The 57,671-nt window shown below is 39.1% G+C and carries 55 protein-coding genes, 1 tRNA gene and 1 pseudogene (2 of these 57 cut by a window edge); 27 read left to right on the top strand and 30 right to left on the bottom strand.

Features of this window, described 5'->3' with window-relative positions; translation table 11 throughout:
• From AOM43_RS01705 to AOM43_RS01665, 9 genes are all read left to right on the top strand, one after another.
• Window positions 1-113, top strand: the 3' portion of a protein-coding gene (locus AOM43_RS01705) for a hypothetical protein (protein ID WP_013924597.1). Its footprint begins 415 nt before the window's first position; only the last 113 of its 528 coding nucleotides appear in the window; its start codon lies off the left edge, out of view; its stop codon occupies window positions 111-113.
• A gap of 5 nt (window positions 114-118) precedes the next feature.
• On the top strand, window positions 119-646 hold the full coding sequence (locus AOM43_RS01700) for a SycD/LcrH family type III secretion system chaperone (RefSeq protein WP_006341870.1): 528 nt from the start codon (window positions 119-121) through the stop codon (window positions 644-646).
• Window positions 627-1,793: a hypothetical protein gene (locus tag AOM43_RS01695; RefSeq protein WP_013924598.1), complete on the top strand. Its 1,167-nt coding sequence runs from the start codon at window positions 627-629 to the stop codon at window positions 1,791-1,793. The genes AOM43_RS01700 and AOM43_RS01695 overlap by 20 nt, the downstream gene beginning before the upstream one ends.
• A 12-nt stretch (window positions 1,794-1,805) precedes the next feature.
• The gene (locus tag AOM43_RS01690; protein WP_013924599.1) at window positions 1,806-2,531 is read left to right on the top strand and encodes a hypothetical protein; all 726 of its coding nucleotides are present in this window, start codon (window positions 1,806-1,808) and stop codon (window positions 2,529-2,531) included.
• Between the two features lie 206 nt (window positions 2,532-2,737).
• The gene (locus tag AOM43_RS01685) at window positions 2,738-4,201 is read left to right on the top strand and encodes a RimK family ATP-grasp domain-containing protein (RefSeq protein WP_013924600.1); all 1,464 of its coding nucleotides are present in this window, start codon (window positions 2,738-2,740) and stop codon (window positions 4,199-4,201) included.
• 2 nt (window positions 4,202-4,203) lie between these two features.
• Window positions 4,204-5,454: a carboxylate-amine ligase gene (locus tag AOM43_RS01680; RefSeq protein WP_059358781.1), complete on the top strand. Its 1,251-nt coding sequence runs from the start codon at window positions 4,204-4,206 to the stop codon at window positions 5,452-5,454.
• A gap of 17 nt (window positions 5,455-5,471) precedes the next feature.
• Window positions 5,472-6,167: an N-formylglutamate amidohydrolase gene (locus AOM43_RS01675; protein WP_059358777.1), complete on the top strand. Its 696-nt coding sequence runs from the start codon at window positions 5,472-5,474 to the stop codon at window positions 6,165-6,167.
• Window positions 6,168-6,203: 36 nt separating this feature from the next.
• Window positions 6,204-6,935: a C39 family peptidase gene (locus AOM43_RS01670; RefSeq protein ID WP_006341864.1), complete on the top strand. Its 732-nt coding sequence runs from the start codon at window positions 6,204-6,206 to the stop codon at window positions 6,933-6,935.
• An 8-nt stretch (window positions 6,936-6,943) separates the two neighbouring features.
• Window positions 6,944-7,384 (top strand): ester cyclase, encoded by a 441-nt coding sequence (locus AOM43_RS01665; protein WP_013924603.1) that lies wholly within the window; start codon window positions 6,944-6,946, stop codon window positions 7,382-7,384.
• A gap of 142 nt (window positions 7,385-7,526) precedes the next feature.
• Here the strand turns inward: AOM43_RS01665 and AOM43_RS01660 are convergent, their stop codons facing one another.
• From AOM43_RS01660 to AOM43_RS01635, 7 genes are all read right to left on the bottom strand, one after another.
• Window positions 7,527-9,527, bottom strand: coding sequence for a protein-tyrosine phosphatase family protein (locus tag AOM43_RS01660; RefSeq protein ID WP_059358775.1), 2,001 nt, complete (start codon window positions 9,525-9,527; stop codon window positions 7,527-7,529).
• A gap of 76 nt (window positions 9,528-9,603) precedes the next feature.
• Window positions 9,604-11,385 (bottom strand): phospho-sugar mutase, encoded by a 1,782-nt coding sequence (locus AOM43_RS01655; protein ID WP_059358773.1) that lies wholly within the window; start codon window positions 11,383-11,385, stop codon window positions 9,604-9,606.
• 8 nt (window positions 11,386-11,393) lie between these two features.
• The gene (locus AOM43_RS01650; RefSeq protein ID WP_006341859.1) at window positions 11,394-12,179 is read right to left on the bottom strand and encodes an Mrp/NBP35 family ATP-binding protein; all 786 of its coding nucleotides are present in this window, start codon (window positions 12,177-12,179) and stop codon (window positions 11,394-11,396) included.
• 3 nt (window positions 12,180-12,182) lie between these two features.
• On the bottom strand, window positions 12,183-12,641 hold the full coding sequence (locus AOM43_RS01645) for a YkgJ family cysteine cluster protein (protein ID WP_059358771.1): 459 nt from the start codon (window positions 12,639-12,641) through the stop codon (window positions 12,183-12,185).
• Complete coding sequence (locus AOM43_RS13920) at window positions 12,642-12,764, bottom strand: hypothetical protein (RefSeq protein ID WP_006341857.1); 123 nt, start codon at window positions 12,762-12,764, stop codon at window positions 12,642-12,644.
• A 150-nt stretch (window positions 12,765-12,914) separates the two neighbouring features.
• On the bottom strand, window positions 12,915-14,144 hold the full coding sequence (locus AOM43_RS01640; protein ID WP_059358769.1) for a hypothetical protein: 1,230 nt from the start codon (window positions 14,142-14,144) through the stop codon (window positions 12,915-12,917).
• Window positions 14,145-14,365: 221 nt separating this feature from the next.
• Window positions 14,366-15,598, bottom strand: a complete 1,233-nt coding sequence (locus tag AOM43_RS01635) for a hypothetical protein (protein ID WP_059358767.1) — start codon at window positions 15,596-15,598, stop codon at window positions 14,366-14,368.
• 302 nt (window positions 15,599-15,900) lie between these two features.
• Between AOM43_RS01635 and AOM43_RS01630 the strand changes: the two genes are divergently transcribed.
• Window positions 15,901-16,110: a hypothetical protein gene (locus AOM43_RS01630; RefSeq protein WP_006341854.1), complete on the top strand. Its 210-nt coding sequence runs from the start codon at window positions 15,901-15,903 to the stop codon at window positions 16,108-16,110.
• A 19-nt stretch (window positions 16,111-16,129) separates the two neighbouring features.
• Here AOM43_RS01630 and AOM43_RS13610 read toward each other — a convergent pair whose 3' ends face one another.
• From AOM43_RS13610 to AOM43_RS01580, 9 genes are all read right to left on the bottom strand, one after another.
• Entirely contained in the window at window positions 16,130-17,452 is a 1,323-nt protein-coding gene (locus AOM43_RS13610; RefSeq protein ID WP_226987358.1) for an F-box protein, read from the bottom strand.
• Entirely contained in the window at window positions 17,449-18,747 is a 1,299-nt protein-coding gene (locus AOM43_RS01615; RefSeq protein ID WP_059358764.1) for an F-box protein, read from the bottom strand. Before AOM43_RS01615 ends, AOM43_RS13610 begins: the two co-directional genes overlap by 4 nt.
• A gap of 148 nt (window positions 18,748-18,895) precedes the next feature.
• Window positions 18,896-19,606, bottom strand: a complete 711-nt coding sequence (locus tag AOM43_RS01610; protein ID WP_059358762.1) for an ABC transporter ATP-binding protein — start codon at window positions 19,604-19,606, stop codon at window positions 18,896-18,898.
• A 2-nt stretch (window positions 19,607-19,608) separates the two neighbouring features.
• On the bottom strand, window positions 19,609-20,601 hold the full coding sequence (locus tag AOM43_RS01605) for a FecCD family ABC transporter permease (protein WP_059358760.1): 993 nt from the start codon (window positions 20,599-20,601) through the stop codon (window positions 19,609-19,611).
• Window positions 20,598-21,752 carry an ABC transporter substrate-binding protein gene (locus tag AOM43_RS01600; RefSeq protein WP_059358867.1) on the bottom strand — a complete coding sequence of 385 codons (1,155 nt, stop codon included), beginning with the start codon at window positions 21,750-21,752 and terminating at the stop codon, window positions 20,598-20,600. Before AOM43_RS01600 ends, AOM43_RS01605 begins: the two co-directional genes overlap by 4 nt.
• A 46-nt stretch (window positions 21,753-21,798) precedes the next feature.
• The gene (groL, locus tag AOM43_RS01595; protein ID WP_013924609.1) at window positions 21,799-23,394 is read right to left on the bottom strand and encodes a chaperonin GroEL; all 1,596 of its coding nucleotides are present in this window, start codon (window positions 23,392-23,394) and stop codon (window positions 21,799-21,801) included.
• A gap of 29 nt (window positions 23,395-23,423) precedes the next feature.
• On the bottom strand, window positions 23,424-24,287 hold the full coding sequence (gene nadC / locus AOM43_RS01590) for a carboxylating nicotinate-nucleotide diphosphorylase (protein WP_059358758.1): 864 nt from the start codon (window positions 24,285-24,287) through the stop codon (window positions 23,424-23,426).
• 27 nt (window positions 24,288-24,314) lie between these two features.
• A complete protein-coding gene (locus tag AOM43_RS01585) occupies window positions 24,315-24,530 on the bottom strand; it encodes a hypothetical protein (protein ID WP_226987357.1) in 216 nt (71 codons plus the stop codon).
• A gap of 304 nt (window positions 24,531-24,834) precedes the next feature.
• Window positions 24,835-26,133 carry an OmpP1/FadL family transporter gene (locus AOM43_RS01580; RefSeq protein ID WP_059358756.1) on the bottom strand — a complete coding sequence of 433 codons (1,299 nt, stop codon included), beginning with the start codon at window positions 26,131-26,133 and terminating at the stop codon, window positions 24,835-24,837.
• Window positions 26,134-26,375: 242 nt separating this feature from the next.
• On the opposite strand from AOM43_RS01580, the gene glgC reads away from it, so the two are divergent.
• The gene (gene glgC / locus AOM43_RS01575; protein WP_059358754.1) at window positions 26,376-27,689 is read left to right on the top strand and encodes a glucose-1-phosphate adenylyltransferase; all 1,314 of its coding nucleotides are present in this window, start codon (window positions 26,376-26,378) and stop codon (window positions 27,687-27,689) included.
• 6 nt (window positions 27,690-27,695) lie between these two features.
• Window positions 27,696-28,457 carry a metallophosphoesterase gene (locus AOM43_RS01570; protein ID WP_059358752.1) on the top strand — a complete coding sequence of 254 codons (762 nt, stop codon included), beginning with the start codon at window positions 27,696-27,698 and terminating at the stop codon, window positions 28,455-28,457.
• Here AOM43_RS01570 and AOM43_RS01565 read toward each other — a convergent pair.
• From AOM43_RS01565 to AOM43_RS01550, 4 genes are all read right to left on the bottom strand, one after another.
• Window positions 28,454-29,194: an SDR family oxidoreductase gene (locus tag AOM43_RS01565; RefSeq protein WP_036746384.1), complete on the bottom strand. Its 741-nt coding sequence runs from the start codon at window positions 29,192-29,194 to the stop codon at window positions 28,454-28,456. The genes AOM43_RS01570 and AOM43_RS01565 overlap by 4 nt on opposite strands.
• Before the next feature lie 125 nt (window positions 29,195-29,319).
• A complete protein-coding gene (locus tag AOM43_RS01560) occupies window positions 29,320-29,535 on the bottom strand; it encodes a hypothetical protein (protein WP_006341838.1) in 216 nt (71 codons plus the stop codon).
• A gap of 14 nt (window positions 29,536-29,549) precedes the next feature.
• Complete coding sequence (locus AOM43_RS13375) at window positions 29,550-29,726, bottom strand: hypothetical protein (RefSeq protein ID WP_161792748.1); 177 nt, start codon at window positions 29,724-29,726, stop codon at window positions 29,550-29,552.
• 135 nt (window positions 29,727-29,861) lie between these two features.
• Window positions 29,862-30,542: a hypothetical protein gene (locus tag AOM43_RS01550; protein WP_226987356.1), complete on the bottom strand. Its 681-nt coding sequence runs from the start codon at window positions 30,540-30,542 to the stop codon at window positions 29,862-29,864.
• Window positions 30,543-30,989: 447 nt separating this feature from the next.
• Between AOM43_RS01550 and dprA the strand changes: the two genes are divergently transcribed.
• The gene (gene dprA / locus AOM43_RS01545) at window positions 30,990-31,952 is read left to right on the top strand and encodes a DNA-processing protein DprA (RefSeq protein ID WP_059358748.1); all 963 of its coding nucleotides are present in this window, start codon (window positions 30,990-30,992) and stop codon (window positions 31,950-31,952) included.
• A 34-nt stretch (window positions 31,953-31,986) separates the two neighbouring features.
• On the top strand, window positions 31,987-34,581 hold the full coding sequence (topA, locus tag AOM43_RS01540) for a type I DNA topoisomerase (RefSeq protein ID WP_006341833.1): 2,595 nt from the start codon (window positions 31,987-31,989) through the stop codon (window positions 34,579-34,581).
• 56 nt (window positions 34,582-34,637) lie between these two features.
• Here topA and AOM43_RS01535 read toward each other — a convergent pair whose 3' ends face one another.
• The 3 genes from AOM43_RS01535 to AOM43_RS01525 all read right to left on the bottom strand — a co-directional run bounded on the left by AOM43_RS01535 (window position 34,638) and on the right by AOM43_RS01525 (window position 39,161).
• On the bottom strand, window positions 34,638-35,975 hold the full coding sequence (locus tag AOM43_RS01535; protein WP_059358746.1) for a hypothetical protein: 1,338 nt from the start codon (window positions 35,973-35,975) through the stop codon (window positions 34,638-34,640).
• A 153-nt stretch (window positions 35,976-36,128) separates the two neighbouring features.
• Window positions 36,129-37,928, bottom strand: coding sequence for a TIGR02452 family protein (locus AOM43_RS01530; RefSeq protein WP_059358744.1), 1,800 nt, complete (start codon window positions 37,926-37,928; stop codon window positions 36,129-36,131).
• A gap of 3 nt (window positions 37,929-37,931) precedes the next feature.
• Window positions 37,932-39,161 carry a hypothetical protein gene (locus AOM43_RS01525; RefSeq protein ID WP_226987355.1) on the bottom strand — a complete coding sequence of 410 codons (1,230 nt, stop codon included), beginning with the start codon at window positions 39,159-39,161 and terminating at the stop codon, window positions 37,932-37,934.
• Between the two features lie 201 nt (window positions 39,162-39,362).
• Between AOM43_RS01525 and cdd the strand changes: the two genes are divergently transcribed.
• Entirely contained in the window at window positions 39,363-40,256 is an 894-nt protein-coding gene (cdd, locus tag AOM43_RS01520) for a cytidine deaminase (protein ID WP_059358739.1), read from the top strand.
• Window positions 40,257-40,290: 34 nt separating this feature from the next.
• Here the strand turns inward: cdd and AOM43_RS01515 are convergent, their stop codons facing one another.
• Genes AOM43_RS01515 through AOM43_RS01490 form a run of 6 tightly spaced genes read right to left on the bottom strand, consistent with a single transcriptional unit; the run spans window position 40,291 to window position 47,324 of the window.
• A complete protein-coding gene (locus AOM43_RS01515) occupies window positions 40,291-41,469 on the bottom strand; it encodes a glycosyltransferase family protein (protein WP_006341827.1) in 1,179 nt (392 codons plus the stop codon).
• A 27-nt stretch (window positions 41,470-41,496) separates the two neighbouring features.
• A complete protein-coding gene (gene ftsW / locus AOM43_RS01510) occupies window positions 41,497-42,648 on the bottom strand; it encodes a putative lipid II flippase FtsW (RefSeq protein WP_013924621.1) in 1,152 nt (383 codons plus the stop codon).
• Window positions 42,649-42,651: 3 nt separating this feature from the next.
• Window positions 42,652-43,350, bottom strand: coding sequence for a muramidase family protein (locus AOM43_RS01505; protein WP_006341825.1), 699 nt, complete (start codon window positions 43,348-43,350; stop codon window positions 42,652-42,654).
• Window positions 43,351-43,362: 12 nt separating this feature from the next.
• Window positions 43,363-44,712, bottom strand: a complete 1,350-nt coding sequence (gene murD, locus AOM43_RS01500; protein WP_059358736.1) for a UDP-N-acetylmuramoyl-L-alanine--D-glutamate ligase — start codon at window positions 44,710-44,712, stop codon at window positions 43,363-43,365.
• Window positions 44,713-44,723: 11 nt separating this feature from the next.
• Window positions 44,724-45,944, bottom strand: coding sequence for a phospho-N-acetylmuramoyl-pentapeptide-transferase (gene mraY / locus AOM43_RS01495; protein WP_013924624.1), 1,221 nt, complete (start codon window positions 45,942-45,944; stop codon window positions 44,724-44,726).
• A gap of 12 nt (window positions 45,945-45,956) precedes the next feature.
• The gene (locus AOM43_RS01490; protein ID WP_013924625.1) at window positions 45,957-47,324 is read right to left on the bottom strand and encodes a UDP-N-acetylmuramoyl-tripeptide--D-alanyl-D-alanine ligase; all 1,368 of its coding nucleotides are present in this window, start codon (window positions 47,322-47,324) and stop codon (window positions 45,957-45,959) included.
• Between the two features lie 216 nt (window positions 47,325-47,540).
• Here AOM43_RS01490 and AOM43_RS01485 point away from each other — a divergent pair, with 216 nt between their 5' ends.
• The 7 genes from AOM43_RS01485 (at window position 47,541) to AOM43_RS01455 (ending at window position 52,975) form a co-directional block, all read left to right on the top strand.
• Window positions 47,541-47,726: a hypothetical protein gene (locus tag AOM43_RS01485; protein WP_226987354.1), complete on the top strand. Its 186-nt coding sequence runs from the start codon at window positions 47,541-47,543 to the stop codon at window positions 47,724-47,726.
• Between the two features lie 85 nt (window positions 47,727-47,811).
• On the top strand, window positions 47,812-48,951 hold the full coding sequence (locus tag AOM43_RS01480) for an acyl-CoA desaturase (RefSeq protein ID WP_059358733.1): 1,140 nt from the start codon (window positions 47,812-47,814) through the stop codon (window positions 48,949-48,951).
• Between the two features lie 101 nt (window positions 48,952-49,052).
• Window positions 49,053-49,124: transfer RNA gene (locus AOM43_RS01475), tRNA-Cys, on the top strand.
• Between the two features lie 23 nt (window positions 49,125-49,147).
• Window positions 49,148-49,984 (top strand): 16S rRNA (cytidine(1402)-2'-O)-methyltransferase, encoded by an 837-nt coding sequence (rsmI, locus tag AOM43_RS01470; protein ID WP_059358732.1) that lies wholly within the window; start codon window positions 49,148-49,150, stop codon window positions 49,982-49,984.
• Between the two features lie 56 nt (window positions 49,985-50,040).
• Window positions 50,041-50,745, top strand: coding sequence for a tRNA (guanine(46)-N(7))-methyltransferase TrmB (gene trmB / locus AOM43_RS01465; RefSeq protein WP_006341818.1), 705 nt, complete (start codon window positions 50,041-50,043; stop codon window positions 50,743-50,745).
• 11 nt (window positions 50,746-50,756) lie between these two features.
• Window positions 50,757-51,800 carry a hypothetical protein gene (locus AOM43_RS01460; protein WP_059358731.1) on the top strand — a complete coding sequence of 348 codons (1,044 nt, stop codon included), beginning with the start codon at window positions 50,757-50,759 and terminating at the stop codon, window positions 51,798-51,800.
• A 296-nt stretch (window positions 51,801-52,096) separates the two neighbouring features.
• A complete protein-coding gene (locus AOM43_RS01455) occupies window positions 52,097-52,975 on the top strand; it encodes a hypothetical protein (protein WP_059358730.1) in 879 nt (292 codons plus the stop codon).
• Between the two features lie 68 nt (window positions 52,976-53,043).
• Here AOM43_RS01455 and AOM43_RS12900 read toward each other — a convergent pair.
• Window positions 53,044-53,294 (bottom strand): annotated as a pseudogene (locus AOM43_RS12900) (IS256 family transposase); the annotation flags it as partial.
• A gap of 137 nt (window positions 53,295-53,431) precedes the next feature.
• Between AOM43_RS12900 and AOM43_RS01445 the strand changes: the two are divergent.
• The 5 genes from AOM43_RS01445 to xerD form a co-directional block, all read left to right on the top strand.
• A complete protein-coding gene (locus tag AOM43_RS01445) occupies window positions 53,432-53,647 on the top strand; it encodes a hypothetical protein (RefSeq protein ID WP_059358728.1) in 216 nt (71 codons plus the stop codon).
• 151 nt (window positions 53,648-53,798) lie between these two features.
• A complete protein-coding gene (locus tag AOM43_RS01440) occupies window positions 53,799-54,212 on the top strand; it encodes a hypothetical protein (RefSeq protein WP_013924633.1) in 414 nt (137 codons plus the stop codon).
• Window positions 54,213-54,999: 787 nt separating this feature from the next.
• Window positions 55,000-56,622 (top strand): glucose-6-phosphate isomerase, encoded by a 1,623-nt coding sequence (locus AOM43_RS01435; RefSeq protein WP_006339956.1) that lies wholly within the window; start codon window positions 55,000-55,002, stop codon window positions 56,620-56,622.
• Window positions 56,623-56,626: 4 nt separating this feature from the next.
• On the top strand, window positions 56,627-57,142 hold the full coding sequence (locus AOM43_RS01430) for a hypothetical protein (RefSeq protein ID WP_226987353.1): 516 nt from the start codon (window positions 56,627-56,629) through the stop codon (window positions 57,140-57,142).
• Window positions 57,139-57,671 carry the 5' portion of a site-specific tyrosine recombinase XerD gene (gene xerD / locus AOM43_RS01425; RefSeq protein ID WP_059358726.1) on the top strand. Its footprint extends 382 nt past the window's final position, so 533 of the gene's 915 nt are visible here — the first part of the coding sequence; it begins with the start codon at window positions 57,139-57,141; the stop codon falls past the right edge of the window. Before AOM43_RS01430 ends, xerD begins: the two co-directional genes overlap by 4 nt.

Raw genomic sequence — 57,671 nt, 5'->3', positions numbered from 1 at the left:
CCATTACGCGCTTGACAAATGATCGTTATGAGACGTATCAAATGGCAAGAAGTATTTTAAAACCCTTGCACGAAGATAAAATCAATAAAGCGCGCAAGATTGCAGGCGGGTAAAAGCCATGATGATCTCTGAAACTCAAAGTCAGGTGGAAAAGCTAGAGGAATCTCTCGGGCAGATCTCTGATTTTATCAATAAAAATGAGCTAAACGAAAGACCTGTTCTCTCTGAGGAGATTCTTTCGTGTTTGTATGGTTCTGCTTATGCATTTTATATGCACGGCAAGTATGAAACGGCGCACCATTATTTTCAGCTGTTGACAGCTGTAGATCCACATTCCAAAAAAAATTGGATGGGCTTGGGGGCTACGTTTCAGGTTCAAAAAAACTATACGCTTGCACTTGAAGCTTATTCTTTTGCAGCATTGCTAGATATTGACGATCCGTATATCTCTTTCTATGCTGCTGAATGCTTTTTTTTCCTCAATCAAATCCAAAAAGGATTTGAAGCTCTCGATGCGGCTGAAGAAATTGCGATTAAACACAAAAATACGCCACACCCACTCCTCAATCATATTGAATTAATGCGTACAGGATGGGAAAAATATCTTAAAGAGGCAGGAGATCAAAATGGTTGTTCCAAAGCTTAATCCTACAACATCTTTAGATTTACGACAAAATCCATTCCGTATTAAGGATATATTGGGGAAAAATACCCCACCCGTGCCCGAATCCGAATACTATGTGAGTTCGATTCAATCGCTGGCTCCTTTTGAAGAAGAAGAAGAAATCAAGCCAGAAGAACTTCCTTTTGCGCCTGAGCAGCCTAAAAAGCAGGATTCCGCTGTCTTAGGGAAAGTTTACGATTATGTGCACTGGTTTTTGGGATTATTTTATACGCCAGAGGCTAAGCCCGTTCAAACGTTAAAAATTGCTTCGGAAGAACAGGAAGAAGAGGAAGATGCCCCTAAAATGCCTTCCAAGCCGATTTCTCCATGTCCCCGTCTCCAAGCACCAGATCACTTTGATGTGCATGCCTTACAGAAAACTCTGGCTGCTGTCGATCATTTACTCTATCAAATTAAAGAAACGAATGAAGATGGGCACGAGCATACAAAAGAAGACCCCAATGGAAATAAAATTGTCACGCGCTCGCTTTTTCAACCTATTGAGGCAAAACAAGATTTATCTCAACAAAATGGCAGTGATAGCGATTCTGGTGACCCCTCTTTAAAACAGGAAGTAGATCTCAATGCCGAAGAAGCTTATTTGCATAAAGAATTTATGCGTTTGATGCATGTAGAGGGAGAGCTTGCCCAAGAAAATTTGAAAATTTTAACCAAACTAGTTTCCATTTCCGTAAAGACAAATAAAGAGCTTGAAAAAGCCTATTTTAGCATTTTAGACGATAAAAATGCGCGTAAGAAGAGTGCGAAAATAATCAAATGGCTAGATGGGATTTTGACTGGCTGCATGATGGCTAGTTCTGTTGGAGGCGTCGTCATGATGATCGCGTTCCCTCCAAGTGCTGTGTTAGTGGTTATTGCAGGGGCCCTTCAGGCGGGAGTCAGTCTAGGAAAAGGATCAACCGAACTTACGCAAGCCATTCTCCAACATAAGAATCGGAAACTCATCAGTGAAATGTATGGAGTTTCACTCGATCGTCATCAAAATAATAAGCAAATGGAATTTTATATTCGGGGACTTCAAGATTCACTCAATCGAGTCAAAGATTCTTGGGGTGAACGGATTAAGCTTTTGAAGCAGCGTCAACGCGCTTTAAAAATAGACGTTTAAGGAGGGCACAACATGCCACACACAGATCTTAGAAAAAGAGACTTAAATGACCATGTGGATGTCCATGACCATGAGGTCGCCAATGGAAGTCCTTTAGTGGACGAAAATGGGAATCCATATTTGCATGATCCAATTGAAGTTTATCTGGAAAAATTAGGCGAGCAGCTCCGTCGAGAGCTAGCTGATGGAAATCCAAATGATGAAAGATTGCTAAATCTGGCTTTAAGCGTTTTGATGTTCATGTTTCGCAAAAGTGCGCGTTTTGACAATCAATATTGTCAAGACACCCTCCTTGAGATTAAGTATCAAGGGATTAAAATCCGCGATACGATTGATAATTGGAAGAGAATCGCTCCCTCGGTTGCTTCGGCAGTGTTAACGATCGGGTCTGGAGCGGTAGGGCTTGCTCCAGTAGCCGGTGGAGCCTTTCAGGCAGTTAAAATTATTGGTGATAGTGGTAAGATTTTTAATTTTTTAACTGCGGCAGGAACTGTTGCCACTCCATTAGGCGCATTTGGACAAGGAATTGGGGCCCTTCAAGGTGTTGCAAATACTCCGAGCGATGCTAAAAAAGTGATTCTTGAGCTCGATTTGGATAAAATGAAAAACAAATTGAGCGATCGGACACAAACATCTGTTGAGAAAACGCAAAAATGTGGCGAAATAGCCAGGAAAGTTTATGAGCTTTATGCACAACTGTTTGCTATTAAAGGGCAAATGGCGGGAGCTCAGTCTTAATTCTCCATTCTATCAAGCACTCCTTACGGAGTGCTTTTCTTTTTTTCTTTTTTAATTTTGTTGCTCAGTCATTTCTTTTTATCCGAATTTTTATTTTGAAATTTTGATTGCATTTCTCTTTCTGAAATACTAAAAAAATAAATAAAGGGAAGAGTCAAAAAACAAAGCTACTTTTCACCCATTATCTATCTAAACGAAAGGGTTTTATGCAGATTTTTGTTGTCGTCAATAACCTAAAAGATTGGCCACTTGATATCCCTGAAATTGAAGTCGTCGAAGCTAAGACCTATTTGATGGATCCGGCCTATAGTAAAATGCGTCATGCCCGTATTTTTAACCTGTGTCGTTCATATCGCTATCAGACAATTGGCTATTACGTGACTTTGATTGCCACGGCAAGAGGGCACAAACCGCAACCCAGCTTGCTGGCTATGCAAGATTTCAAATCTTCAGCGATGATTCGATTTGTTTCTCAAGAATTAGATGAGCTGATTCAAAAAAGTTTAAAAACGATTCATTCAAATCGCTTTACGTTAAGCATTTATTTTGGAAAAAATGTCGCCCAAAAATATGAGAGACTGTCATCGCATCTCTTTAAAGAATTCCAAGCTCCCTTTCTTCAAGCGCAATTTCATCGGGATTCCCAAAAGTGGTGTTTAGCTTCAATCGGAACAATCTCTGGCAATGAGATCCCTTTAGAGCATCATGACTTTGTATTAGAGAAAGCGCGTGATTTTTTTCTGGGGCGTAAAACGATCGCTCCTAAAAAAAGCAGCAAGACCTATGACCTGGCCATTTTATACAACCCAGAAGAAAAGTACGGGCCATCTAATGAAAAAGCCATTCAAAAGTTTATCAAAGCTGCTGATTCTTTGGGTATGAGCACGGAAATCATTCATAAAGAGGATTTCGGAAGACTTGCCGAGTTTGATGCTTTGTTGATTCGAGAAACCACCAACGTGAATCACCACACGTATCGGTTTGCACGCAGAGCCGCTGCGGAAGGTTTAGTCGTTGTTGACGACCCAGAATCGATTCTGAGATGCTCTAATAAAGTTTATATGACCGAACTTTTGGAGCGTTACTCGATTTCTGCTCCAAAAACGATTATTGTGCATAAGGATAATTTAGAAGAGGTTGCGACGACACTGTCTTTTCCATTTGTCATCAAGCAACCTGACAGTGCTTTTTCTCAAGGGGTTGTGAAAGTCAGCAGCAAAGAGGAATTTACTCAGGTTTGTAGTTCACTGATGGAGAAATCAGACCTTCTGGTTGCGCAAGAATTTCTTCCTACCGATTTTGATTGGCGTGTTGCCATTTTTGACGGACAGCCTTTGTACGTATGTAAATATTTCATGGCCCGTAATCATTGGCAAATTTACAACCATTCCTGCAAAGGGGGAGCTGTGACGGGGAAATATGAAACAATTCCTGTCAGCCAAGCACCCAAACAGATTATTCGAACAGCTCTAAAAGCTGCCAAGCTAATCGGGGATGGTCTTTATGGGGTAGATTTGAAACAAATTGACAAAGAATGCTATGTCATTGAAGTGAACGACAATCCGAGTATTGATGCAGGCGTTGAAGACCTTGTGTTACAAGAGGAATTGTATCACAAAATTATCTCGACAATTTTACATCGAATTGAAAAACAAAAAAGAAGATTGTAATTATGTCAGCTCCACCGAAAGAAGAATCTCCTCGCACAACCTGGCATTTATTTGATGTGTTTGGTGTCGAGTTAGAATACATGATTGTAGACCGAGAAAATCTGAATATTCTGCCGATTACAGACCAGCTTTTATATCGGATGCTTGGAGAGTATAGCGGAGATTACGAGAAAGAGCCTATTGGATGGTCGAACGAACTTGCCTTGCATGTTTTGGAGCTCAAAACTACAAAGCCCACATCCAAGCTCAACCAAATTCACGCGGACTTTCAGCGTGAAGTGAAAGATATTAACAAATATCTTGAGGCATTTAATGGGATGCTCATGCCCACAGCCATGCATCCATGGATGGATCCTCATCGCGAAATGAAGCTTTGGACATATGACAATAAAGAAATCTATGCGGCTTTTAATCGCATATTTAATTGTCAGGGGCATGGGTGGTCCAATTTGCAAAGCAATCACCTCAATCTCCCATTTGGAAATGAAGAGGAATTTGTGCGCTTGCATGCGGCGATTCGAATGATTTTGCCATTGATTCCATCCCTTGCAGCAAGCTCTCCCATTGTAGAAGGAAAAACAACGGGTTTCTACGACACTCGCCTAAATGTCTACCAATCAAATTCTGCAAAAATTCCTTCTATTACCGCTCATATCATTCCAGAAGTTTGCCTCTCTTTTGATGATTATAAAACCAAAATCTTCGATCGTATTTATCAAGATATAGCCAAATTTGATCCCGAAAAAACATTGCAACATGAATGGTTAAATGCGAGGGGGGCTATTACGCGATTTAATCGAAATGCGATTGAAATCCGCTTAATCGATGTGCAAGAATGTCCTAAGGCAGACGTCGCAATCAGTCGAGCAATTGCTGAAGTTATTAGACATTTGACCCAAGAAAGATGGCTTCCACTAGAAAAACTTCATCAATTTCATGAAGAACGTTTGAAAGGGATTCTATTAGATGGAATTAAGAATGGTGAATATGCGGAAATTCACGATGCCGAGTTTTTAAAAGTTTTTGGCTGGACTAAATCTTCGACATGTACAGCGAAGGAATTATGGGGCCATTTAATCGAACAAGTTGGTTATAAAGAGGATCAGGCTCTTCATCATATCTTGATGCATGGCACACTTTCGACACGTATACTCAAGGCTTTAGGATCTAATTTTTCGCACAAAAAGCTGGAAGAAACATACCGCTATCTCTGTCAAAATCTGGAAAACGGAACCTTATTTTTGAGCCCTTAGTGAAAAGTAGGAATGCCATGCATTTGATGATGACATGTGAACATGGAGGAAACCAAGTTCCTCTGCATTGGAAATCGTGTTTTAAAAAGGCCGATGCTGCTTTGGCTTCTCATAGAGGTTATGACAGGGGAGCATTAGAATTGGCTGAATTTTTATCCAGCCAGCTTTCCTCTCCACTTGTCTTTAGTACGACAACCCGTTTGCTTGTGGAGCTTAATCGTTCACTGCATCATCCACATTTATTCTCAAAATGGACCCAGCATCTCTCGAAAGAAGAGAAAGAGATGCTCCTTCAAGAGTATTACCTTCCTTACCGCCTGCAGGTTGAAAAAGAGCTTTTAAAAAAAATGCAACGAGGTCCAGTTTTGCATCTGTCTGTTCATTCTTTTACTCCTGCTTTAGATGGGATAAAGAGAGAAGGAGAGATTGGATTGTTGTACGATTCGAGACGTAAAAAGGAAAAAGTTTTTGCGACACAATGGAAGCAGAGCTTGCAAAAAAAATTGAACGGAGAAATGCGGATCAGAATGAACTATCCATATCTAGGTAAAGCGGATGGCTTGACAAGTTTTTTGCGTAAAAAATGGGGAGATGAGACGTACCTAGGAATCGAATTAGAAGTCAATCAAGGACTTGTGGATTATAAATCAAAGTGGAAAAGCCTTAAAGAGAGTTTGCTTTTTTCTTTAAGGCAAGTGCTTGAATTAAATTAATTATTTACATATCGTGAAATAACGATAGGCAGGATTATGAAACAAAAGCTTTCAATAAATATGCTTCCCCAGCCCAATGAAGTCACTTGCGGTCCTACTTGCCTGCAAGCGGTTTACCATTACTATGGCGACGAAGTGCCACTCCCAAAAGTTATTGAAGAGGTCCCTTCGCTTGAAGAAGGAGGGACGCTAGCCGTTTTATTAGCCTGCCATGCCTTAAAACGGGGCTATGATGCGACGATCTATACATATAATTTACAAGTTTTTGATCCGACGTGGTTTGAGCCAAAGCCTTTATCAAATATTCAATTAGCTCAGAAACTTAAAGCACAGGCGGATGCTAAAAAGAATAAAAAGCTTCAAATTGCGACAAATGCATATCTCGAGTTTTTGCGTCTTGGCGGAAAAATTCGCTTTCGAGATTTGTCACGTAGCTTGATTCGCCATTATTTAAGACAAGGGGTTCCTATCTTAACAGGACTAAGTTCTACATTTTTGTACCATAGTTGTCGTGAGATTGGAGCTTCAAGTCAACAAGATGATATTTTGGGTCAACCAGAAGGGCATTTTGTGGTACTTTTCGGATATGATAATCAAAAAAAACAGATCTTAATTGCCGATCCCTTTGTGAGAAATCCCTATTCATATGACTTAAAGTATAGTATGGGTGTGGACAGGACAATTTGTTCGATTCTTTTAGGCGTATTGACCTATGATGCAAATTTCTTGCTTATTCGGCCTTCTCGAAAATTTAAAAAGCATGCTTAGAGGGTGATATGGAACACGTGCAAAAAGCAATCGGATTTCTTAATGCCATGGAAGAAGGGAGATGGTTTGATGTATTTGAAATGTTAGACGATGATTTCAAATTTTATGGCTCTCTTCCAGATCCTTTTGATAAAGGCGAGACCGTTGCTTTTCAGCAAGCAATCCATCAAGCATTTCCCGATCTTTCTTTTAAAGTAAAAAAAATAGAAGAGAAAAATAAGAAGATATTTATTGATTTAGGTGTTACGGGTACACATACTGGTCCTTTAAAGCTGCCTTTTCCAGGCTTTAAAACTTACCCTCCATCCGGAGCTCGCTTTTCACTTCCCATTGAGGAAGCTGAATTGATCTTTCGCAATGACAAAGTAGAAATTATTCGTTGCACGACCCATTTGCACGGGGGCATTTTTGGTATTCTGGAACAAATTGGTGCTGAAAATACAGAGTAGATCTGATCGATATTTCAAGCATCCTAAGGCTCCAACCAGTAGTCTACCTGATCTGCCAAATCCTTCAAAAATAACCATACCTTAATCCATGGAACTTGCGCTGAAGATCTGAGAGGCGATAACAACCGCCTCTCTTAAGTCATTATGACTCATCTCTTAATGTGATTAAGGTCCGTAGAATTTCCGAAAATCGGCTAGGTCTGGTAAAGATAGCCCAGAGATCAAGATTTCGATTTGTGTCTAGGTCCACAAAAAGCTCAGGTTCGACAATGGCAGCTTCAACAACAAGTTTGGATTGGAATTTTTCAAAAAGCTGCAAAAGCTCTACATAAGAAATGTTATGGAATAGCAATTTGAGTAAGCTTTGTTGAGCTGATGGTGAGGAGAGAATTTCATTAGCAAATGCTGTATGGGTCAAATTTTTTTGAAGAAGAGCTTTTTGAACAGCTAAAGCAGCTTTATCTTTGATATCGAAAAAAATCTTTTTTTCCAGCTCTTTTAATACATTTGCATGTTTCTCATATAACTTTTCAAATGCGGCTTTCCTAATTTCTGGGATGCTTAAGAATCTTGAATCGTCAAAATCATCACTGAGCGTCCATCCTAAATCCATGGCTTGCGTATGTAGATGTGCTTCAAGTTCATTCAGAAAAATTTGTTCTTTGTAAATGTGTGCCAGAATTGCAAGGGATTCGCTACAGTCTTTTTGAAAATTATTTTTTTTGATTCCCAAGGTCTTCAGTGTCGATTTTATTTCTTTCAATTGTTCTTGAGTCGCCTCTCCTTCAGGATTAAAGAATTTAAAGAGGGCTTGGGCTAGTTCTTTGAATGTTTGTGCTTTGGAAGAATTTTTGAGTAATGAGGCTTCTTCGAAGGATAGCGAGTCGTTTTTGAGTAAGGCATACACGAATCCGATCTCTTCAGCTGTTTTGGGCGCAGCTGCAGTTCCAAGCTTTTTACTAATTTTTTCAATATGGCGATGAATGGTGTGTGCATGTTTGTCATCAGCCTTAGAGTAGTTAGCCAGTGCATAAATTCCCACCTGTGCCAAATTTCTTGTGGCGATGATCAGGGGTGTCTTTTGTTCTAATTCCCTTTCCATTTTGATAAAGGCTTGAAATTCCTCAAAATTGGGGGTTCCAGATTCTGGCCAGTTCAAAAAGGCCAGTAAAGTGATCTTTTTTTCAATTGGAGAAGCTTTATTCGTATTGTTTTTAATTAAAAACGTTTTCTTGATGATATTTTGGGAAACAAAGATGGCGTCGATCATGTGAACGCTTTCATTTGTATTGGGGCTGTAAGGCGTAAGTAGAAGCTCAGGAGGGTATCCCAAACAAATTAAATGAGTTATGCCATCGAAGATCTTATTCTTTATTGTAAGCATTTGAGGATCTTCGTTAGTTAAAAAAGTCACTTGCAACTCTGTATCTGAAATTGTCACAGATTTGATTTTTTTGGGATCTGCTCTTGTACTTTTAGGAACAAATGAGGGAAGAAGCCCTTCATTTAATTCTTCTACAAAATTTTTAATAGATAGCTCTTGAGGGGAATAAATCTTCTCTAGCCCTTCGTTAATTTCTTTAAAGAAGTGGTCTTTGTCTTTCATACGAGAAGATAAATCTTCGACGGTGATACCATATTTCTTAATGAGATATTCCGCAGTTATACCCTTTTGAGCTAACGTGATGACAGATTGCTTTTTTTCAGTCGGGAGGTTTTGACAAAATGTTAAGAGTTCCTCTTCTTGAGAAAATTTAAAAAGATAAGCATCTTGTATCCGACTAAGAAAAGTTTGTGAGCTCTTTTCTTTAGATTGCAAAAATTTTAATGCGTCTTTTTTTTGATTCGCCTCTGTCGTATTGTCCTTATGATGTTCCGCTAACTTCTTCGCCTTTGCAAAAAGATAGTTAACTTTATTGAGAGTTGCTAAATCCGTTTCGTTTAACAACTTGACTATGCACTTTTTATTGACAAGGCCTTTACCTTGGAAAAAACAAATCACGATATGCAACGTTTTAATAAAAAAATTAGAGTCCAAGCATGCCAAAGCCTGTTTGACGCTAATCCTATTCTTCGATGAGCCGATTTGTAAGCATTGGGCTTCATGATATTTTGAAATTGCTGTTACGGGCGGAGTCGACATTTTGTTCCTTTAGAGATTAAGCAGTTTGAAGGTGTAAAAAATGATGGTCTTTCTAAAAAGAGGATCATTGTTCATATCAAATGTCTTTTTTTAATATATTTTGAATTTCAGAAAGCAGTTGATCCGCATATTGGGAGGCTGCTTGAGTTGCTTCTTCAACACTATGGAAGTCTTTCTTCTTAACTCCACAATAGAGCTTAATTTTTGGCTCTGTTCCGGATGGACGTGCGATGACTTTGCTTCCATCCTCTAGCCAAAAGAGTAGGACGTTGGATTTGGGAATCGAAATTGATTCTTGTTTTCCTGTCTTTAGAGTGGTTTTGGTTGAGCTTAAAAAGTCTTCAATACTGATCACCTCTATTCCACAGATCGATTTCGGTGGGGATGCTCGTAATTTTTCCATCCCTTTGGCCATTTTTTCTTTATCAGATTTGGTATCCTCAAATTTCATGGAAAGTAATTTTTCAAGGAAAAAACCATATTTTTGATAGAGGGAATTTAGGAGATCCACGAGCGTTTGATTGTTTCTTTTTGCATGCAGCGCAGCTTCGCAAACAAGTAGGCTTGAAAGGATCGCATCTTTATCTCGCACCTGAGTTCCCAAAAGATAACCACAGGATTCCTCTCCTCCAAACACATATTGGTAGCTATTTTTCTCTTGTTCCCATTCATGAATATGTTGAGCAATGTATTTGAAACCAGGGAGGACATTAAAACATGTCTTACCATACGCATCCACAATGCTTTTAAAGAGCTCTGTTGTGACGATCGTTTTAATAAAGGCTGCGCGCTCAGGCATCTGGTTTTTGTGTGTGAGGGCTTCGCAAACATGTGCTAAGCATATGCATGCGACTTGATTTCCCGTTAAAGTATGAATGGAGTCTTGGTGTTTCACCGCGACCCCTACGCGATCCGCATCAGGGTCTGTAGCCACTAAAATATCGGCATTTTGTTGCTTAAGCAACTCTATGCCTAAAGATAATGCATCCCGTTCTTCCGGATTAGGATAATTGACAGTCGGAAAATTTCCATCTGCAATGATCTGATTTTTCACATAGTGGATGGTTTCAAATCCCCATTCTTTAAAAGCTTGTGGCATGAGTGTAATGCCTGTACCGTGTAGACTAGTATAGACGATATTTAGCTCTTTTCCGTGTTTTTCATTTTCTTCAGGATACATTTGCAGCGATTCAATCGCCTTTAAATAAGCCGCATCGACATCTTCTTCTACGCGCACTATCAAAGGGTGCTCAAGAGAATCAACGCGATGAATCATTGAGAGGTCAATAATTTTGTTAACTTCTGCAATGATTGCTTTGTCGTGTGGAGGGAGAACTTGGCCTCCATCACTCCAGTAAACTTTATACCCATTGTATTCGGGGGGATTATGGGAAGCTGTTACCATGACGGCTGCATGGCATTTTTTGTCGCGACATCCAAAGGAGACATAAGGAGTTGGGCGTAGATGCTTACAAAGGTAGGTTTTGATTCCATTGGCAGCAAAAACTCTGGCCGTTTCTTCGGCAAAGAGCTGCGAATTGTTGCGAGAGTCATATCCAACGAAGACCGATTTTTCTTCTGAATCTTTTTGCTGGAGCAAGTAGTTTGCAACACCCTGAGAAGCAGCTCTTACAGTATAAGGATTCATCCGGTTAGTTCCGACTCCCATGATCCCACGCAATCCACCTGTTCCAAAAGAAAGATTTGTATAAAAAGCGTCGATAATTTCTTTAGGATTTTCTTTTAAGAGATGACGGATTGTTTGCTTGGTATTTTCATCATAAGCTTCTTCAAGCCAACGAGTAACATTTGTTTGAGTTGTCGAGTCAAGTACGGTTTTTTCATTAGACTGTTTCATGGACTTCCTTAATATGTTGGACTTTGTTGCAAGAGTTCACGCGCTATTAAATGAAAAGGATCGCCAGCCTGGCCGCTATGAAAAGCCGCAGGTACACCTTCATCACCGCCAATACGGATCGATGGATGAAAAGGGATACGACCTAAAAGAGAGGTTTGAAATCGCCTAGCAAGGTCATCGACTTTTCCTTCGCCAAAAAGAGCGTAGGTATGTCCAGTGTCTGGTGCAGTGAAACCTGCCATATTTTCAATTAATCCTACAATAGGAATTTCTAACTGATGAAAGGCATTCATCACTTTGATCACGTCTAAAATGGCAACTTCTTGAGGTGTCGAGACAATTAATGCTCCTGTTATTGTTAGCAGCTGAGAAAGAGAAAGGGGAATGTCGCCTGTTCCAGGGGGGAGGTCAATCAGGAGAACGTCCAAATGTCCCCAAAAAATATTTTGGATAAATTTTTGAATCGTTGTATGCAACATAGGTCCACGCCAGACGATGGAGCGTGCTTCTTCAATGAAGAATCCGAGAGAAAGAATTTTTACCCCAAATTTAAAAAAAGGGGTAATCATTTCCTTTCCATCCGCATCTACCTCTGATTGAGGGGTTAGACGGCGCAGGCCCATCATGATAGGAACCGAAGGACCATAAAGATCCGCATCTAAAAGGCCTACTGATAACCCTATTTTGGCAAGAGCGACAGCTAAATTGACCGCAACAGTCGATTTGCCTACGCCCCCTTTTCCTGAGCCAACTAAATAGGTTGTTGTGCTAATTTGAGACAGAGCGTGTGCCATAAGCTATGAAGAAGTTTGAATCGAGAGTTGCTGTTGAATGGTTTCGAAAGGGACAACGGGCGCATTGCAACGAATCCCTTCACAGTGAATAGAGGCTTCTTCCCAATCTTGTTTTGATTTGAGCAGCTGTGGCCACCAGGGGAATGTTCGGCATTGTTTAGGACGAAGCGAGTAGACTGAACACTTATTTTCTTTTAAGAAAACGCAGTCAAATGTTTTGGGATGTTCCTTCAATGAAAATCGATCCCCAACTTTGCGTACGTAGCGTTTAGAAAATTCGTCCAAAGATAGATTAAGGTGAGTGGCAAGATTGGCAATTTCTTCTTTAGAAATCCATACATACCCAGGGGCTCCTGTGCAACATTGGCCACATCCCGTACATTCAAAAGAAAGTCCTTGTGCATACCAAGAGGAGTGTTCTTTAGATTCATCGAACATTGTTAAGTTATTTTTTTTAGACATTTAATCACGATTTTTGTAAATCTGTCGAATTCCAGCTACGACAAACAGGATTAAAAAAACGATACATACAACGCCTACAACAGCGGCTTCGACAAAAAGATTTCCCAATAGATTAGGTGACATTGTTTCCTTTAAAATAGGGGGTTCCTGAGAAAGAATGTTAAATTATCAGGAACAGCTTGTCAAGCTTGCAGGCAAAAAAATGAAATAAGGAACGACCATATCCTCACTAGAGGATATGGATCCAGTTTTTTAGAAGTATAGTCGCAGGACTTATGGCTTAGAATTGTTATATTCTTGCTTGATTTTGTCTAAAAGAGACATGCCATTTAAGTTCTTTTTTAATTTTTCAAAGCTTTGATAGCCTTCAAAGGTACAGTATTCTTCAATTAACTCTGCGAGACTTGTGTCAAAATTGTCAATAAGAGGAATAACGAGTGCAAGATCAGTGTCTTGATTAAATGGATCATCAAAAAACACTTCGAGGGTATGCTCATGTCTTTTGCGACTTTCTTCAGGAATTTTATTCAGCATTGCTGCAATAACGTTACTCTTTTGGACGTTATAGTCTTTCGCACAAAGAACAATGTCTTCGATGAAGGAAAAGTATGTTCCGGTTAAATCTTTAGCAGTTTGCCCATTTTTGACAAGGATTGGAATCAATAATCGCTCAGCTGAATTTGCGGGAGATTTTAATAAACCAATTTGTAGACTTGTTTGAGGAACAAAATTACTAACATCTTCATAGAAATTTTTTTCTGAATTTAGATGAATAAAATCTAACACTTCTTTGGCTGTTGGGGAAGTCGCAAAAATTTGTTCAACTGTTATTCCGTTATCTGTTAAATCTCGAATGAGCTGACGGGATTCGGTAGGCATACGAATAAATAGTGCATCTTGCAAATCAAGATCTGTCGTAAAATATTGGATATCATCCAAAAAAGGTTGACCTAAGAAATTCTTGATGACTTCATTGAAATCTTGCTCATTTTTTGCATCAATAAGTCGATGAAATAAATCCACATCCATGTTAACTAAATCAATCGCTTTAATATTTTTTTCTAAGCATTTTGATATGTAATCGATGTTGAGAAGGTCCTCAACTTGGCATTTCTGATTAGAATCGGTTAATCCTTCTATAAATTTTTGACGAGCTTTCAAATCAAATGCAGGTGTGACAAAATGATCCATAAAATGAGAGACTTTTTTATTTATTTTCGAGGAATCTGGATAAGCTTTGTTAAACAAGCTTGTAAGGTTTTTTAAATCTTCGAAGTTGTGAGAGCTAACTCGATTTGCAATATTTTTTTCATTGAACCATTCTCTTTTTAAGACTAATTTTAATCGTGCAATAAGCTTAGTTAAAGCATTTCCATATACAGCAGAGATTGCTTTTTCTAAGGAAATGGTTTTTTCTATCTTTTTGGTAGGAGACTTAGAGATGTCCATGTAGCCGGGGACACCTAGTGGAAAATGATTAAACTGCTCTTTAAAACTGACCATATGTATTTCCTAACGTTTTAATTTAAAGTAAAGTTATATAAACATAGCATATTCTTCTTTTTTCATAAATAGTCTTGAGTAGAATGAAATGATTTTTTAAAAAATATTGATTGGAATATTAATTGGAATATTAAAGGATTTCCAAATAGATAAAATTTTGAGAGAAGCCATATCCCCAAATCATGAGAATATGGCTTTAGTTTTGAAATCGAGAGTTTATTTTATTTATTATTCAAATACGCTTTAATTGCTTCTAAAATGGATTGGCCATTCAACGAAAATTTCAATTTTTCAAAGTCATTCAATGTCGATCCATCTTCATCTCTGTTCACATACTTGTCAATTAGTTCTGCGGCTTCGAAGTTAAAATCTTCTAGAAGAGGATAGATTAACGCAAGATCTTCATTGGATTTAAATGGTTCATTAAAAAAAAATTCGATACTATGCCAAAGGCGTGCTCGTTCTTTCTCTGGAAGTTGGTCGATCAATATTTTTTTGATGAAATGCCTTTGCACTTCAAGATCTCTAGCTTGGTATAGTATTTCTCTTAGAGTGGGGAATATTTCATTTGTAAAATCTGCGGCCGCTATTCCACTACTTACGAGTGCAGGAATGAGTAAGCGCTCCGGAGAGTTCGAGGATGATTTTAATAGCGCAATTTGAATGTCTTCTTGATCCGTAAAGCGTTTGATCGTTTCGTAAAAACTGTTTGCTGCATTCCAAGAAATAAAATCTAAAATCTCTTCGGTTGTTATTGTGTCGGGAAAAATCCGCTCTAATGTAATCCCATTTCTGTTTAGTTGCGTAAGGAATTTGCGAGATTCTAACGACATATGAACGACATAAGGCAGATTAATAAATTCGTTGCTGTCTAAATCGATTTTATTAGTAAATTCTTTCAAAGTAGAAATAAATTCATCACCTAAAAAATCTTTTATGAGGTTATCAATGTCAGTATCTTTTTTTGCTTCCTTAAGCTCGCCGAGCCGACCATCATTCATTAAGTCTATTGCGTTAATATTTTTTTCCTGGAGTCGCAAAATATATTTGATGTTGATCTCTGCAATTTCTGGACGTTCGTTCTGGGCTAAATCTTTCATGAATTGTTCTCGGGCTTTCAAGTCTCTAGCGGGAAGGACGAATTTATCCATGAAATTAGAGATATTTTCTTTAGAGGAAGTTGAATAAGTTGTTTTAAATAATTCAGAAAGTGTTTTTAAATCCTTTAAATCATGAGAAGCGACACGTGCTTTAATGTTTTTTTCATTGAACCATTCTCGATTTTTATAGGCTAATTTCAAGCGTGCAATAAGTTTTTTGAAAAAATTCCCGCTAACTGCTTGGATAGCTTGTTCTACAGAAATTTTTTTCTTAAAATTCTTTTTAGAAGATTTGGATTCTTCAACCGGGCTAGCATGGTTGATGCCCAACATGAATTGATTAAAATTTACCATAATAGATCCTTAAATTTGCTGAGAGAAAAAAATTATAAAACTTAGTGACATAGAAGATGATAGTTGTTCTTTTGGTTTTTATTATAAAGAAATTATTATTATAAATAATGCATTTTTTATTAACTATTTTCCCCTTAATTAAAGAAGATAAATTATAAGGAAATAGATTATGTGCTTAATTGAGTGTGAAAAACCATAATGGTAAAATCTTTATTTTTAAATCGATTTGTGATATAATTTATAATAGAGAGGTTGTTATCTCTCTTCTTAAATCTTCATACCCAAATTTCGAGGAGGGTTCTATGAAAGACGCAATCCATCATCGTCAATATATTCAAAAAAAAGTGATTCAATCGATTCGTAAAGAAATGGAAAAGCAGAACAAGTCCTTAATTAACGGCGATGACGGTGTGATCCATCCTGTTTCTCAACTTATTGCGGATACGCAAGAAAAAAGACTGAGCGAGCGAAGACGCCCAGTTCGTGTATCTAGTCGGATGGCAGTGCATTGATTTTTAAAAAAAGGCCCAATTATTTGGGCCTTTTTACATTTAGAAGCAACGCGTATTTGTAGATTTTATGGTCATTGTGCAAAGCATAAAGAGTGTGATTTTCAATGTGAAATTTTAAAAATTTACGTGGAAACATCACTTCATCGATTAAAGGCAAACCCGTTAAAAGATCAACAATTTGGAGGATTCCGTTTGCCCGCCTTACAAAAAGAATATTTCCATAAAGTTGTTTTTCAATTGTGTACAGACCTTTTTCATTCAGACAATGTAAAGTGAATGAAAATAGACGTTCTCCATTTTTTAATGAATAAAGAGTGACTTTCGTTTCACCAAAAACGATCAAGCGTGAACCGTGAATTTGAAACTCTGTGCTTAAATCTTGATGATGAATTGTCATGGCTAAAACAGGTGAATGATCTCGATTAATCGTATAGATATTAAAGTTTAGATCCATTTTAGCGACAAGATATGTCCGGGATGCTTTCAGCTCTTGAACATCTGTCTCGACTGAAACTTCTTTAATTGGATAGGTATTAAAAAATTTCTCTTGATTTCTTGGACTTTCAAGGAAGGTATGACAAAATATCTTCTTTTTTTTAGAGTCATATGTAAAAAAATGTGCCGTTGGAGTGGAAATAAAACACCAGACGGGGCTAGTTGCATGTTTGATGCTGCTCAAGTCTCCCATTTTTTGAATAATAACGCCTGATTTATGTGCAGCGAGGACATAATCATCGCACAGCTCTAAACGAGCACAAAATTCTTCGCATACAAAAGTAAAATCAATCTCATCTATATTCTTAAAGGCTGTGTAATACTGCTTTGATTTTTCATACTCAGGTAATATGAGGGATTGGCAGATGATGGTTTTTCCATTAAACGCAAAATTCTCGGTTTCATATTTAAATATGTTGACTGGAATAGGGGAATGGGTCGTTTTTGCCAGATCAAATAAGATTAGTTGGGGATATTTCGAATTATCAGCAACTTTTAAGACTAATTTTTGATCGGCAATCTGAAAATCTAAAACATGATAGCTTGCAGTTGCGGGGATCCGCTCATTTTTGGGAAAAAATACCTCACCTTGGCGTATTAAATGGTAGAATTGCAAGGATTTTTGCATTTCTAAAGCACCTTCTTCGCCAAACAACTTTTTTAAACTATCTGTGAGGGGAACATTAGATAAAGAAAAAGCATTTCTAGATGTTGTACGCCAAGATTGACAGGTAGCTCTTACTTTTGCAATTTCATGAATGGGTAAATGTTTTAAAATTAATTCAAGTGCTTTTTTTGGATAACTATATTCAACGGCAGGGGAACTTAAAGGTGAAACAGGTATCATAATGACTGGCTTTTTTGAGGTTTGAACAGATATTTGTATATTCCGTTTTTATGCAATCCGTAGAGGATTTGCGTTTTTGCAACGAATTCAAATTTATAAAATTGATTCTCCCACGCAAATGTTGTGCAAAGGCACTTGTCACTTAACAGATCAATGATTTGCAAAGTTCCTTGCAATGAATTAAAAAAGAGCAAATTTCCATATAAAGCCCATTGAGGACGGTCTAATATGGTTTGTTTAAAGTGAAGATCTGCAGTTGCCAAAGTGAATAGGCATTTTCCTGTTTCGCAACAGTAAATGCTGAAATGAAAGTTTGCAAAAATAATAAGACGTGAACCTTGGATAATAAAATCTTCGATTTCAGGATAAGGCAGGAAGATTTTGTTAAGAGAAAAAAGATTCCATACATGGATTCCTTCCACACTTTTTGCTGCAAGATATTTTGGGGAGGCTGTCAGCTGTTCAATTTCTGTATCGCAGGGAAAATGCGCAATCTCTAAGGCGTTATGATTGCTGAGCCCGAATTGACAGATTTGTTTTTGATTGAATTGCCAAATAAATAAAGAAGGGTTTGGTTCCGGCGAAAAATGCCAAGCATGACTATCTAGGAATTCAAGATAAGATGCATCGTGCAAATGGAAAATTCTGAGTAGAGTCTCCGATGGGCTTCTCTCATCAACAATCAAAAAATCTCCATATAAGCGATAGTGGTACAAATCCAAAGATTCGGTAAGTTCGATGGGGGAAAAAATTGTGCCGTTTGTACGCAGATTTAAAAAAGAGGCTTCTTTTTCAGGATATTCCACCAACCATTTATCATTAAAGACACAGGCATATCTTTCTTGTATGGTACATAGCTGTTTAAAATCGCTTGAGGTGAGATCATAAAAAAAATAGCCATGAGGAGAATCGGTAGAGCAAGTTAAGATCTGATTTGAGATTTGAAAATCTAATATTTTAGCGTTTGAAAATTCAAGCTTTTCTCCTGTAAGAAAGAAGCCATCGTTTAAAAGTTGTTTGTTTAATCGAAAAATCCGCTGAATTTCCTTTTCTTGTAAAATTTCTGCAGGAGTTTTAAATGTTTGAAGAAATGAAAAAGTGATTTTCCATAATTCACAATCTAAAGCTAATCTTCGCCAGCTTCTGCAGGTAAGTGAGGCTTTATGGATTAAATCGAACCAATTGAGAAAAGATAAAATTCTTAACGCAATTTCCTCGGGAAGATCGATTTTGACATGAGGGAAAAGGGGCTGGATGATCGTTACTGCACTGTATGGGGCTGGAAGGGCTTCCATGGTTTATTCTCTCTGAAAAAATTAGGGTATTTATTTCCGAAAGAGGTGTCAAAACAAGATTTCTTAAGTAAGATGACATGAAAAAACATTTATCTTTCTCATATTTAGAAATCTTGCTTGGATAAGATAAATAGTTTGCTTTTTTTCTTCAATATTTGATGTGTGATTTAATATTTAAATAATAGGATAAAGGAGAAGAGTTTAAGACATCAGAAAAATTTCCTGGCCCCAAAATGGCTCCTTGATTAATCATGAGGGCTTGAGAACAAATTTGTTCAACACCATTAAAGTCATGCGTGGAGACAATAATTGTTTTTCCTTTGTGCGATAATTTTTTTAGATAACTCCACATTTCAAGGCAATGATAAATGTCTAAATGGCTTGTCGGTTCGTCTAATAAAAGAACGGATGCCCCCGTCGCCAAGGCTTGCGCGATCAAAATTCTTTGCTGTTCTCCTGCGGAGAGTGTGGAAAATATTCTTTGAGCCAAATGTAAAGCTTGTACGTCATTTAGGAGAGAGTGAACCCAATCTTCTTTCTGATCAATTGGAGAAAAGTAGCATCCCATTAAAACAATCTCATAAGCTGTGAAAGGGTATGGGATCGAAAGATTTTCTCCCATGAAGGCGATACGAGTGCTTATCCATTTGCGATCTTTATTTTTCAAATCATCATTCTCAAATGTAACAAAACCCTCTGTGGGGCTTTTTATCCCCGCCAAAAGCTTTAATAACGTAGATTTGCCCGATCCATTTGCTCCGATTAACCCGTAAAGGTTACCTGAAAGAAACCTCAGAGAGGCTTTTTCAATTATGAGCTGATTTCCTATGGCGTAAGTTAAATTGGATGTATTTAGCATAGTTAGAGCGATGATGGCTTTAAAAATAAGTAAAGAAAAAAAAGTCCTCCAATAAGCCCTGTGAGATTACCCAAGGTTACGTAAGGGAATGAAAAATAGCGAAGTAAAAAGTCGATGGTCACCAGTAAAAACGCTCCACCAAAAGCACTCCAGGGAATAAGATCTTTAGCTGTTGGTCGATGAAGAAGACGCATGGCATGTGGAAGGATCAGTCCTAAAAAAGGAATAATTCCTAAAACAGCTATGGAGCTTCCAGTGAGAAGGGCGACGCAAATAAATAAATGCCAACGCGTTCTTTCGATATCCACGCCAAGGGCTGCAGCATGTTCTTCACCAAATGAAAATAAGTCGATTTCTTTTCGATAGATCCAACATCCCATCAAGCCTAGAGAGGCTAGAGGAAATTGCATATAAACATGTTGCCAGTTGGCATTACCCGAAAAGCCACTTTGCCATTCTGCTAAGGTTTGTAGAAGCTCCCACTCATTTCGCAAAGCTTGCAGAAGGAAATCTTGTCCTGCAGTGATTAAGGTTGAGATAGCCATTCCGGCCAAAATGAATGCATGTGAAGTTCGAAAGCGTCCTAAATTATAGACTAACAACAAAGTTAGAAAGGCTCCACTCACAGCTGCAAGAGGAAGGATGCACGGAGAAAAGCTTTTCCATCCCATGATAAAGACGCACAGGGCACAAAAGTTTGCCCCAGAGGAGAGTCCTAAAATGCTTGGAGAGGCTAAAGGATTGCGAAAAATAGCTTGCATCACAATTCCAGCTACTGGAAGCGAGGCGCCCGTACATGAGAGAACCATAAGACGAGGTAATCGATCGTCTAATAAAGGATTCCAAGCATCTGATTTAGAGTGCCATCTCGCCAATACACCACTCCAAACATCATGCCAGGGGATTTCCCCATATAATAAAGTTAGACCGATTGTCAAAAGATACGCAACAATCAAAATCAGCGGAAGGGGACGAGCGCGCATGGCTGGTATCATAGGTCCTCCTTCAGGTAGCTTAGAATCGGTTGAGCTAAATCGTAATACGCCAGCACAAAAAATTGGGAAGGAGAATGTTGCACCTGCGAATCTACCCAAAAAATGTGGTTAAGTTTTGCTGCTTTCAATGTAGGAAAAAAAGAGAGTTGAGAAAGTTCACTTTTCAGTGTCTCAACATTTTGTGAGGCTATGATAAGAAGATCGGGATCAAAGTTTTTCAGCATTTCAGGAGTTATCTGCAACTGTGGATTATTGAAGCTTTGGAAGTGCAAACGTGTAATTAATTCACTTGTAAGCGTGTATGGAAGAGGTACTGAAAATTGTTGATAATGAAATAAAAAAAGAGGTTTAAAAGTTTGCAGGCGCTTTTTTGTGTGAGCAAAAGCCTCACTAATCTTGTTGTCGATTGCATTTAAGGCTGCTTTAATAAATAGGGAAAGCAATTGTGCTTTTTCAGAGGTATCCGTGTAAGTTCCAAGTGTTTGAATAACGCTTTCAATCTGATGAATGCGATGTATATTAGGCAGAGAAATACAAGGGATTTGAAGCCGGTGCAAAGCAGAAACGAAGGCTGGATTTGAATACGAAGAAATGAAAGCGACTGCAGGATTAGCTTTCCATAGGTATTCTAAAGAGCATAAAGAACGATTAATCGGAATTTGTTTTAGCTGTGTAGGATGAAATAGCTGTGTTTGGATTTGGAATCCATCTGGAAGAGCTGTGATGCATTGTGTCGGAAGCAAGGCGAGAAGAAAACAAGCCGAAGGATAGGTCTGAGGCAAAAAATTTAAAGACCCTTGTTCTGGTTGGTTGCGCAGGTTCTGAATGAGAAGAAGCGCTTGCAAGAATTCAGAGGTCTCAAGCTGCCAGATGGGAGAGATACCTTTTTGTTTCAAGGATTCAGCAGCTTGGTGCCATTGAATCAACAGAAACTCCATCTGCGCGATGTCGCCCTGTAAAGCTTTTTGCAAATATGGGCGGCTGAATGCATCATCAATTGGATGCAATTTTTCAGAGATGATAACAGGGATAGATACGGGTGATGAGGATTCATGAAAAGCGATTGTCCACCAAAGTGCAATCCAAATTCCCCCAAATAGATAAGGACAGAGATGTTGCCAATTGAAAGCCATGGAGGGAGAGCCATTCATGCAAAAGCGCAGTGTTTGCACACTGCGCTTAATTTAAAAGAAACGTTTACTCTTCGTCATCTTCTGGAGCATCTGCGATTAATGCTTCGGAAATGAGCACAATGCCTGCAACTGAAGCCGCATAGATGAGCGCATTTTTAACAACTTTCGCAGGATCGATCACCCCGGAAGCCACTAAGTCTTCAAGTTTTTGTGAAACGACATTGTAACCAAAGTTGTATGGTGCTTTCAAGACTTCTGCAAGGATAACAGATCCGTCTAAGCCGGCGTTGGACACAATTTGCTTGAGAGGCGTTTCACATGCTTTTTCAACAATTGTTGCGCCCATTGCTTCATCACCAACGAGCTTTAATTGGCCGATCGCGCTCTTGGCGCGAAGTAATGCCACGCCACCCCCTGGAACAATCCCTTCTTCAAGAGCTGCTTTAGTGGAATTCAAACTATCTTCGAAAACCTGCTTTTTCTGTTTCAATTCAGGTTCTGTAGCTGCACCCACACGAATGACCGCCACGCCACCGCTTAGCTTCGCTTTACGTTCTTCTAATTTTTCTTTATCGTAAGAGCTTTTGGTGATTTCAATCTCATTCTCAATTTGTTTCACTCTTGCATCGATATCTTCTTGAGAACCGGATCCATGGATGATGACAGTATTTTCTTTGCTCACAATAATTTTTTCTGCTGAGCCAAGAGCTGAAGCAGGAATTTCTTTTAGTGACATGCCTGCATCTTCTGAAATCACAGTCGCACCTGTTAACACGGCGAGATCTTGAAGCATCGCTTTTCTACGATCGCCAAAACCAGGAGATTTAACAGCGACAACTTTAAGTGTCCCTCGGAGTTTATTGACGACAAGCGTTGACAGGGCATCTCCTTCGATATCCTCTGCCACAATGAGGAGCTCTTTTCCTGCAGATGCTGTCGCTTGAAGCACTGGAAGCAATTCATGGATGCTACCAATTTTTCGATCGACGAGAAGGATTTGAGGATTTGCCATATCCGCAATCATTTTGTCTGTGTTTGTGCAAAAATAAGAGCTAATGTAACCGCGATCGAATTGCATCCCTTCGACGATTTCAATTGTTGTTTCAATTCCTTTCGCTTCTTCAATTGTGATGACGCCAGATTTGCCTACTTTTTCCATGGCTTCTGCGATCAGGTTACCAATTTCTTCATTGCCAGATGCTGAAGCTGTCGCGATGTGACGAACTTCTTGAGAGCTTTTTACGGGAATCGCAGACGTAGAAATTGCTTTGACAATTGCTTCAACAGCTTTATCAATTCCTCTTTTAATTCCAATAGGGCTTGCACCAGAAGCGATTAATTTAACCCCATTTTCCACAAGAGCGCTGAGAAGTAATGTGCCTGTTGTTGTTCCGTCGCCACATTTTTCTTTAATTTTTTGAACGACTTCTTTTCCCATGGAAACGCCCATGTTTTCATAAACGCATTGGACATTGATCTCTTTCACAATGCTGCTGCCATCGTTGGTAATTGTAGGAGCCCCCCAACTTTTTTCCAATCCGACGTTGCGTCCTTTAGGACCTAAAGTAAAAGCGACGACATCTGCAAGCTTCTTGATTCCTGAAAGCAATAGCTCTCGTGCTTCTTCTTCAAAAATGATTTGCTTTGGTGTTGAAGACATGTTGTTTTTCTCCTTGAGTTTTTCGTATATTATTCACTTGATGCTAAACGCATAGCTATATCTAAAGCATGTGAAGATAAGGTTAGTGAACCAAGTGAAATTCCATCTACACCTGTTTCAGCATAAGCTTGAATGGTTTCAAGCGTAATTGTTCCGAGTGATTCGATAAAAACTTTTTTGCCGGTTTTACGAATAAAATGCACACATTTTTTGATTTCGTGTGGAGGCATTCGGCATAACATAATTGTTTCGGCTTCTGTGTCTAGGGCCTCAGCAAGTTGATCGATATCTTGAATTTCGATTTCGATAGGCAGGTCTGGACGATGATTTTTGACCCGTAGGACGGCTTCACGGATAGGGTGAGGGGTGGTTGTGCCGACAAAAGCTAAATGATTGCGTTTAATGATGAGCCGATCGTCTAATCCAAAACGGTGATTAACCCCTCCACCAACTGTCACGGCATATTTTTCTAAAGCTCTTAAACCTGGAAGGGTTTTGCGCGTGTCAAGAATAGAGCAATCGAAGCCGCTGACTTTTCTTACATACTGATTTGTAAGGGTGGCCACCCCTGAGGCATGTTGCAAAAGGTTAAGGGCCACGCGCTCTCCACTAAAAATGCCGCGAGCGGGACCAAACGCTTTAGCAATGACTGTGCCGGCTTTTTGATAAGATCCTTCAGAGACTAAAAGCTGAACCTCAATACGTGGATCAATCTTTTTAAAAAGAAGGGATAGAAAAGGTAATCCAGCCAAAATTCCTGCCTGCTTAGCGATAAATCGCCCTGTTAAAATGGCGTCTTCAGGGATGCATGCTTCTGAAGTGATATCTCCAGTACGAATATCCTCTTTAAGGGCAGTGTCAAGCAAAAGGTCAATATAATTTGTGATATCCATAAAAAATACACTCTTTATCTAAAGGGACTAAAGGCGAGCTGCATTTTGTTGAAAATCCCATTCAAATCCTTGCAAAGAAGGACTTTTTCTCTCGTGAGAAGGGGATTTAATTGTTTCAGGACAACTTACTTGTAGCATCATCAAAGAATAGTCAAGCATGTTTTCTTGAATTTTGCCTTCTTTGAGTACGAAGATGTAAGGATGTAGAATGATTTTTAAATCTTTACTAAATTTAAAGGCCATAATTCCCTCCTTAATAATATCTTGCGGAAACGTATTGGCATCTTGCCATGCAAACATCGCTTTTGGTGATCCAAGCGCATGAAATAAAATTTTTTGGAATCTAAACCTGAGTTTGATGCCTTAACTCAATAAAATTCTCATCCATCCACAATAGCTAATTGGCAAATAAGGAACAAGAGAAAACCCGATTTTAAAATCGCAATCAATTTATTTAAAAATTCTGTCTTGAAAAGCTTTTTTGAAATCAAAAAAAAAGGAGCAAGTGTCTTTGCTCCTTTTATTTAACATGTTTTTTTTGTTGAGGTTAGTAAAACATACCCCAAGCAATTCCGACCACGTTTTGTTCATGTGAAATGTCAGATTCGCCCCCACCAAAAGCAAGTGGAATTGAATTTTTTCCTTTCACTTTGTTGTAGAAACCGTGAGCGTAATAGGCTGAAATTTCTTGACAGCGTGTGACTTTCCAAGTCGCTCCACATGTGATATAATGTTCGATCACATCCACAAGCAATTGGTTTGTCACAGTTTGAGAACGTCGTATCGGTGTTTTGGCATAACGATAACCAGCTCTTACAATCAGTTGATCATTCAACGCATAATCAGCGCCTACGCGATAGAATGTTTGATTGCGCCATCCAAAGCCAATACCCTTACTTTTTCCAAGTCTTCTAGATGGAATAAATCCAGGAAGGAGAGGGTTAGTGGTGGTGACATATTTGGCTTTCAAAGGATTTCTAAGCGCTGCAATATCGGACCATGGGATATACTCGACGTCAAATGCGATTGTCGCGCAAGGGAGAAAACGATAGGAAATACCACCGGAAGCTTTTTGTGGGATGTTGAATTTACCCCTTTGAGAAAAGAACCCTGTGTATCTTCCAAAGCGTGTCATGCTTGTCTCAGGCTGGTATGTTGCACCAATTTTGAGGCAGTCTGTGATATCCCACAAAATCCCGAATGTGACGCCCACCCCTTGTGAATAGTTGTATCCACGGTTAGTGACATGACCTACGTGAGCTGTACGTGTCGGTATATCGATCAGTTGCAAGCCGTTGACCTTGATTCTTTGTAGCATGTAGTTAACGGAAATTCCAACAGAGAGTTGATCCCAAAACTTCATCGCAATTGAAGGTGACAATGTTTCGTGGATATATTCCAAGCCGAGCTTAGATGTCCCGAAAATCGGAAAACTTGTTTTGTAAGTTGTTTTGACATAGCTTCTGTTATAAGCCACGATTCCTAATGTGACGTCACAAAAAGTGCCGATCCCAATGTGTTTGATGAGCCCAAATTCAGGTGCATAAGCATCTTTCGTTCGTGCAGCATCAAATGAACCATCGATGATGGGGATTAAATTCCCATGAATTTTTGTTCTTTGTCTATCTCTAGCCCATGTAAAACCAAGGTCGAGGCGGTCAGGAACTTCTGTTGTTCCAGCTGGGTTAAATCCACCCACTAATGAGTCTTGAGGGTATGCGACTCCGACGGCAGCCATTCCTAGGGATTTAACACTTAAAACTAGGGCATGAATATCAGAAGTCATTAGGCATAGTGTAGTTGCTAACCCGATGACAGAAAAAAAGGGGGGCCAACGAAATTTCATGAGTAACTCCTCGTTAAATGCTTGATTCCATCGTTGCCAATTTAGGGCAAATGAGCGGTTCCGATATAAAATTGATGGCTTTATTCATAAACTAATCCTTTTGATTATTGCAATATTTTAAATAAAAATAGTGTGAAAAAACAACGCCAGCCTTAGCGGCAATCGGAAAAAAACGTTTTAATAATTGCACAAAACTAGGCTTTTTCATAAGGTGACCTTGAAAATTCAACCTGTGAGAAAGAATGTCTTTGTTAACCACACCCCATGTAAAAACGACTCCGCTAACACAAACAATCAATTTGCACACACACCGCACAGATCGGGTTGCATCCATTATTTTAGGAGGAGGCGAAGGTGTTCGACTGTTCCCCCTAACCCTTTCCCGATGTAAGCCCGCTATCCCTGTGGGGGGACGCTACCGTTTAATTGATTTTTCCATATCCAATTCTTTAAACTCCGGATATCAAAAAATATTCATTTTGACCCAGTTTCTCTCTTCTTCCTTGCATCAGCATATTTTTCGGACTTATCAGTTCGATCCTTTTTCGGGCGGCTTCATTGAATTACTTCCGGCAGAGCAGAAACCTCATAAGAAAACTTGGTATCAGGGAACAGCTGATGCCGTTCGGCAAAGCCTGGAATGTTTTATTGAAACGCCTGTTGACTATTTCCTCATCCTTTCAGGGGATCAGCTTTACAACATGGATTTTCGACCCATGCTCCAATTCGCCCATGAAAATGATGCTGATTTGGTGGTCGCTTCACATCCCGTCAATGCGAAAGATGCCTCTCGGATGGGAATTTTAAAGGTAGATCAAGATTTTCAAATTAAAGATTTTTGCGAAAAACCCAAAACGCAAGAAGAATTAGATCCCTTTTATTTGCCAAATGCTGAAGGGAAAAACTATTTAGGTTCCATGGGCATTTATCTTTTTAAACGTGAAGTGCTTTTTGATTTATTATTAGCGGACTCGCGTGAAGATTTTGGCAAGCATCTCATTCCCACAAAAGTGAAAGAGGGGGGTGTTTATACTTATATTCATCATGGATATTGGGAAGATATTGGAACGATTGGCTCTTTTTATGAAGCGAACATTGCCCTTACGCAAGTAAATCCTCATTTTAATTGTTATGACGAGACTTATCCCATCTATACAAGTCGTTCTTACTTACCAGGAGCTAAAATTTCGAATAGCCAGATCAATCAATCCATCATTTGTGAAGGCTCTATAGTCGAGGCCTCGAGTATTAGCAACACCATTTTAGGGCCACGCTCGGTCATCAAAAAGGGGGCAATTATTCGCGATTCTTATGTGATGGGGAACGAATTTTACACACCTCCCGTGCAAATTAAAAATCGTCCCTCAACCTTATCGATCGGAAAAGATTGTGTGATTGAGCATGCTATTATTGACAAATACGTGAATATTGGAGATGGTGTTCAGTTAATTAATAAAGATCGATTAACGACATATGATGGTGAGCATGTCTTTATTCGGGACGGAGTCATCATCGTTCCGCGGGGAGCTGACTTGCCGGATGGTTTTATTATATAGGCGAACATGCGTATTTGGGCTCTTGCGGATTTGCATTTATCATTTGGCGTTCCTGATAAACAAATGGATATTTTTGGGGAGCGATGGGCAAATTGGCATCAAAAAATTGCGGCTAATTGGAACGCACATGTTGCGGAAGGGGATCTTATCTTAATTCCTGGAGATATTTCTTGGGGGAAGGAGGTTGAAGAAGCTCGTCCTGATCTTGAGTGGATTGCCAAATTGCCAGGCACGAAGGTTTTGCTTAAAGGGAACCATGATTATTGGTGGTCGTCGTTAAATAAAGTTCACAAGGTTCTCCCTCCATCGATGCATGTGATCCAAAACAACGCCTTTCATTGGCAAGGAGTTGGAATTGGGGGGACGCGTTTATGGGACACTCCAGAGTATTCATTCGATGGCTACATTCCCTATGTTGCAAATCCAGCTAATCAAAAGATGGAAGTTCCAGAAGACGTTGAAGAAACCAAAAAAATTTTTCACCGCGAATTGGGGCGTCTTGAGGCAAGTTTGAAGGAGTTTAAAGAATCTGACAAACTGCGCATTGTGATGACCCATTATCCACCCATTAGCGCTACGCTCGAACCTTCTGCTGTTTCTGCGCTCTTAGAAAAGTATCGCGTAAATATCTGTGTTTTCGGTCATTTACACAACGTGAACTTGGGTGTTCCCATGTTTGGAGAAAGAAATGGCATAAAATACATTCTCGTTGCGGGGGATTATGTGGATTTTATGCCTGTCAAGATCTATGAGAGCGCTAAATTTTAAAGCGTTTGGGCTGTGGGTCGTACGATAATTTCATTTACATCAACTTCAGCGGGTTGTTCGATAGCATAGGCAATCGCTTTTGCGATCGCTTCAGCATCGATGGCGATGCCAAGAAACGGTTTTAGACTATCAGCTGCGTGTTTATCCGTGATGTGAGAGGCAAGCTCAGATTTGACAGCTCCTGGACAAATAATGGTTGTGCGGATGTTTGATCCAACCTCCTGTCTGAAGCCTTCAGAGATTGCCCTAACGGCAAATTTAGTGCCAGAATACACAGCGCATCCAGGAAAGACGATATGTCCTGCAACAGATGAAATATTGATCAAGTGACCGCTATTTTGAGCCTGAAAATGGGGGAGTGCTGCTGCGATTCCGTATAGAACACCTTTAATATTAATATCAATCATCTGATCCCACTCATCCACTTTGTTTTCAGCCAAGAAGGAGAGAGGCATGATTCCAGCATTATTAATAAAAACATCCAATCGACCATATTGCTTGACAGCAGCTTCTGCAAACGCTTTCATTTCCTGACGTTTTGTGACATCCACCGAAAATGAAAGGACTTCACCACCAGCTGCCTGAATTTCATTCTTAATTTTTTCCAAACGATCCTTACGCCTTGCTCCAATCACTACCTTAGCACCCTGTTGAGCCAGCCATCTTGCAGTGGCCTCTCCAATTCCGCTGCTTGCACCTGTAATTGCAATCACTTTGTTTTTCAGATTATTTGACATCATTTTCCCCCTAATTTTTTTCTTAATTAACGGGAAAAATTTTAATTGTCAATTGGCAATCGGATAAGATGAAAAAACTCAAATAAGAGTGCAGAGATAATGCTCTCAAAGAGACTAGTGTGTGGCTATTCGTCCGTTTTGTCTTTTCCTTTTTCTAAGCGACGTCTTTTTGCTGGATCTATTTTTTCGGATTCTTCATCTGTGAGTTCTTTTTTAACACCTTGAATAGCTATAAGTTGACGTTTTCTGTTAGCAATACTTATTTCATCCTGAACATCTTCCCTAGATGAACTTTGAGTTGAATAGTCAGAAGGTGGTAATTCAGAAAGTAAATGTGCCAATAAAAATCTGGTACTCAGGTTAAGAAACTACTAAGTGTATCTTGTGCCAAGGCATCCTGTGTGCGTTGATTGAATTGAGCGCTTACTAAGCTACTTTCTAAATCCATAATTGTTTGGATGAAGGTTGCAATGGTCTCATACATTTGTTCATGAGGGATTTTTTTGAATATGTTTTTAAAAAAGAAAAGCATGTGTCTGCTTTCCTCTGACATAAATGGCGAACCACCTTGTAAACGCATGAGGTGATGATTTGGCTAATGCTTCTCCACAATCAAAAGAGATTGGTGCGTAAGGAATTGGTTGGGGAGATTTGCTTTCTGCAATCTTTAAAAGATCGTCGATGGCTTTTTTCTTGAATGCTCCAAATATTTTTTTGTGATTTGTTCATCCTCAATATATTTTGTTAGCTGTGTAATCACGTGAAAAGGTAGGAGGGAGTCTTGTCTTGCTAACTGTGTTATCATATGTGAAGGTAGTAAGGGATATTGTTTTAATAGTTGTGTCATCTTATGCGAGTGCAAAAGTAGTAAGTGGCTATTTAATTTTCCAAGTGCACCGAATAAAAAATCGATTTGGTTGTGGATGCCTTTAATTTCTTTATCACCAATCATTTCAAATAGGAGGTAAAGATATTGAGATCGATAAGAAAAATCTTGTTTTTCATCTCCCAAAATCCATTCGAATAACTCATCGAGAGAATCTTGCGTATTCCATGTGATAAAATGTTTAATAAGATTCTTAATCAATTGATAGTCGGTACGATTTTTTCTGTTTAAAAGAAGAATGAAACAAGCAAATTTGCGCTTATTTGGATCTAAAGCAGCATTCATAATGATGGTTTTTAAATCTGCTTTTAATACGGCATCCAGTCTTTGTTCACTTAATGAAGCATTGATAAGAGCATTGCACATATCATCTAAAGAATAAGTGCAAACAAATTGAAATAAATCGGGAAAGAGAGGGAAATTGAGGATTAAGTTTTCGTCAAAAGAAGATTGTTGATTCACAAATAAGCAAGCTAATTCAAGAATATCAATATTAAAATCATTTAATTGGATTAAGAAGTTTTATAAAGGTGATAAATAGTAATCGATCTTAATAAACATTTCCATTATTAATGGATAAAATACTGTTTGATAAACAATTAAGCTAGATAAGGTTTTAAGCTAAATTTTTCTGCGAAAAAAATATCAATTCTTGTCTTTATTCGAATTGGCAATTTTTAACGAAGGCTTGCGCTTTAAATCCTATTTCCTTATGATAAGATTTTTTTCATGTTTTTGCCTTTAGCTTTTTTGTTTCATTTTCTTCTCTTTGCGATATCGTTTTTCGATAAAATTCAGTGAAAATATCATTCGTTATGTGAAATTCATCTTGATTGTTGTTCAAAAAAACGGCACATTCATCGCAATCCTTTAGCTAGTAGAAAAAAACAGAAAAAAGGAATAGATTTTGTGGATGATCTCATAGCGCTTTCGATTTTAACGCAAATTCCTTATCTTGGTTCTGTCAAAATTCGATTATTGATTGGGTATTTCGGTTCCGCGTTAACAGCTTTGGAAGCAGAAGTTAAAGTGATTGAGACAATTTTGGGGACTAAATCCAAATGTCTTCCCTATTGGACTACATGGAAAGAAAACGATGATTGGAAACGCAATTTGGAGCTTGCAGCAAAAGAGGGAGTGTATTTAGTCTCGTATACAGATCAGGCTTATCCTCAGCAATTGCTGCAGATTTCAGACTTCCCCGTTCTTCTTTATGTAAAGGGAAAGTGGCCGATTGAGCAATTCAAAGGAGTTGCAATTATTGGAAGTAGGCAAGCGAGCCAATATGGCAGGGAACTGGCATATTCATTTGGTATGGATCTTGCTCGTTTAGGGATTGTAGTCGTAAGTGGTCTAGCGAAAGGCGTTGATACCGCAGCTCATCAAGGTGCTCTGCAAACAGGAAAAACGCTTGCTGTTATTGGATCTGGGCTCTCTCATCTTTATCCTTATGAAAATCGAGATCTTGCGCGATTAATCGAACGAGAAGGGGCTGTGATCACTGAATATCCGATGTTGACACCTCCTAATCGGCAAAATTTTCCGCAACGCAACCGAATTGTGAGCGGGCTAGCAGAAGCTGTAGTTTTAATAGAAGCCCCAGTAGTAAGTGGCGCTATGCTTACGATGCGAAAAGGGATATTACAAGGGAAAAAATTATTGGTTATTCCAGGGAGAGCTAACGAGGATAGCTTTAGCGGAAATCATTTACTTATTGAAGAAGGAAAAGCGCACCCCGTTAAAAGTGCAAAAGATATTATGGCACAAGTGGATAAGGGGTTACGCTCTAAGGAGCAGCAGCTTGATTTGCAATTTTCAGGAGTGAAGAATTCTCATTTCTGCCAAAGTATGTCTCAAAATAAGTTAAATTGATATCTCTCCCTGATTATTATAGGAGTTTAAAAAGATGGCTAAAGCCTTGATCATCGTAGAGTCACCTGCGAAAATCAAAACCTTAAAGAAATTTCTCGGACCAAACTATATATTTGAGTCATCCATTGGGCATATTCGAGACTTACCTGAAAAAGAGTTTGGAATCGATGTTGATCACGACTTTGAGCCTAAGTATGTCATTATGCCAGACAAAGAGAAGGTCATCGCTAATTTGCGCAAGGCTGCCAAAAGTGTCGATACGGTCTATCTTTCTCCTGACCCTGACCGCGAAGGAGAAGCAATTGCTTGGCATATCACTCAAATTTTGCCTGATTCGACAAAAATTAAACGGGTGTCCTTTAATTCGATTACGAAAGAAGCTGTAGTTAAAGCGCTCGAATCCCCGCGTGAAATTGATTTCGCTTTAGTGAATGCACAGCAGGCGCGTCGTTTATTAGACCGGATTGTGGGATATAAGATTTCGCCCATTTTAAATCGAAGGATTCAGCGTGGTAAAGAAGGTTTTGTTTCTGCTGGTCGAGTTCAATCAGTTGCTTTAAAAATGGTTGTCGATCGGGAGAAAGCGATTGAAGTTTTTAAACCTGTGGAATACTGGAATTTAGCCGCCATTCTCAAGACAAAAGAAGAGCTTAAGAATTTCCGCGCCAGTCTGCATTCCATTGCAGGAAAACGGATTGAAAAGGAACCTATTGAGGGGAAAGACGTTGTTATCATTGACAGCAAAGAGAAAGCAGACGCGATCTTAGCCAAGATGAAATCGCAGTCTTTCTATGTCGTAAAAGTGGAACGCAAAGAGAAAAAACGCAACCCAGTTCCTCCTTTTATTACATCCACACTGCAACAGGAAGCCAGTCGTCACTATGGATTTTCTTCGGCTAGAACCATGAATATCGCACAAACCTTGTACGAAGGTGTGGATCTTGGCAATGAAGGTTCTGAAGGTTTGATTACTTATATGCGTACAGACTCCGTGCGTATTGCTCCAGAGGCTTTAGCTGAGGCGCGTCAGTTTATTTTAAATAAATATGGAAAAGATTTTCTACCTTCAGAGGCACGTAATTATTCCACAAGTAAAAGTGCTCAAGATGCCCACGAAGCGATTCGACCAACCAACCTGGCGCATCCCCCAGAACATTTGAAAGATTATCTAACACGCGAACAGTTTTTGCTATACGAACTCATTTGGAAACGTTTTGTGGCTTCCCAAATGACACCTGCTATTTATGATACTGTTTCTGCAGACATTTCAGCGGGAGAGGAAATTTTACTGCGGGCGACAGGATCTGTGATGAAATTCCAAGGCTTTCTTGTCCTTTATGAGGAAAAAGAAGACGACGAAGATAAAAATGAAGAGCGAATGTTGCCGCATTTAGAAGAGGGGCAATTATTGCAGCTTATTGAGTTGACTTCCGAGCAAGCCTTTACGCGTCCACCCCCACGCTTTACGGAAGCTTCTTTAGTTAAAGAATTGGAAAAATGTCGCATTGGAAGACCATCTACGTACGCGACCATTATGAATAAGATTCAGAGTCGAGATTACACCATCAAGGAAAGCGGTCGTTTAAAGCCAACCGAACTCGGCATGGTGATCGTGAACATGTTGGAAAATAATTTTCAAGAAATCATGAATGTTGGATTTACCGCTTCCATGGAAGATGGATTAGAGCTTATTGCGGAAAATCAGCAAGATTGGAAAGGATTGATTCGAGATTTTTGGTTGAAATTTGTTCCTACCTTAGAAGAAGCTGAAAAGTCTGCTTTTGTGCCAAAAGTGATGACAGATATCGATTGCCCTAGTTGCGGTGCGAAGTTGCAAAAAGTTTGGTCGAAGTCGAAATACTTCTATGGTTGTTCCCGTTATCCTGACTGTAATTATTCGGCCCCTATTGAAGAGATCTCTTTTAACAAAGATGATTATGCAGAAGATTTTGACTGGGATCAAAAATGTCCAGATTGTCAGTCTGACATGAAAGTTCGGCATGGCCGTTTTGGTGCATTTTTAGGATGCACCCGGTATCCAGATTGTAGAGGTATTGTCAATATTCCTAAAAAAGGGGAAGTCGTGATTCCTGCGGCAGAAATGCCTGCTTGCGTCGCAATTGATTGTCCGGGTCATATGGTCGCACGTAAATCCCGTTTTGGGAAAACATTCTACTCTTGCTCCACGTTTCCTGAATGTGACGTTATTGTAAATGAGCTGTCTCAATTGCAAGAGAAATACCATAATCATCCACGTACGGCTTATGTGAAGAAAGCGGGAAAAGGGAAAAAAGAAGCCACCAAAAAACGCGCAGCTTCTTCAACCAAAAAGGCTACTACATCTAAAAAAGCAGCAGCACCGAAGGAGAAAAAGGCGTCAACCAGACAGCAACCTTTGCAAGATCTTTCTCCAGAGCTCGCGCAAGTTGTGGGTGCAAATGAAATGTCACGTGGCGATGTGATGAAAAAAGTGTGGGATTATATTCGCGCTCATCAATTGCAAGACTCTGCCAATAAAAGACAGATCAATCCGGATGCGACGCTAGCCAAAGTGTTTGGTGGACCTGAGCCGATGGATATGTTTAAAATGACAGCAGTTTTGGGCAAACACATTCACAAGAAACAATAAAAAGAAAAGCCATGTGCATACCTACACATACATGCACATGGCTTCTTACATGAAGGCTATGATGCTTTTTCAAGCTTCTCATTAAGCTGCACATGATTATCCAACAAAAATATCTTCATTTCTTCACTAAAATCAGCGATATACTTCATCTTACGATGATGCAATGCTAAAAGAAAGTCATCGCTTGCGATGTCTGTAATCGGGACTGAAGTATTTTCTGCATGTTCAGCCGCACTATTTTTTATCCTTTCTTCAAAAGCTTTTAGCTCTTCGAGTGAAAGCTTATCTGAAAAGGAATTGACAAATTCAATCATATGATCAAATAACTCCTGAAGAGAGAGTAAATATTTTTTTTCTTTCTCATCATTTGTATCATCAGCTAGTTGACCAAGGTATGCTTGAAATTTGGTGAATTCAGGACGAATGCTTGGCCAATTTTCTTGAGAATATTTGCTGTTCTCTCCTGTGAGTTCCTTAAGCTGACCAAGTAATTCGAATCTTTTTTGATTCATGCTGCGTATGTTTTGGACAATTTCGCTAACTTTTTTCATTTCTTCGGGTGTATCAAAGATTTTGAATAGGTTGAAGTCCTTTATTAATATAAATAATAAAACTTTCACTTCACGGTGAGTTAAAATAGGTTTAGATGAATTTGAATTATTGTTTTTAAGAAAGATTTCGATCAAAGGATCTGCAATGTCCATCTTTATCGCCTTAAGCATAAGGTCGTCATTGGTATTTAGTCGCAGAGCATTGGTAAATAATTTTCTATAAAAGGTGTTAACATTAAAGGAGTTCTTTTCCGATGCTTTCTGAATGAAATTGGCGATAGAGTTTGCAGTTGTAAAGTTTCTATTATTTTGGTAGTCATTGGACAATCTAACTTCAACAGCCTGATTAACCAATTCCATTGCATCCACTGCCTCAAAAAATGGAAGTGCTTCGCAAATATCTTCAAAAGAGCAGTTTTCATTAATTTTGGTCTTAACAATGTTGGAAAAATTTTTATATACATCAGGGTTTTTTCCAATCTCTGGACTTTTCATCAAAATTTCAATAGCTTTATCATAAGTGCCTGTTGCATTAAATTGTTTAATCATCTCTTCTGCTTGCTTAGATTGATTTTTTACATTTTTCTTTTGCCAAATCCAAGGGAGTGTCGCAGCCTTAATCACAAGACTGGAGATTGATATGACAGCAATAGGAAAAATTAAAACTGAAAAAAACACCGCAGCGACTCTAGCTGAGGTAGACGTCTCTTTGGAAGTCTGTGATAGAACATAGACTTTTTTTCCACCAAATGCCAAGCGACATGGAGTAGATAATTTGTCGAGAGCCGCTAGGGCAAAAGATTTATTTTTATAGTCATAGCTATTAAAAATTGAAAAAGTCATTAAAAAACCCTTTTAAGATAAATATATTTTTAAAAAAATGTAGCTATATTTTACATTTTCCTGACAAAAAAATCTAGTAAACCGTTTTTAAATATTTTTCGATCAAATTAAGTCATTTCTAAGCCATGTGCAGAAATGCACATGGCTGAATTTCTAAGAGAAGGCTTTATTAAAAGCCTCGAAATTTTTTGGATTTCGGGTATCGTGTTTAATTGCAAACACAACTTGCTTGAAATGGCCTCGAAATTCTGACTCATTTAAAACTTCCTTCCAAGCTTTAGCTTCAGCATGAGGGTCGTGACCAAACGCTCCGCAACCTGTTGCACTGAGTATAAGAACTTCTTGCTGCTTTTCTTTGGCAGTACGCAAAACGCCTCGCATATCAAGCTTGATCCGCTTTACGTATTCTTCTGAGCGGATATCTAAAAGGTCTTTTCTTTTGGCTTTAAAGTCTGAAAATTCAGATTCAGGATATTGTTTTCTGAAATCTGCAAAAGCATGCACGATGCTATTACATGTGATCAGCACATCAGTAGTGAAAAACGTGGTTTGATGAAAGTAATTTCCTCCCGGAGGAATATGCCACTGGTCATCATAGCCCATTCTTCCGTCACTTTCAATTCCTGAAACTGCCGCCAAAATACCAATTGCATCGCAATGGGTGATGATCATTTCTTCCTGAGCTTTATCCCCTTTTTGAAATCCGCCCCCAGTTCGATGTGCATTTGCCATATTGACCCATGCGATTTTTCGTGAATCAGGAACGATTTGAGCAAGTCTTTGAATAGCTGTCTGTGTATCTTCCTGGGTCACCTGAATGATTGTGGCAAAAGGGCCTGGTGTATGATCAAAATAGTCATCTGAAAATCCAGCCCAATCCCAAAGAGTTAATGAGTGCAAATTTGTCTCTAGTTCCTGAGCCTTGTTCAGCAACAAATCTTGGCGATGAGAGGGAATAAGTCTCCCATTCCAATAGATTTCATCTCGCGTGGCAATCGCATAGTTTCTAGCCCGAATAAGATGCAAAGTTGCTGTATCAGTAGGATTTCTAAGATCGTTTAAGCTCAGAGAATCAGTTAGCCTAAGAGCTAAATTTTGAAATTGTACATCGAGAATATCAAAGAGATAAAAGTCATTTGTTATTTGAATTTTTCTGGGGTAAGCATGGAAGAATTCTTGTTTATAATGCTCAATGCTTGAGATAGAATCATATAAATGTGTAAATCTGTTTTTAGAGCAATGCAGAGGGGAATGACGCAGATTTTTTGCAACAGGCATTTTTGCATACATGTCAGGATTGCGTTGTAAATTTCTAGCCAAAATAGGAGGAAAACTGCGTTGATCAGGATCCTTATATCCCCGCATTTGTTTATCTAAAAATTGGGCAATTTCTCCAATTTTTTCTTTTAGAATTGGATTTGGTTGCGCACTCATCCGATCAACAAATGCGTTAAATGAATCCGAGTTTGCAAAATCATGCTTGATACGTTCGATCCGCAAGTTTTGTCGGTGAGGTGTGCTGCCAAAATTTTTTTTATTGGAATCTAGAAAATCAAAAAGAGCCTTTTCAGATTTCTTAAACGGGGATAGGGGAAGCTGAACCTCATATTTTTTGAAGGTATTTTTGCCAATACCCGCTAGAAAAAGATTAAATTGTTCAATCGTTTTCTTATAAGAGTCTAAAAGCTCAGGATTCGGATTTCTTTGAAGATATGCACCCATATTTTTGATGAGTTTAACATCCTTTTTTACATGCACACCAAAAAGAAATCGTCTTAAGACATGTGAGTGCTTAGCAAGAGCCCAAAGTCCGCGTTGAAGGATATTCAAATCTTTAGGAGCTAAATGTTGTTTAATGATCGTTTTTTGAGCCTTGAGCTCAAAATTATTTAGAGGATCTAGTGTATTTTTGAATGTTTCAAGATTCCATCCTAAAGAACTGATAGAAACCACAGATTAAAATCTCCCATTTTTGACAAAAGTATAGCGATCACTGTATGCGTTCAGATGTTCGTCATCTTGCGCATCATAAAAATCTCGCGCTTTATTAATTTCTTCTTGTGAATATTGACCTTTCGGGATGCATCCAAAATCTTGGCTACCGACTAGAAAGAAAAGCTGATTTTGGTATTTTTCTTGATGTGCATTGTAAAAATTGATGATCCATGGATCAGGCCGCGAATTGACATACCATCCAATGTAAACTTTCTTTCCTGCTTCCAAACAGCGTAAATTGAAATCACACCATTTTTGCCTAAATTCATCAATCTGCTGTTGACTTTCCCAACTAAAGGAGACCTCTTTTTGAGCGCTTGATAAATTTTCTTTTTCTTTTAAATCTTCCTCACTCGGAATTCCGCAACTGAATTGAGGAATATCGACATTTTGCGCAAGATTTTGCCAAAATGAAGCGGGGATGGGACGGGCTCGATCTAGAAGCATTGCCGTCAGATCATTTGGAGAACATGACCGCCCATGGGTATCAATGAGCACATTCATAATGGACTTATTTTGGTTTAAAGCATGGAGCAATGGTTCGGGCCAAAATTGATCTGTACGGGTTTCTTGTTTTGAACGAGCCCTTCCTCCAAAACCAATAGTAAAAGCGATTTCTGAATGATGAGGAGTTTTTTCCAGGAACCATAAAAAAGCAGGAATATTTTTCTTAAAACAAATGACTTGTTCCCTAAAAAGATTTATCCCCCAATTTCGATTAATAGGGATAGGATCGAGAGGAATGTACTGTTCCTCAAATTTTTGTAAAACGTCAAAATAATAATTTTTTTGCGTTGGAGGGGTTTTCACTTCTTCAGCTTTTGGGAGAGGGGTGCTAGTGGGTAGAGACTCATCCAACGAAGAAAGCACATAGGTTTTTGGGACAAAGGAGTTGAACGTTTGAATGGCCCGATTATAGAGAGGAATTTGGGGTGAATCATTTAATACTTTAGCTTTAATTTTTTCTAAGTGATCATGTGAAACTTGATAGTCTACTGAAAAAAATAGGCGGCGTAAAAAAGCACTGTGTTTGGCAATCTTCCAAAGGGCGCGTTGCGCAAGATTTGGATTTTTTAAAGTCAAATCTCTGCGTATCCATGTTGCCCTTGCAGCAGGTGGATTTGCAAGTCCCTCTAGAACTTTTTGTATGTCACTTTCATTCCATTCTCTATTCGAAATTTTACTAACCATAAAAACCTCCATAATTTAGACTTATTATAACACAGGAAAAATAAAAGCTTCTACTAGAATGGTTTTACGGTTAATTGATTTAAAGGTTGGGGTCAGAAAATTTGTTTCTTGCTTTAAATTTTTGTTTTTGTTTACCTTTTCGCACAGCCTCGTAAAATTGGTATTCAAAAAAATTAAATTCACAAATGGAGCAGGCAATAAATGAGAAAGTTATTCTTATCGATCTTTTGTCTATTTAGCTTAGTGCAGTCTTTTGCATTTACATCAAATTTTTTATCCGAATTAGATGTATCCAATCGTTTTGTTATTCCGGCAGAAAAAGTTGATCAAATTACACATGAATTAAATATCAGCAAAGAAGAATTGATGTTGCGATTGATTTCAATCGCAAAACCTTTTGCACGGCCTTCTATTTCACATTTTCAAGTGGGAGCTGTGGGGTTAGGGAAAAATGGCAATCTGTACCTCGGAGTTAATTTAGAGTTTCCAGGGTTTCCTTTAAACCAAACCGTGCATGGAGAGCAATTTTTGATTGTGAATGCACGCAATCATGGAGAAGAGGGGTTGGTGGCGATCGCTGTTTCTGCTGCTCCTTGTGGACATTGCAGACAATTTTTAACCGAAATTGGTTCAGAGAAAATGCAAGTCTGGATTCTTAATCGTCCTCCTATGGAGCTAGCTGCTTTGCTTCCTGAATCTTTCGGTCCAAAAGATCTAGGTGTTTCTGGGGGATTAATGACTCAAGCAGAAAACAAATGTCTCGATGCAGATTGTTCGGTAAGAGCAAATGCAATTTTGGCAGCGAATAGTTCCTATGCGCCCTATAGCCAGGCATTTTCAGGGATCGCTATTCAGACACAGGATGGGAATATTTACCGAGGATCTTATTTGGAGAACGCAGCTTTTAATCCAAGCCTTTCCCCTTTTCAAGCAGCTTTGGTAGCGCTTTTGGCTGATATGCATAGTTATGATGATATCAAAGAAGTCATCTTGGTAGAAAAAGCTGATGCTGTGATTAGCCAAGTTGTCATGACAGAACTACTTCTGAAAAAAATCGCTCCACATGCAGTTTTCAAAGTTGAAAAAATAAACTAAGGAAAGAAGACCCCTCATTTTGAGGGGCTTATCTCTATTTGAGAAGTTTTTCTAGAAAGGGTTCAATCGCGATCTTGAGCTGTTCGGCTCTTTTGTCCCATGTGTGATCGCGCATGACGAGTTCTCTTCCCTGCTCACAGATTGCTTGACGCTTAGGTTCATCGGCAAGGATGGTATGAATTTTGTCGTTGACCTCATTCCAATGTTTTGATTGGTAGTAGAAAAGCTCTTTTCCATCTTTGAAGGTTTCACGTAAATAGGTGCTTTCACTTGTAATGGGAACGGCGCCGCAGCAGAGACTTGTAAAGACTCTTTCATGTGTTCCATCACGGAAGAAAGGCATGCTATTAAGGCTAATTTTACTTTTTCTCAGAATGTCAAACGATTGTGAAAAAGGAACAGACGGGTGGATGGTCACATTGGATTGATTGGCAAGATACTGCTGCCATCCTAATACGCCTACCGCGTTGTCTTGTGAAAGCTCTCCAAAAATATGGACAGGAACATCTTTGATTGAGCGGATGAGTTCAACCCGATCTTTTCCGCGTGTATACATATCAAGGTAGTAGAATAAAGTGGTAAAATCGACCCCTTCTGGATTGTAAGATGAGCGGTTCCAAGCATCTACAAGGGCATCAGCCAAAGAGATTTGATTATTGGAAAGCACAATGTCAATGGCATCGTCGAGCACAACATTCAGAGCATCTGGATTGCGCTGCCGCCAAGAGGCTCTTAAACTTTCGTAGTCATAGCAACTTCCAAGAAAGACGACATCGAATTCTTTTTTTTGCTCGGGTTCAGAGCCAAGCTCTTTTTCGACAGCATGTGGCCAAAAGAAAATTCTGTCAAAATTATATTCTTTCATCGAAGAGACATCATTTCGATCCACACATGAAAGAATGGAGTAGGGGCTACTTGTCAAGCTAACCGAGTAAATAGCAGGATCTACGAGAATAGAAAGGTGGGGTGTTTCTAATAGGTCCCACAAATAACGGTTCTGCGACAAGGGCATCATGCTATTGAACGAGCAAGTCAGGTGCGGGTCAAAACGTTGAATAGCTGAGATAATATCAGCTCCAATAGGTCCTTCATTGGCATCAATAATTTTTGTTTCAATATGATGGCGATTCAGTGCTTCTGCAAATTTTTGAGTAAAATGACGCTTAGATTCATAGAGGTTGTAATTTGTTAAAAGGCAAATTCTCGACAACATAATGACTCCTGAAAGGTTAATCTATATTTAAAAGGAATGTAACCGATTTGGATTTCGAGATAAAGGTTTTTCAGAAAATGGGCTTGTAGAGATGTTTGACTGAGTCGCAGGGGTTGAAATACTGTAGAGGAGAGCGATTCCCATCAAATTTGCGATTAAAGAGGTGCCTCCCTGGCTGAAAAGGGGAAGATTAAGACCTGTGCTGGGAACCAAGCCTGAAACAACGCCTAAATTTAAAAAAGCCTGAAAACAGATTAAAAATGTTACAGCAGATCCAAAATAAAACCCCACAAAATCTTGCGCTTGATTTGCAATGGCAAAGCCTAGATAGGCTAAAAACATGTAGAGCAAGATAAGGCCTAGCATACCAATAAAGCCGAATTCTTCCGCAAAAATGGCGGCAATGTAGTCATTTTGGGCTTCTGGAAGGTAGCTTAACTTTTGCCAGCTATTTCCAGGTCCTTTTCCAAATAGCTTTCCTGATCCTGCTGCAATTTTTGCTTGGTGAGGCTGGTGTCCTTTTCCTTGTAAATCAAAACTGGGATCTAAATAGACTTTTAGTCGAGCGGATACATAAGAAAGATGATAGGCAGAACCAATCGCAATGAGAGATAAACAGATAAGAGGAAGGGCCCAGTATTTAACGGGAATGCGTGTGACAAGGCAAAGCGCGATCAGTGTGAGTCCAATTACGGCAGCTGTTCCATTGTTGGGTTCGACTAAAATTAATAAAATCGGAATGGCACAGATTGTGGCTAATTTTAGGAGGTCTTTTAGGGAAAGAGCTTGCCGATCAAGGGCCATGAGTCTTTCGATAAAGAAGGCTGGAAGAATGTACTTGACAAACTCAGAAGGTTGAAAAGTTAGGCCTCCAATAGCTAACCAGCGGCGTGATCCATTGACTTCACGTCCTATCCCAGGAATTAAGGTGATCACCAAAAAAAAAGAGAATAATGCTAATAGAAGAGGGCTATATTTTAAAAAGCGGTGATAGCCAACTTTCCATACTCCAAAGGCAAGAGCAAACCCTGCGGTTGAATAAGCCATTTGACGGATTAAAGCTTGGTGGGTACTACGTTGGAGATCATGATCTAGAACTTCCGCAGAAGTTGTGCTAAAAATCATGATCAATCCAAATGTGAAAATCAGAGACGTGCAAAGGAGTAAAAGCAAGCGCATAAGTTAACGAACCCGCAGTTTATCCCCAACTTTTAAGTTTCGTGCTTTCTCTTCATCTAAATCATTCAAGATAAGTAGGTCTTCAAAACGGACCTGAAATTTTTTCGCAATTTTCCAAGGATTGTCACCGCGCTGAACGATGTAATAGGAGCTTTCATCACTCGCAGAGGAACTTGGCTTTTCTTGTGGTGCCGCAGGCTTAGGTGCTTCCATGATCGTTTCAATGGGGCGGGTTGCGGGAGGAATGCGTAGAGTCTGTCCCACATTCAATCGCTCACTAGAAAGACCATTTGCTTTCATAATCGCTTTGATGGTTGTGCCATGTGTACGTGCGATTTTTTCTAGGAAGTCTCCGCGCTTAACCTTAATTTCTGTGTAACCGTCGCTAGAAATGGTTGTTTGTGATTCATTTACAGGAAGAAGGGGCGTCGGTGTTTCTGCAAGCGCAATTTCGTGTGAAGGTGAGTCTACAAACGCTTTTATGGCATTGTCTACTTCATCTGTTGGGATTGTTTGCACATAAGAAATGTTAGAAGAAGCATAATGAGAGGGTTCCTCTTCCACTTTAGGAGCAACTGCTAACGGAAGCGAAGAAGGTGCGTAGGTTGAGGCATCATCGGGATGGATGGCCATCATAAATAAAATTGCGAGTAAACCCGAATTAATTAATACGGCAATGATGATAGTGTCTCTTCGATTCATTGCGTTTCCCCTTTAAGTGTTTTGAATACTAGCTAAAGCATTCACAGCTTCTCTAAATGTCTTTCCACGATGTGCATAATTTTCAAACATGTCATAACTTGCGCACCCTGGGGATAATAGCACATTATCTCCTGGATATGCAAGAGAGGATGCATGTTTTACAGCATCGTGCATATTTTGGCAGCGCACAACGTTAAAACTTTTTGATAAAGTGCGATCTAATTTTTCGCTTGCTTGCCCAATGACGCAAATGTGCTTCACTTTATTGGCAAAGGCAGAAATCCAAGGAGAAAAATCAGTTCCTTTATCGACCCCTCCAGCGATCAAAATGATGGGTCCTTCAATTGTTTCTATGGCTCGCATCACAGCATCGATATTGGTTCCTTTGCTGTCATTATAATATGAAACATCCTTGAAAATGGCGACTTTTTCAATTCGATGGGGAGGTGTGTTGAAGGTCGAAACTCCTTCCCAAAACAATGTTGCATCGATACCCATTTCTCGGCACAAACCATAAGCAGCCATCAAATTTTCTAGTCTATGACTTTTAGTCCCTCTATACTCTACAGGCAAAATGGAGTCAATATTTTTATTTAAAAATAGGTACTGCTGATCACTCATCAAATGACAGTTGTGGGAATAACCATAAAGATGACATGGGAAATTTGCTTGTAAAAACCCGTAATTTTGAAAGGCTTTTTCTTCCATGTAAAGCGGAGCCCCTTCTTTAATGCAAGATTTTATCTTCATTTTAGAGAGGGCATAATCTTCCATAGATGCGTAGCGATCTAGGTGATCAGGGGTAATGTTTAAAATGACTCCCATGTCGAGTTGGCGAGATTGAAGCGTATCGAGTTGAAAAGAGCTAAGCTCAACCACCAAAACAGTTTCGGAAGAACAAGTAATTTCTGCAGAAAGAGGCTCTCCTACATTTCCAACAGCTTTTGCAGGGATTCCTGCGTAATTTAAAAGATGAGTCAAGAGTAGAGTGACCGTTGTTTTCCCATTCGTTCCTGTTATGCCAATGAGCTTATTTCTGAGAGAGCGAAAGGCTAATTCTATCTCTCCTAAGATTTTGATGTTTTTGGCTTGGGCTAACTGAAGCACAGGATGAGTAAGAGGAACGCCAGGAGATGTCACGACCAGAAGGAATGTTTCTAGAGGAGGAAGATCTTTTTCGGCGACAAATTGAAGTCCTTGAGATTCCAGAATTTGGATGTCGGAACGTTTTCTCAACTTATCTTTATTTTGATCGATAGCCCAAACGAGTGCTTTTTGGGTCAGGAGAAAGCGTGCAGCGGCAAGACCACTAATGCCAAGTCCAACAATCAGAATCGGTTTATTGAAGTAGGTAGGTTGCATCGGGATTCATCTTATTGAAATTTTAAAGAAGCGATTCCTACAATAGCCAAAAGAAGACCCACAATCCAAAAACGGATCACAACTTTGGTTTCTGGCCAGCCCTTAAATTCGAAATGGTGGTGAAGAGGCGTGCATAAAAAGATCCGCTTTTTGTTGCGAAGTTTAAAGCTTCCCACCTGTAAAATGACAGAAAGCGTTTCTGCTACGAAAATGCCGCCGATGATACCTAACAACATTTCTTTTTTTAGTAAAATTGCACAAACACCTAGGATGCCACCTAAGGCTAGAGAACCTGTGTCTCCCATGAAAACTTGAGCTGGATAGCTATTGTACCATAGAAATCCTAAGCACGCCCCTGCTAAGGCAGATAAATAAATGGCAATTTCGCCACTTCCTTCAATATAAAGAATATTGAGGTAGCTGGCTAAATCAATATTGTTTGATACGAAGGCGATTAAAGCTAAACATCCGGCAACCATGATGAGACATCCAGCCGCGAGTCCATCTAAGCCATCGGTTAAATTGACGGCATTTGATGCACCTGTTACCACAAAAATCATAAATAAGGCAGCTAAGATAGTCATAAAGCCTGAAAATGTCAAAACAGGATCTTTAAAAAAGGGGATGTAAAAGCGTGTAGCGTATTCTTTCAAAGAAACCTGAGCAATCAGTTTTTCTTCTTGAGCATTCTTAGAAACAGTTTGTTCTTTCACGATAGGGGGATCAAACCACCGTTTAAATGGAGTTGCTGCATTTAATGTAGGGCTCAATAAATATAGAGGGAGTAATGCTGAAATAAGCACCTGGTAGAGAAATTTTTTTTTACTCGATAATCCCTTGCTATTTTTATATTTCAGTTTGAGGTAGTCATCCCATCCGCCTAAAAAACCTAAAAGGAGGGTTGTGATGATTAAAATAAGAGTAAAAATGTGCGTTAGCTTCATCCACAAAAGCAACGAAACAATCATGGAAAATAGGATCAAAAGCCCCCCCATAGTTGGGGTGTCTTTTTTTTTTTGATGTAACACGCCTAAATGGGGGCATTCGTCCGTGCGGATAGACTGTCCAATTTTTAGTTCGTAGAGTTTTTTTATGAAGCGTGGACCCAGAAAAATGCAAATAATCAGCGATGTGATGGCAGCAAGAATCATCCGGGTAGATGTATAAGTAAAAACCATGGGAATTTTAATTCCCAAAAATTCTCTAAAAAAATCGATGGTGAATAGCAGCATGTTGGGGCTCCGCTAAAAATACTCTAAAACTTTCCATAATTGTTTTTTATTAGAACCTTTCAATAAAACGACATCTCCAGGGAGAACATGCTGCTTAAGTTCGGCGATAACCTGTTCGAAAGTTAGCGTGAGATGAACAGGTTTGTTGTGTTTCTTCCATACCTCTTCAATAGGCAAGCAGCCATCCCCATAGCAGATCATTAGGTCGAGTTTGGCTAACGAAAGAATTCCTACTTCTCTATGGCAGGCTTCTGAAAAAGTTCCGAGTTCCACCATTTCACCAATGACACCAATTCTTTTGCCAGAAAATTGAAGGGGAGGAGGTAGTGCATCCAAAGCAGCTTTTACAGAAGTCAAGGCTGCATTATAACTATCGTTAATAAAAAGAATACCTTTTTTTATGACCTGTTCTAAGCGTCTTTCCGGAAGTGTCAGTGTAGGAATCACTTGCTGAATATCAGACCAGGTCATTCCAAGTGCTCGACAAGCAGAGATGGCTGCGAGAAAGTTATGTTGATTATGCTTTCCCAGAAAAGGCAAACGGGGCAATAAAGGACTTAATCCTTGCGAATCTCGAATTTGCAGATGTTGATCTTGTTCATGCAAGCAGTAATCGGCTTGTATGGAAAGGGTGGAAAAGGATTGTTTGCGGCAAGTTCCAGTTTCATGCAAAAGTGCATAAAAAGGAATTTCAGATGGAATAAGGCCTAGCATTGTTTTTGGATGTGTCAGGATTTCTCTTTTTGCATGTGCAATATTTTCTAGTGAGTGGACTCCAGCGACATGCACAAGTTCAAGGGCTGTGACAATGGCTATGTCAGGAGGGGCGATTTCAATGAGTTTTTGGATGTGGCCTTGAGCTGTCATCCCCATCTCTAAAATCAAAACATCTTCGTGTCCGTGATAGTGATTTAATATGCTCAGGGGGAGTCCAATCTGGGAATTTTGATTACCTGGAGAAAAAGCCACGGAGAAATGCTTTTGGAGAAGCTGAAAAAGTAAGTGTTTAGTGGTTGTTTTACCAACAGATCCCGTGATGGCGACAATTTTGACTTGCCGTTGTTTTAAATACTCTTGAGCTAATTTTTGTAGAGCTTCTAAAACATCGTCAACACCAAGGATGGGCATGTGAAAATTTGTTTTGTTTTGACGAAGAAAATCGTTTGAAACAATGGCAGCAGCGGCTCCTTTTTTTTCCACTTCATTTAAAAAATGATGTCCATCCGTTTTTTCACCTGGAAGCGCAATAAAAAGATCATTTTTTTGCAGCAAACGACTGTCCACGACAACAGAAGGTGTAAACGAATCAATTTCTGCAGGAAACACGGGACTATTTAAGATCTGACAAATTTCATGGAAGGTGAGTCTGTTTACAGACATAAAATCTCCTTGTAAAGCGTAGATTAATCGATTTTCTCACACAAAAGCAAGGTGTTGTTTGCAAAAATAGAGATGCGTTATGATGGATAAAAAATTAAATAAGGAAATGATTCATGCAACCTCCAAATTGTGCTGTTAATTTCTCAAATGCCTGATTGTGCACTTTTATTGAGACTGCATTTGGAGAAAAATTCTAGCGATTTTTTGAATTTTTCAGTGAAAAGCTGCCGCCTCACTCAGTATGAACCCGTGCTCAATGCGGATCAAGAAGTGCTCAAAGATAAGTTTGGATTTTCAGAATATAATGGGAGCGTGGTCCCAGAAATTGAAGAATTTTTTGTTTTACACACAAATTCTTCAAGCTTTTGCAGCGAAGATTCAGTGGATTGCTATCTATTGTAGTTAAAATAAGTGGGTTATGAATGGTTGATAAAATTAATGCTTTCATTTAGAATCAATTTTAAATTAATCAAAATATGAGCAGATAATGTCCCATACTAAAAAAACTTTCAGTTTGCCGATTGCAGGATTTCTGATTTCCTATCAAATTTTATTGCTTGCAAGCCTTCCCTTTTATTTCTATTTCATGCTTCCTTCGTTGGCGATGATTGCGGTTTCATTTGTTTTGCTTTATTTAACAGGGCTGAGCATTACAGGTGGATATCACCGTTTTTATTCTCATCGCTCATTTCGAACAGGAAAAACTTTAGAAGCCCTCATGTTGTTTTTTGGAACAATGGCAGGCCAGGGAAGTGCTTTACGGTGGGCTTTTGACCATCGTCGGCATCATGCGTACGTAGATACAGATGAAGATCCTTATTCCATCAATAAGGGATTTTGGTATGCACATTTTTTTTGGATGCTGCACAAACAGAAAGAAATTGATCCAAAAGTTGTTCCAGATCTTATTCGAAATAAATTGGTGATGTTCCAACATCACTTTTATCCAGCTTTAATGTTTGGAAGCAATATTTTGGTTTTTCTTTTAGTTGGATGGTTATTAGAGGATTTTTGGGGGGCGTTTTTTGTTGCTTGGTGGATTCGCTTTTTCTTATTACACCATTTTACTTGGTTCATTAATTCTCTTGCCCATACATGGGGAGACAAGCCGTTTTGCCAAGAGCAATCGGCGGTTAACAATTACATTTTAGCTTTATTGACTTTTGGAGAGGGATACCATAATTATCATCATGTCTTTGCACATGATTACAGAAATGGCATTCGATGGTATCACTTTGATCCTACAAAGTGGTTAATTAAAGGTCTCAGTTTTTTAGGTCTCACACATGAGTTAAAAACTGTCGATTCCTTTACCATTCAAAAGCGGATGATTCGGGAAAAGAAAAACCTTCTTCTCGAGCAAGTCAAAGAGTTGTGGTATGTCAAACGAGAAGAGATTGAGGCAAAGATTCATGAAATATCCGATCGAATCGAAACCGATATCCGAGTTTTAAACCAGTTGAAAGGGCAGTACTTAAAGATTAAGGAAACTACACCATCTTGTCGCGAACTCTTAAATGATTTACAAAACGAGATGAAGTGTTTGCACCAGCGCATGCAGGAAGATTGGAGAGCTTGGAAAAACTTGTGTTCATGCATCACACATTTAAAACCAATTGAGATATAATTTTTTTTAGTCTAACTCGGAATTTGGAACTTTCTTTCTTTTTTTTCTGAAATCACTTGACTGGATCGCACAAAGTCAGGTATAACCTGGTATTTACAAACGGTGGCATGGCCAAGTGGTAAGGCAGAAGCCTGCAAAGCTTCCATTCCCCAGTTCGAATCTGGGTGCCACCTTTTCTTTCCTCAAGTATTCCCTTATGCTTTATCTTATTGCAACTCCCATTGGAAATTTAGAAGATATCACGCTTCGCGCTTTGCGCTTGCTTAAAGAGTGTGATTTGATTCTGTGTGAAGATACACGTCAAAGCTCCATTTTACTTAAGCACTATGAAATTCAAAAGCCCCTTAAAAGTTTTCACAAATTTAATGAATCGGCGCAAGAGCAAGAAGTTTTAAGGGCTTTGCAAGAAGGCGTTAAAATGGCGATGATTTCAGATGCTGGAACTCCCTCAATCTCCGATCCAGGTAATCGCTTAGTTGAAAAATGTGTTGAAGAAGGGATTGAAGTCATTTCCATTCCAGGACCTTGTGCGGCGATAACAGCGTTAGCATGTTCCGGTTTACCTACCGATCTCTTTCAATTTTGTGGTTTTTTACCACGGAAAGCACAAGAATTGAAAAGAGCATTGCAAAAGATTCTCCAATACGAGGGAACCACTGTTTGCTATGAATCTCCCCACCGGCTTTTAGATTTTCTCCAAACCATGCATCTTTTAGCCCCTACTCGCTATCTGGTAGTGGCACGTGAGTTGACCAAGAAGTTTGAAGAAATTCGACGAGGCACAGCTCAAGATTTAATCACGCATTGGGAATCGCATCCTCTGAAAGGGGAAGTTGTTGTGATGATTAAGGGAGAAGCAGCAGACGATACTCAGCAGTGGGAGCAGATGTCTCCTCAAGAACACGTCCAATTTCTAGAAACTCAATATAGCCTATCTAAAAAAGAAGCCATCAAGCTAGCAGCTGAAATGCGTGGTATTCCTAAGCGTGATCTATATCGACTCTGTCTTTCTGATAGAGAAATTATCGATTGAGTCATAAATAATCATGCGATATGATTTATCTCTTTTATTTTGTTAGAGTTTAAAAAATGAAGCCTGAAGATTTAAAATCTCCTTTTCGTGAAGGGGAGCGTAAAGTTTTGATTCAAGATCGCGTGTGGTATATCCCTTTAAAAGGGCTATCAGAATCCGATCCGTTTCGTTTCCCTGGTTGGGAAGATCCTGCGTTGTTTGGCAATTCATCTCCTGTGTATGTGGAATACTGCAGTGGGAATGGAACATGGATTGCCGAAAAGGCGGCCGAAAATCCGTCTATTAACTGGGTCGCGGTCGAAAAGAAATTCGAACGTGTTCGAAAAATTTGGTCAAAGATTAAAAACCTGCAACTTCCCAATCTTATTGTGATTAGTGGTGAAGGATTACTCACAACAGAACGGTTTTTTCCGCAAGAAAGCGTGGAAGCTGTTTACGTTAATTTTCCTGATCCTTGGCCCAAAAAACGGCATGCCAAAAATCGCATCATTCAACCTATATTTGTACAGCAAATCGCGCGCATTTTAAAGCCATCAGGCTCTTTAACACTTGTGACAGATTCACTAGAATATTCTGCTCAGATGATTGAAGTTGTCAATGGTTCCGTAGATTTTAGCTCTTATTTCCCCGCACCTTACTATAGTGAAGACGTGCAAAACTATGGAAGCTCTTATTTTGAACAATTGTGGAAAGAGCAGGGGCGTATCATCCGTTATCACCAGTTTCAGAAAAAGATCATGGAGGAAGCCTGCTCGTTTTAAAGTGGAAAGATATGGAAAATCAACAAATTAAAATTTACAAACCCATGGTCCTTTTTTCTGAGATTCCTGCAGGATATCAAGCTGTTTTGATCTCATTGGATGGAACTGTCAAAGGGAATTTAGATTGGAAGAAAGAGAAGGAATGGGCATCTCAATGTATTGAAAATGGATTTTCTATTCTTTGGGAAATTAAACTAGGTTTGTTTTCTGCGCTTTTAAAACCCATATCTCATAAAACACAGTTTTTATCACTCGGTTTATCTTTAGAGCATTTTTTGCAAGGCCCTTGGACAGAATTTCATGCGCATAGTCTCGGGCTTTGTCTTTACCAGGGGAATGCTGATTTTAGTCAAAATTTTCCATGGGAAGCTGAACATATCGCACATTTTCAAAACTGGTTACAAGATCTGTACGGTGACGTTGAAAAGTTGGAGCAAGATACTGGCATAGCCGTTCATTCATTTGTAGAGGTCGATCCTTTACACGGTACTCTCAATTCTTTACGAGCGCTCTTTTGTCGCGATTTGGCTGCAGACTATGTGGACTTATTAGCGGGGCACATGTCTCAAGTTCTGCCCCTTTTCCTTTTAATGGATGCGACATCTGTTCAATGTCCTGGTCTGCAAATGCAGCTATTGTTAAAAGATCGTTTTCCTCGTTTTGAATTAGGTGTTCGAGGATCGCGCATTGGAAATCCGATGATGAGCTGGGATGGGGAAGCCTTTCATTATCCCACCAGTCCAGAAAAAGAAAAGATGGCCGTCTGCTTGCCCGTGTTAAAGCATAGTCAACCTATTCATTTTCAACAATTAAGCAAAGCTGTAGAGCTTTTAAATGCGCAAGGTCATCCTTTCCGGATGATTTCTGAGCATAACATGACCCATGAATGGGACGAGTTGGATATGCTCTTCGTATTGCCTGATTGTTTGAGCGGAGAAGGAAAGCGCAAGCTCATGGGATTTTGTGCTGCAGGAGGACAAGTTGTTTCCCTAGGAAATCGTTTAGGGATACCTGACGAGCTTTCATTTGAAGAGTGGAAAGCGTTGCATAGCTAGAAATGGTAGCTCTGCATGCAATGGATTAGACAAGTCTGTCATCATCCTCTTTCAAAACTCCTCTTTCTCCCGTTTCTCCATTCGCTCTCTTTCAATTGCTTGCAGCAACCGATGGTTGAAGCCAAGGTTTGAATACTCTAAAAATGTCAGCCAGTTTCGCTAATAATTCGTCATGATTTTGAACCTTCTTCGGCCTGTCTCAGCAGTTAAAGTTTCCATACAATTCGCATTGCGCTTGCATCTTTTTTAAAAAGTTGATATTTCTCTGCTTCAAACGTTATAAAAGGTTTATATATATGACAAGTTCAATCTCAACAGATAAACAACCTTGGGAATTATACCAACAAATTGAGGCGACTGTTTTGTCCAGGTGCGAACAGCATAAGGTCCATAAGGGGTCAAAAATACATCAAGCGCTTCAGCGTCTCTATGAAGCGGTATTAATTAAACACAATTTGGAAGAAACGGATCATAAACAAAGCAAGAAATTTTTTTTGATCACGGTTGACTCTTGTGCTGTTAAAAAGATGAAATTTTCAACAATCAGTGAAATGATTCATGCGCGAATTCCCGAATGGGAAGACGCGATAGAATCGACTCCAGCAACTCCGGATGGGATGGGGGACTGGCATGGTGGAACTGATGGGCGAGAAGCAGGGTATTATCATAAATATTCTCTAGACAGAGAGCTTATAAAAAGGTTTGGACAGGACTATTTCACAATAGAAACTATTTTAAATACTACACCTTTAGAGGCATGGAAGATATACAAAACTGTTGAAAAAGTTGTTTTGGTAGAGCGTGATAGACTTGCATCAAGTTCAGCTTCACAGAGAACTTCTCAAGAAAAAGTGGAGGAGATTAATCAAGCCCTTACACGATTATGTCAGGCTGTGCTATGCAAATATCAACTCGAAAAACCTGCTGATTGTACCTTCCAATTCAAAGCAAAGATTGAGCAAGACCATCTTGTAAAGATTGATCTTTATTCGAACAATTCAATGCTTGATGCTAAAATCCAAGAAGTGGGATATCCAAAATCACTATCTCTTCGTGAAGTACTTAATATCGCAAGATCTAATTTTTTTAATTTATCTTGTTTCGAAGGAATGGGACCTCTATGGGGAAAGACAAGAGCCCTGGAAAATGTTGAGGCAGCCTTGAAAGATATATGAAAGACAGAAAAATATAATTGCTAATTTGCTTTAAAAGATTATTGATGTGCATGTTGTAAGCTAAACATGGGTACTATAATGACAACTGGGTCAAGTCCTGTTTGAATATGTTTTTCTGGTAAGTAACCATTTCTTACTGCTGGAGATTGATGGGTAGATTCCTTCGACTGTTTGTAAAGCTCAAGATACTCTTATACTTCAAATTCAATAGCTTGCTGTAACAATTTTTGAGCTCCTTTTCGAAAAATTTCTTCGAGAGAATTATTTTTGTTCATTTGTTGATGGCATTTTTTTCTAAAGAAAAGCGAAAATTTTCCATGAGCGCATTCCCATTTAGTTTTTGTGATAAAAAACATTTTAAGGATGCGCTCTTTTTTTTTCATCTCATACACAACCTTTGATCATATCTCTTTTCATTCTTTAGATAATCGTAGAACTAAAATCAAAAGGGACATAATGACTAATTGGCTATCTGGTTCTTGGTATATTGTCGATTACGAAGTCGAAGTTATAATTACCTTCAAAAATAAAGAACATAAAATGGCGTTAGCAGAAAAACTAGATAAAGAAGTTCTTCTGAATGGGATGGTGAATTTGCGGATCAACATACGTTGGCAGTCGCAAATCAAGCAAGTCTTGGACAATTGTGAGAACAGTGAGCCAATCATATAACCTAAACCATTCAACCACTATGGATAAGATGACAAGGCATTTATAGTTAAAAATGCTGTTGGAATTTAATGAACTTTGATGGTAGAAATGGAGGGCCATTACAAACTAGTGCACAATTATTATTAAAGTTTTATATTAAAGGAGCAAAACTATGACTTTGGTATTAGAAAGATTCGAAGCATTAGATCCAATAGTCAAATGTAATTTACAGCAACATTTCCTAAATCTTCGTCGTCAAGCAAAAGCACCCGATGCACTTATAATTGGAACAGCTGAGCAACTTGGTGTAGCAAATAAAATTTCATCTAGTGATAAAGTTGCTGAGTGTTTTTGTAAGGATGGAACTCCACGTTGTTATCCAAATCTTCCTGCAGGCAGCCATTTAGTTGCTTTTGCTGAACGATTGTTAAAGGTTCAGGTAGAGGTTCAGGTATTTGTTGTTTATACTTTAGAACAAATGATTCAAATGCAAAAACACGCAAATTCTGGATTCGTAAATCGTGTTTATTGGCGTATCTTAGAGATATCAAAAGAAGTTGAATCTGATGTGTTGAAAAAAACATGACGATTCACCCGTTAGTTAAACGGTTAATATTGAACCGTTTAACTTTTTTTGCTGTAGTTACAAAAATTTAGAAGACCTATTTGTTAGTACAAATGAAGAATTTAAGATGCTTAATTTATCCGATTATGAAAAACAATCGAGAGGGCTACCTGCTCAAAATGAATTTCAAATAGCGATAGCTCCAGTTGGCTGATGCTTCTACTTTCTTGAGGGAAACAAGTAAAGTTGGAACTGTGGTCGGTTTGATCTGTTCAGTGGCTAGTTTAGTTTTCAATTTTGATCCAACTCTTGCTTTTGTTTGGATAGCTGTTTGTGGGATTTCTTGGCTTCTTACTAGAACATGTGCTCAAAAGCTAGAGCCTAAAGCTCAACATATGATACGGCATTTTATGGAATACGAGATGGAAAGCCAATCTAACATTTTAAGGAGTAATGACGCATTATAGGGGCGGGTTAACTCGAATCAATTGCACAAAAGCATAAGCCATGCGAGACTGTTCATATTTCGAAATTTTCTGAATAATAGGTTCAAATATTGCGATCCTTTTATGCCTGGGAGACCATCGATCAAGATGTTCATTTGCAGGCTCAAGAGTCGCTTCAATCAGTCATCCATTCATTTTCTTTTGCTAATGCCTTAATCTGCATGTTGCCAAGAATGTGGTGCTTAGCTAGAGAGTCGAACCAGAAACATCTTTGAGAGAGCTGAATGTTCTTTCTTGATCAAAATACACTGAATCCGCATGGTAAATGATACATCCATCTTTACTAAATCGGAGCATTTATCATGGTGTCTGCAAATCCACAAACCATTCACAAGCTACCTTTTAATCAATTAGGAAGTGTCAATCGTTTAAAAAAGCTTGCAGAAGACCCTCTAGATCTACGTAAAGAAGGTGTTTTAACTCCGACAAGGTTGTCTAAATTCTGTGCAGAAGCCGCTGGTTACAAGTTTTTATATGGAACCGAAAAAGTCACCGAAGAAACGATACATACACTCTTTGAACTCGCTCAAGAAAGAAAAGTATTGGAAGAGATGCAAAAAATGCAATCAGGGGAGATTGTGAATAAAATTGAAGGCTATCCCTCTGAAAATCGTTCTGCTTTGCATACTGCGACGCGAGATTTCTTTGAAGATCCCCAAAAAGGGGTGCGTGCTGCCGAAGCCGCGGCTCTAGCTCGCAAAGAAGTTGATAAGCTGAAGCTATTCATGGAGAAACTGGACAAAGAGAATCGTTTTACAGATTTAATTGTGATCGGAATTGGGGGATCAGATTTAGGCCCAAAAGCTCTTTACTTAGCATTGCAATATTTGCAGAAAAAAGATCGCCATATCCATTTTATCTGTAATATAGATCCAGATGACGCCTCAATTGCTTTGCGCGATGTGGATTTAAAAAAGAGTTTAGTTTTAGTTGTTTCTAAATCAGGAACAACACTTGAAACATTGACCAACGAGGAGCTTGTACGTGCACGTTTCCAAAAGCAAGGGATCAAATCGGAAGAGCACTTTATCTCTGTCACTATTCCGGGAAGTCCTTTAAATGATCCAAAAAAATACCTAGAATCTTTCCATATGTGGGATTGGATCGGCGGACGCTATTCAGCTACCTCCATGGGAGGAGGCGTGCTTCTTTCCTTCATGTTCGGATTTGATGCATATTGGGAATTATTGCGTGGGGCAAATGCTATGGATAAAGTGGCGCTCAGCAAAGATCTCAGCAATAACCTGCCTTTGTTAGGAGCTTTATTTGCCATTTGGAATCACAATTTTCTGAATTATCCTACAATGGCGCTTATCCCTTACGCTCAGCCTCTTTCCCGTTTTTCAGCACATATCCAGCAAGTTGAAATGGAATCCAATGGCAAAAGAGTCGATCGCAATGGCATTCCTGTTGATTTTCAAACCTGTCCTGTTATTTGGGGAGAGCCAGGAACAAGCGCTCAACATTCTTTCTTTCAACTCATCCATCAAGGCACTTCCACCATTCCATTAGAATTTATTGGTTTTAAAGAGGGGCAAATGGAAGATTTTGCGTTTAAAGGAACTTCTTCTCACGAGAAACTGTTGTCTAATTTATTTGCACAGGCTTTAGGATTAGCTTTAGGACAAAATAACGAAAATCCGAATAAAGTTTTTCCTGGGAATACACCCTCTCACATCTTACTTGGAAAAGCTCTGAATCCTCATTCTCTAGGAGCTTTACTGAGTTATTACGAACATAAAGTGGCTTTTCAAGGGTTCATCTGGAACATTAATTCTTTTGACCAGGAAGGTGTGCAACTCGGAAAAGTATTAGCTAATCAGATCATCGAGTGCTTTGCAGCTAAAAAAGAGTCGACTAAAACACCGAAACAGTCTTATCCTCTTGGGGAAGCTTTTCTAAAACATCTAGATGCGTTTAATTGATTTTATGGCTATTAAATTTCTTTTTCTGATTGAAGTCCCTAAACGTCATGCCGTGTGCTTACTCGGGCAAGAACCGTTTACGCCTGGAATGGAATATTGTTCCGTTCTAGTCGAAACAGCTGAAATGGGCGAGTTTCAACGCAAGGACTATTGTCTGAGTTGTTGGGAAAGGGAAGGTAAAATCTCTGATGATAATGCAGCTTACTGGAAAGCAAAAGTTCCTAAGCATCCTTTGAAAGGGGCGACTCCTTTAATTACTTATGAAGAAAAAGCGATGGAGCTTTTTAAGGCTGCAGCCAAAACCAGTGGGGAAGAGGAAGAGGCTTTCATTTTAGCGTTATGGCTTATTCGAAAGAGAAAGCTTGTCCTACGTCACTGTTTTCACGAAAAGAATGGGCAAGAGGTAAACTTATATGAAGATCCTCTTTCAGAAGAAACATTTCCCATTCGAAAGGTCCATTTAGAAAAAGAAAAGGTTCTTGATTTACAGTCTAAGCTATCAAATAAACTGCGTTCATGAATCCAGAAGAATCGACATTAAAAGCACTTTTTTTTCGAGAAATTAAAGATTTTCTCGTTTTCATACGTTCTGAAAAGGGGCTTTCTTCTAATACCATTGAAGCGTATATGCGTGATGTTCAAAACTTTGCGAATTATGCGTGGCAACAGGAAGTACGTCGCTACCAGGCTGTAGAACCTGAACATTTGATTGCATTTTTAGGTTCTTTAAAATCCGCTGATTACGCAACATCCACCATTTCGCGAACGTTGGTCTCTTTAAAAGTTTTTTTTGGATTTTTAAAAAGGGAAGGCACCATCGAGCAGGACCCTAGCATGCTATTGGAAAGTCCCAAGCTTTGGCAGCTACTTCCCGATATTCTAGATATCGAGGAAGTCGACCTTCTGATGAACCAGCCCGACAATAAGACTGCAAAAGGTGTACGAGATCGCGCGATATTTGAGCTTCTTTATGGATCGGGTTTGCGAGTTTCAGAGGTGTGTACTTTGACGATCTATTCTATAGATGACCAATACATACGTGTGTATGG

The organism is Parachlamydia acanthamoebae, from assembly GCF_000875975.1.
Lineage (GTDB): Bacteria > Chlamydiota > Chlamydiia > Chlamydiales > Parachlamydiaceae > Parachlamydia > Parachlamydia acanthamoebae.
Note: the sequence above shows the minus strand (reverse complement) of the source record. Positions and strands in the feature narration are given on the sequence as shown.

What these genes read in the sequence shown, in the direction of transcription:
- AOM43_RS01610 (WP_059358762.1), bottom strand. Translation starts at nt 19,606, where the DNA reads ATGCTAAATACATCCAATTTAACTTACGCCATAGGAAATCAGCTCATA.
- AOM43_RS01445 (WP_059358728.1), top strand. Translation starts at nt 53,432, where the DNA reads ATGACTAATTGGCTATCTGGTTCTTGGTATATTGTCGATTACGAAGTC.
- AOM43_RS01535 (WP_059358746.1), bottom strand. Translation starts at nt 35,975, where the DNA reads ATGACTTTTTCAATTTTTAATAGCTATGACTATAAAAATAAATCTTTT.
- AOM43_RS01605 (WP_059358760.1), bottom strand. Translation starts at nt 20,601, where the DNA reads ATGATACCAGCCATGCGCGCTCGTCCCCTTCCGCTGATTTTGATTGTT.
- AOM43_RS01565 (WP_036746384.1), bottom strand. Translation starts at nt 29,194, where the DNA reads ATGTCAAATAATCTGAAAAACAAAGTGATTGCAATTACAGGTGCAAGC.
- glgC (WP_059358754.1), top strand. Translation starts at nt 26,376, where the DNA reads ATGTCTTTGTTAACCACACCCCATGTAAAAACGACTCCGCTAACACAA.
- AOM43_RS01670 (WP_006341864.1), top strand. Translation starts at nt 6,204, where the DNA reads ATGAAACAAAAGCTTTCAATAAATATGCTTCCCCAGCCCAATGAAGTC.
- trmB (WP_006341818.1), top strand. Translation starts at nt 50,041, where the DNA reads ATGAAGCCTGAAGATTTAAAATCTCCTTTTCGTGAAGGGGAGCGTAAA.
- AOM43_RS01505 (WP_006341825.1), bottom strand. Translation starts at nt 43,350, where the DNA reads ATGAATCGAAGAGACACTATCATCATTGCCGTATTAATTAATTCGGGT.
- murD (WP_059358736.1), bottom strand. Translation starts at nt 44,712, where the DNA reads ATGCAACCTACCTACTTCAATAAACCGATTCTGATTGTTGGACTTGGC.
- topA (WP_006341833.1), top strand. Translation starts at nt 31,987, where the DNA reads ATGGCTAAAGCCTTGATCATCGTAGAGTCACCTGCGAAAATCAAAACC.
- AOM43_RS01660 (WP_059358775.1), bottom strand. Translation starts at nt 9,527, where the DNA reads ATGTCGACTCCGCCCGTAACAGCAATTTCAAAATATCATGAAGCCCAA.
- groL (WP_013924609.1), bottom strand. Translation starts at nt 23,394, where the DNA reads ATGTCTTCAACACCAAAGCAAATCATTTTTGAAGAAGAAGCACGAGAG.
- AOM43_RS01580 (WP_059358756.1), bottom strand. Translation starts at nt 26,133, where the DNA reads ATGAAATTTCGTTGGCCCCCCTTTTTTTCTGTCATCGGGTTAGCAACT.
- AOM43_RS01675 (WP_059358777.1), top strand. Translation starts at nt 5,472, where the DNA reads ATGCATTTGATGATGACATGTGAACATGGAGGAAACCAAGTTCCTCTG.
- AOM43_RS13920 (WP_006341857.1), bottom strand. Translation starts at nt 12,764, where the DNA reads ATGTCACCTAATCTATTGGGAAATCTTTTTGTCGAAGCCGCTGTTGTA.
- AOM43_RS01615 (WP_059358764.1), bottom strand. Translation starts at nt 18,747, where the DNA reads ATGGAAGCCCTTCCAGCCCCATACAGTGCAGTAACGATCATCCAGCCC.
- AOM43_RS01435 (WP_006339956.1), top strand. Translation starts at nt 55,000, where the DNA reads ATGGTGTCTGCAAATCCACAAACCATTCACAAGCTACCTTTTAATCAA.
- AOM43_RS13375 (WP_161792748.1), bottom strand. Translation starts at nt 29,726, where the DNA reads ATGCTTTTCTTTTTTAAAAACATATTCAAAAAAATCCCTCATGAACAA.
- AOM43_RS01460 (WP_059358731.1), top strand. Translation starts at nt 50,757, where the DNA reads ATGGAAAATCAACAAATTAAAATTTACAAACCCATGGTCCTTTTTTCT.
- nadC (WP_059358758.1), bottom strand. Translation starts at nt 24,287, where the DNA reads ATGGATATCACAAATTATATTGACCTTTTGCTTGACACTGCCCTTAAA.
- AOM43_RS01490 (WP_013924625.1), bottom strand. Translation starts at nt 47,324, where the DNA reads ATGTCTGTAAACAGACTCACCTTCCATGAAATTTGTCAGATCTTAAAT.
- AOM43_RS01585 (WP_226987357.1), bottom strand. Translation starts at nt 24,530, where the DNA reads ATGGCCTTTAAATTTAGTAAAGATTTAAAAATCATTCTACATCCTTAC.
- mraY (WP_013924624.1), bottom strand. Translation starts at nt 45,944, where the DNA reads ATGCTGCTATTCACCATCGATTTTTTTAGAGAATTTTTGGGAATTAAA.
- cdd (WP_059358739.1), top strand. Translation starts at nt 39,363, where the DNA reads ATGAGAAAGTTATTCTTATCGATCTTTTGTCTATTTAGCTTAGTGCAG.
- AOM43_RS01640 (WP_059358769.1), bottom strand. Translation starts at nt 14,144, where the DNA reads ATGGTCAGTTTTAAAGAGCAGTTTAATCATTTTCCACTAGGTGTCCCC.
- AOM43_RS01630 (WP_006341854.1), top strand. Translation starts at nt 15,901, where the DNA reads ATGAAAGACGCAATCCATCATCGTCAATATATTCAAAAAAAAGTGATT.
- AOM43_RS01645 (WP_059358771.1), bottom strand. Translation starts at nt 12,641, where the DNA reads ATGTCTAAAAAAAATAACTTAACAATGTTCGATGAATCTAAAGAACAC.
- AOM43_RS01685 (WP_013924600.1), top strand. Translation starts at nt 2,738, where the DNA reads ATGCAGATTTTTGTTGTCGTCAATAACCTAAAAGATTGGCCACTTGAT.
- AOM43_RS01665 (WP_013924603.1), top strand. Translation starts at nt 6,944, where the DNA reads ATGGAACACGTGCAAAAAGCAATCGGATTTCTTAATGCCATGGAAGAA.
- AOM43_RS13610 (WP_226987358.1), bottom strand. Translation starts at nt 17,452, where the DNA reads ATGATACCTGTTTCACCTTTAAGTTCCCCTGCCGTTGAATATAGTTAT.
- ftsW (WP_013924621.1), bottom strand. Translation starts at nt 42,648, where the DNA reads ATGCGCTTGCTTTTACTCCTTTGCACGTCTCTGATTTTCACATTTGGA.
- AOM43_RS01440 (WP_013924633.1), top strand. Translation starts at nt 53,799, where the DNA reads ATGACTTTGGTATTAGAAAGATTCGAAGCATTAGATCCAATAGTCAAA.
- AOM43_RS01700 (WP_006341870.1), top strand. Translation starts at nt 119, where the DNA reads ATGATGATCTCTGAAACTCAAAGTCAGGTGGAAAAGCTAGAGGAATCT.
- AOM43_RS01690 (WP_013924599.1), top strand. Translation starts at nt 1,806, where the DNA reads ATGCCACACACAGATCTTAGAAAAAGAGACTTAAATGACCATGTGGAT.
- AOM43_RS01430 (WP_226987353.1), top strand. Translation starts at nt 56,627, where the DNA reads ATGGCTATTAAATTTCTTTTTCTGATTGAAGTCCCTAAACGTCATGCC.
- AOM43_RS01515 (WP_006341827.1), bottom strand. Translation starts at nt 41,469, where the DNA reads ATGTTGTCGAGAATTTGCCTTTTAACAAATTACAACCTCTATGAATCT.
- AOM43_RS01525 (WP_226987355.1), bottom strand. Translation starts at nt 39,161, where the DNA reads ATGGTTAGTAAAATTTCGAATAGAGAATGGAATGAAAGTGACATACAA.
- AOM43_RS01570 (WP_059358752.1), top strand. Translation starts at nt 27,696, where the DNA reads ATGCGTATTTGGGCTCTTGCGGATTTGCATTTATCATTTGGCGTTCCT.
- AOM43_RS01600 (WP_059358867.1), bottom strand. Translation starts at nt 21,752, where the DNA reads ATGAATGGCTCTCCCTCCATGGCTTTCAATTGGCAACATCTCTGTCCT.
- AOM43_RS01680 (WP_059358781.1), top strand. Translation starts at nt 4,204, where the DNA reads ATGTCAGCTCCACCGAAAGAAGAATCTCCTCGCACAACCTGGCATTTA.
- rsmI (WP_059358732.1), top strand. Translation starts at nt 49,148, where the DNA reads ATGCTTTATCTTATTGCAACTCCCATTGGAAATTTAGAAGATATCACG.
- AOM43_RS01455 (WP_059358730.1), top strand. Translation starts at nt 52,097, where the DNA reads ATGACAAGTTCAATCTCAACAGATAAACAACCTTGGGAATTATACCAA.
- AOM43_RS01695 (WP_013924598.1), top strand. Translation starts at nt 627, where the DNA reads ATGGTTGTTCCAAAGCTTAATCCTACAACATCTTTAGATTTACGACAA.
- AOM43_RS01480 (WP_059358733.1), top strand. Translation starts at nt 47,812, where the DNA reads ATGTCCCATACTAAAAAAACTTTCAGTTTGCCGATTGCAGGATTTCTG.
- AOM43_RS01655 (WP_059358773.1), bottom strand. Translation starts at nt 11,385, where the DNA reads ATGAAACAGTCTAATGAAAAAACCGTACTTGACTCGACAACTCAAACA.
- AOM43_RS01650 (WP_006341859.1), bottom strand. Translation starts at nt 12,179, where the DNA reads ATGGCACACGCTCTGTCTCAAATTAGCACAACAACCTATTTAGTTGGC.
- AOM43_RS01635 (WP_059358767.1), bottom strand. Translation starts at nt 15,598, where the DNA reads ATGGTAAATTTTAATCAATTCATGTTGGGCATCAACCATGCTAGCCCG.